The following is a 53,494-nucleotide window of genomic DNA, read 5'->3' as shown; positions in this document are numbered from 1 at the left end:
TAGGCCACGTCGAGGTCTTCCTCATGCAGGTTGGGTCAGAGCTTCCAGCATGAAGGAGACCTCGACCTCTACCCCCACACCGACGCGCCCACCCCGCGACCACCTACACCCTCATCTGCGAAGAGCCGCATAACTGGCCCGAGCCCCGCAAGCGCAGCCGCAGATCCCGCGCCCGCTACGTGGGGCCACAGGAGGACAACCGCTTCTGGCACGGGGCTCTCGCGCTCTCCCCCGACGGCTCGCTCTTGGCCGCCAACCAGGAGCGGGACCGCCAGCTGCTCGGGCTCTCGCCAACCTGGGGGACCGTCATCTGGGAGACCGCGACCAGGCGCATCCGCACCGTGATCGGCACGGGGGTGGATCGGGCACTGGCCTGGCACCCGTCCGGCGACATGCTCGCGTGCGGCAGCCGGATGGACATCGACCTGACCGCGCTGGACGGGACGCTGCTGTGGCGCCTGGAGGGACATGGCGACCACCGCAAGGGCCCGGCCACCGCTGTGCTCGACCTCGCCTTCAGTCCCTCTGGGGACCGGCTTGCGTCCGTGGGCACTGACGGCACCGTGCGGCTGTGGTCGGTGGGCGCCCAGTGCGCTCCCGGCACGGTGCTGGCACTGCAGAGTATGCGGCCTGCCTCCGTCTCCTTCTCCCCCGATGGTGCTGAGCTGGCCGTCTGCGGACCGCGTGCGGCACCGCGCATCTATGACGCTGCCAGTGGTGAGCTGCTGCGCACGCTCGACGATGCCGCCCCGCATTCGGCGGGACTCGCACACACCGCCGACGGGACCCTGCTGATCGGCACAGGGTCACGCATGAATCGTGACTACACCCTCGACCCGGTCGATGCGGTGCTGGAGGAGGTCCAGTCCGACGGATCGATGCTCGAACTGCCTGCCCCGCAGGAGGCAGATGCCGGGATGATCTCCCCAGCCGCCGATGGGCGCATCGCGGTCAGCCCCCGGTTCGGCCACCGGATGATGATCTGGGATCGCGTGAGCGAGGAACGGATCGACCTGCCACGCCCCCCCGCACGCGGTGGGAACCACCTGCTTCTCCCCCGACGGGGACGTGCTGTACGCGATCTCCCCGCAGTTCGGCCCCGTGTACACCTCCGCCCAGCCCGACGCCCCGTGGGAAGCTGGATTCGAGCTTCCCTGACCCGCCCCGAAGGAGACCTGTGATGTCGTTCGATCAGTCGATGGAGACCTACGCGCTGGATCCCACCCCGGAGCACCTGAAGGTGCTGCAGCGGGACATCATGGCGCTGCCCGACTACGACCCGCTGGTGCAGATCGCCGCGGTAACCACGCCGCTGCAGCAGGCGGGCGATCACCAGGGGGTCGTCGATGCGCTGACCTCGCGGATGCCGGGGCTGTTCCTGGCCCCCGGCGCGCATGCGCGTCTGTTCCGCGCCTACACGGAGCTGGGCGATCAGGCCGCCGCGGACCGGGAGCGGAAGTTCGCGCTGCTGTCCATGGACGCGATCCGCAACAGCGGCACCGGTGAGGAGGAGCATCCCTTCCGGGTGCTGCGGGTCGAGGACCAGTACGAGGTGCTCGCGGCCCTCGGCCAGCATCCGAGCTCCCAGCGCACCCTGTCCGATGAGCGTGGCGACTTCGATGTCCACACCGTCGGCGAGGACCGCGAGGTGTGGTTCGAGCTGCTGTGGCGCGAGCGGGACCGGGAGGACTGACCGTCAACCGCCTGCTTTCGCGCTAACCCGGTGCTTCTGAATCGCCATCTCGTAGTAGCGCAGCAGGTCATCGGAGGCATTCTCCCAGGAGAACTTCTCCGCCTCCGCCCGCGCGGCCGTGCGGATCTGCTCGCGCAGCCCCGGATCGCCCAGTCGGTTCAGCGCCGCATCCAGGCTTGCCTGATCCCCGGAGTCGTACAGCAGGCCGTTCTTCCCATCGGTCACCTGTTCCATGGTGGGGCCGGAGCGGGCGGCGACCACGGGCAGGCCGGAGGCCATGCCCTCGAGGATCACCAGGCCCAGCGTCTCGGTGACCGAGGGGAACACGAACGCGTCGGCGCTCGCGAAGGCGCTCGCCAGCTCCTGCCCCTCCATGAACCCGGGGAACAGCGTGTTCGTGCCGGCGAACAGCTCCTCGAGCTCACGCCGGTACGGCCCATCGCCCACGATCGCGAGCGCCACATCGTCCCGTCGGTCCAGCATGGGCCGCAGCGTGTGGATCTCCTTCTCCGCCGCCAGACGCCCCACGAACACCAGGAGCTTCTTGTCCGGATGCCCGCCGGTGAGCCGTTCACGCATCTCCGGCGAGGCGAAACGCGGATGGAACTGCTCGGTGTCCACGCCGCGGCGCACCACATGCAGGTCCTGGATCCCGTGCTGCTCCAGCTCGATCTTCATCGACTCGGAGGTCGCGAGGTTGATGTCCGCGAGCGCATGGTTACGTTTGATCTGCCACCACACCGCCGGCTTGCCCCAGGTCCACGCCTTGTACAGGTCCATATAGCGCGGCAGATGCGTGTGGTAGCTGGCCAGCAGCGGGATCCGCCGACGGCGGGCCGCGAACGCCCCGGAGGAGGCCAGCAGGATCGGCTGGGCGGCGTGGACGATATCGGGGTGGAAGCCCTGGATGATGCCATCCACGGTGGGGTTGGGCAGGGTGAAGCGCCGATGCTTGTAGAACGGCAGGGTCACCGGGCGGATGCCCACCACCCGGGCCCCGTGATGCTCGGTGACGCCCAGATCCGGGGCGATCACCATGACCTCGTGCCCCAGGTCGGTGAACCGTTCGACGGCGTGGCGCAGGCGGGTCACCACGCCGTCGACGGAGGGGACGAAGGTCTCGGTGACGATCGCTATTTTCACGAAGAAGCGATCACTTCCAGGTGACGGTGGGCATGACCAGCTCACGCTTGACCCGGTCGGTGTTGTTCATCGCGACCTTCAGCACCTCGGCCAGGTGCGCATCGTCCAGCAGGTGCGGCTGAAGACCCAGGTCCAGCAGGTTGGTGTTGACCGCGTTGTAGTAGTGGTCGTACTTCTCCACGCGCGGGTTCTCGGTGTTCTCGATCGTGACGTCGAGGCCGAGGTCATTGCCGACCTTCTGCACCTTCTCGGCGAGCTCCTTGACGGAGAACTGCTCGGTGAACTGGTTGTAGACGCGGAACTCGCCGCGGTCAGCGGGGTTCTCGCAGGCGATCTCGATGCAGCGCACGGTGTCCTGGATGTCCAGGTAGCCGCGGGTCTGGGAGCCGTTGCCGTACACCGTGAGGGGGTGGCCGATGGCGGCCTGGATGATGAAGCGGTTCAGGGCCGTGCCGAACACCGCGTCGTAGTCGAAGCGGTTGACCAGGCGCGGGTCCAGGCGGGTCTCGTCGGTCTCGAGGCCGTAGACCACGCCCTGGTTGAGGTCGGTGGCGCGCACGCCCCAGATGCGGCAGGCGAACATGATGTTGTCGCTGTCGTGCACCTTGGTGAGGTGGTAGAAGGAGCCGGGCTGCTTGGGGTAGGGCAGGCGGTCCTTGCGGCCCTTGTGCTCGATCTCGATCCAGCCCTCTTCGATGTCGATGTTGGGCTGGCCGTACTCGCCCATCGTGCCGAGCTTCACCAGGTGGCAGTCGGGGGCGTAGTCCTTGATCGCCCACAGCACGTTCAGGGTGCCGTTGACGTTGTTGCGGTGGTTCTCGATCGCGTGCTCGCGGTCGATCATCGAGTACGGCGCGGAGCGGTGCTCGGCGAAGTGCACGAAGGCCTCGGGCTGGATCTCCTGGAAGATGCGGGAGACGGCCTCGTAGTCGGTGAGGTCGGCGATCTCCAGGGCGATCTCCTTGCCGGAGACCTCCTTCCAGGCCGCCACACGCTCGGGCAGCGGCAGGATCGGGGTCATGGAGTTCGAGCCCAGCTCCTCGTCGATCTCGCGACGCACCAGGTTGTCCACGATCGTGACGTCGTGGCCCTTCTGCGAGAGGTACAGGGCAGTGGGCCAGCCGCAGAAGCCATCTCCGCCAGCGACGACGATCTTCATCAGTGAGTCCTCCATGGGTCAGGTGCCATTCCCGGGACCGTTCCCGGGAATGGATTGTGCAACATGCGATGCACTCCTAAGTTAGTACGGGTGCGGCCCGGCTCAAAGACGAGAGGCGGCGGCCTGAACAGCGAAGGAACGCATCATGAACAGCCTGGATGATGGTGGGCGCAACCCGCGGCCGCTGCCGGATCTCGCACGCCGAGTGCTCGTGATGGCGATCGTCAACCGCACCCGCGACTCTTTCTACGACCAGGGACGGACCTGGCAGCTGGACGATGCGGTGAACGCAGGCCTCGCTGCCGCAGCGGCGGGCGCGGACATCATCGACGTGGGCGGCGTGAAGTTCGCGCCGGGCCGCGCAGTGCCCGTCACCGAGGAGATCGACCGGGCGGTCCCCGTCATCGCGCAATTGCGCGCGCAGCTGCCCGCTGAGGTGCTGCTCAGCGTGGACACCTTCCATGCGGCGGTCGCGCAGGAGGCGATCACAGCGGGCGCGGACATCATCAACGACACCACGGGGCTGGCCGATGCGCAGATGGCCCCGGTCATCGCGGCAGCCGACGCGAGCGTGGTGATCACGCATTCGGTCGCCGAGCCCCGTCGGCCCGTGCCGTCCCCGCAGTACGGGGACGTGGTCGAGGAGGTGCGCGACTTCCTGGCCGCCCGGCTGGAGCGCGCCCTCGAGGCGGGGGTGGCGCGCGAACGGATCATCCTGGATCCCGGCCCGGACCTGAACAAATCCACGGTCCAGACCCTCGAGCTGCTGCGCGATTGGCGCGAATACCGCGCCCTGGGGCTGCCGCTGCTGGCGGCGGTCTCCCGCAAGGACGTGATCGGCGAGTCGCTCGGGCTGCCCAAGGAGGAACGCCTCGAGGGATCGCTCGCCGCGGCCGCCTGGTGCATGCGGCAGGGCGCGCGGATCCTGCGCGTTCACGATGTGGAGCCGACAGTCCGCCTGGTGCGGATGCTCGAGGTTCTCGCCGGCTGGCGCGAACCGGCCGGGCCGCTCGTCCACAACGTGTGAGCGACCCGGCCGGTTCAGCCGTCGCGATCAGCCCTTCCGCGACACCCGCAGGGTCTTGATCTCGAAGGGCCGGAAGGCGAGGCGCACCGTACCGTCCTCGCCGCGCTCGAGCGCGGAGCGGAAGGCCGGGGCGTCCTCGTTGAACGGCCGCTCCAGCAGGTCCACCGCGGTGACCTCACCGCCGAGCGACGGATCCACCGCAACCTTCGCGGTGGTGCGCACGCCCTGGGACTCGTACAGGCGCAGCACGAGGTCGCCGGAGCGGTCCTCGGCGAGCTTCACGGTCTCCACCAGCACGCTGCTGTCCGCGCCATCGACACCATTGACCGTGACCAGCGGGGCGGCCAGCGCCTCCGCCGCCGCGACGGTGCGCTCGGGCAGGTTGATGCGGTAGCCCTCCTCGATCGCGCCGTCGATGCCGGTGCCGGGGCGCACGGACACGCGCAGGCGGTACTGGCCGTGGTCGGCGCCCGGGTCCGGGTACTCGGGGGCGCGCACCAGGGTCAGACGGGTCGTCGTGGTGGTGCCGCCGTCATCCTCGCGGACCGAGCGCAGGACGTCGTGCCCGTAGCTGGAGTCGTTCGCGATCGCCACGCCGTACTCACCCTCGGCCACGTGCACGAAGCGGTGCGCGCAGGTCTCGAAGCGGGCGAAGTCCCAGCTGGTGTTGACCGGGATGGGCCGATCCACGTGGCCGAACTGGATCTGGCTGGACATGTGCGCAGCCCGCACATCGAGGCCGAAGCCCAGCTTGAGCGCCTTCTTCGTCTCCTGCCAGTCGATGTCGTGGACGATCTCCAGGGACTGATCGCCCGGGCGCAGCACGTAGGTCTTGATGATCTGCGAGCCAGCGCCGGTGACACCGGAGGTCTCCGCGCCAGCCTCCAGCGCGGTGGTGTAGGTGCAGGCCACGCGCACCTCATCGGCCTCTTCGGTGACCTCGATGGAGGTGGGGGCATCGAGGTCGCGCACCACGTGGCGGTAGAACTCGTCGATGTCCCAGGCGTCCCACTGGTTGGGGGTGTCGCGGTGCAGCTGCAGCAGCGCGCCCTTCGCCCCGGGGGCGATGGCCTCGCGGCCGCTCGCGGCATCGACCAGGGAGACGATGTCCCCGGCGCCATCGATCACCGCGGTCAGCGCGGCGTTCGCGAGCGTGATCCGATCTCCCTCGCGCGTGAGGGTCACCGGCTCCGGGTCATCCGCAGGAGCGGCGGCGCCGTAGGCGGCCACGCCCCGACGGGTCACCGGCGCGGTGTTGACCAGCAGCGCATCCTCACCCTCGGCGACCCCGGAGCCGAGCGCCTCCAGGGCGCTGGCGATGATCGCCTCGACGCGCTCGGCCAGCGCGGCATACTCGGTCTCGGCCTGGCGGTGCACCCAGGCGATCGAGGAGCCGGGCAGGATGTCGTGGAACTGGTTCAGCAGCGTGGTGTGCCACAGCTCCTCGAGCTCATCGTGCGGGTAGGCGAAGTCGCTGCGCAGCGCGGCGAGGGTGGCGAGGAACTCCGCCTCGTGCAGCAGGTGCTCGCTGCGGCGGTTGCCCTGCTTGGTGGCCAGCTGTGCGGAGTAGGTGCCGCGGTGCAGCTCGAGGTACAGCTCGCCGTTCCACACCGGGGCGTCGGGGTACTCCTCCTTCGCCCGGTCGAAGAACTCATCGGAGGTGCCGAACTCGACCTTCGGGGATCCTTCGAGGTCCTTCGCACGCCGACCCGCGGCCATCATCTCGCGGGTGGGTCCGCCACCGCCGTCGCCCCAGCCGAACAGGTCGATCCCGATGCTCGAGCGGCCCTTCTCCTTGAAGTTGCGCTCGAAGTAGGCCAGCTCCTTGCCGGAGAGCATGCCGTTGTAGGTGTCCGCGGGCGGGAAGTGGGTGAACACCTTCGTGCCGTCGATGCCCTCCCAGTGGAAGGTGTGGTGCGGGAAGGTGTTGATCTGGTTCCAGGACACCTTCTGGGTGAGGAAGTTCGACTGCCCGGCGAGCGCGGCGATCTGCGGCAGCGCGGCGGAGTAGCCGAAGGAGTCCGGCAGCCAGGTCTCGCGGGTCTCCACGTCGAAGTTCTCCAGGAAGAACCGCTTACCGGCGATGAACTGGCGGGCCATCGCCTCGGAGCCGGGCATGTTGGTGTCCGACTCCACCCACATGCCGCCGACGGGCACGAAGCGGCCCTCGGCCACCCGCTCGGTGATGCGGGCGAACAGCTCGGGGTAGCGCTCCTTGAGCCAGGCGTACTGCTGGGCGGAGGAGGCGGAGAAGACCATCTCGGGGTCGTTCTCGATGAGGGTGCAGGCGTTGGAGAAGGTGCGGGCCACCTTGCGGACCGTCTCGCGGACGGGCCACAGCCAGGCGGAGTCGATGTGGGCGTGTCCGGTGGCGAGCACCGTGAGCGCGGAGGAACCGGCCGGGCGGCCGAGCGCCGGGGCGAGCACCTCGCGGGCGGCGCGGGCGGTGCCGGGCATGTCATCGGGATCCGCGGCGTCGCAGGCGGCCTCGAGGGCCCGCAGGATCTCGTGGCGGCGCTGGCTGTGCTCGGGCAGCTCGAGCATCAGTCCGGCGAGGGCCCGGAAGTCCTCGGCGAGCTCCCAGATGTTCTTGTCGCGGCGGGCCAGGTGCAGCTCCTTGACGGAGTACAGGTCCTCCTCGGGGATGGTGGCGAGGTCACCCAGCGGCGTGGGCTTGAAGTCCCAGCTCCCGGCCACCAGCGGGTTGGCGGCGCATTCGAGGTAGAGGTCGATCTCCTCGCCGGGGGTGACGGGCACGTAGCGGTTGAAGGGGTTGATGGCCTTGACGGGCACACCATCGGGGGTGAACACGAGCGCCTCGGCCTGGAAGCCGGGCATGCCGGTGAAGGCGAGGTCCACGACGAGTTCGCAGCCGGAGTTCTCATCGTCGGCCCACTGTGCAGGGACGGTGCCGGTCACGTGCAGCCAGGTGGTGGACCAGGCGCGACCCAGCGGCGCGCCCACCTCGAGCGGCTCGTAGTCCAGGCCGATGGCCTCCTGCGCGGGGATCGGCTCGCCGGGCAGGCGGTGCGCCGTGATGGTCACCTCCGCCGTGTCCTGATAGATCTTCGCGGCCAGGTTGTCCTGGGCGAAACGGCGGATGCGAGCCTCGGTGAGCTCCCTGTCGTCGAACATGGTGCGACTCCTGTGCGCGTTCGCGGGCGGGGGTGTTTTCTGCGGTGGTGCCTGAGCGGCGCGGGCCATCAGCGGTCCCGGGGTGCACCGACTTTATCGGCTCACCAGGGCACTGGTCACACCATCGTCCCGCATGTCGGGAACGCTCTCGCTCAGCGGACGGCGAACTGCTCGAGCACCGCGTCGCCCAGGCGCGGCATGACCTCGCGGTGGGCGTCGCAGAAGTCATGGGAGGTGCCGATGACGAGCGCGAGATCCGCCTGCGGATCCACCCAGAAGGCGGTCCCGCGCATGCCGAAGTGGCCGATGGTGCGCGGGCTGTTGCGCGTGCCCGTCCAGTGCGGGCTCTTGGCGCCGCGGATCTCCAGGCCCAGGCCGAAGGGGTTCGGGTCCTGCTTGCCGAAGCCGGGCATGATCCCCACCAGCTCGGGGAACTGCGCCGTGGTGAGCTCCGCAGCCCAGGCGGGGTCGAGCAAGGTGGGGCGCAGCAGCTCAGCGGCCAGCAGCGCGAGGTCGATCAGCGGTCCGTGGGCGCCGACGGAGGGCGAGTCCTCCCAGGTGAGGTCCCGCATGCCCAGCGGGTCGGTCAGGCGTTCGCGCAGCCAGTCCTCGAAGTCGCGGCCCACGGCGCGCTCCACGTGGCGGGCGGCTTCGTCGATGCCGTAGTTGGAGTAGTGGCGGCGCAGTCCCGGAGCCTGGAGCGTGGAGTCGGATTCGTAGAAGTAGCCGGAGGCGTGGGAGAGCAGGTGGCGCAGGGTGGAGCCCTCCGGCCCGGCCGGGTCCTCGAGGTGGACCTTCCCCGCCTGGGCGGCGAGGACGCAGGCGGTGCCGGTGAGGGTCTTGGTGACCGAGCGCCAGGCGCGGATCCGGGTCACGTCCCCGCGGCGGGCCCGCTCCCCCTCGGGGCCCAGCACGATCGCGGCGGCCTCGAAGCCGAAGTCCTCCAGCAGGTCCAGGGCGTCCATCAGGCCGCCCCGGGGGCGCAGCGCTCCAGGATCGCGTCGGTCACGGCGGGCCAGGCGCGCGCGTGCTCCTCGCTGAACGGTCGCTCGCCGAGGAATGCGGCGGCGAGGCCGACCTCGGGGTCCACCCACAGGTAGGAGCCGGACTGGCCGAAGTGACCGAAGGTGCGCGGGGAGGATCCGGTGCCGGTCCAGTGCGGCTGTTTGGTGCCGCGGATCTCGAATCCCAGCCCCCAGTCGTTGGGGTCCTGCCGACCGTAGCCGGGCAGGATGCCCTTCAGTCCGGGGAACTGCACGCTGGTGGCCTCGCGCCAGAGCTCCTCGCCGATGAGGGTGGGCGCAAGCAGCTCCCGGCCGATGGCCAGCAGGTCGCGGATGCTGCCGCGGTATCCGGCGGCCGGGGAGCCGGTGAGCTCGAGGTCGGTGAGGTCCAGTCCCGCCACGACGGTCTGCTCGAGCCATTCGTCGATCGGATAGCCGGTAGCGTCCTCGAGGTGGGCGGCGAGGACCTCGAAGCCGGTGTTGGAGTAGATGCGGCGGGTGCCGGGGGCGGCCACGGTCTCCTCCCCCTCGAAGGGGAACCCGGCCGTGTGGGCGAGTAGATGGCGGACGGTTGCCCCGTAGGGGCCAGCGGGCTCGTCGAGGTCCAGCAGAGAGCGCTCGACGGCGATGAGCACGCCGAGGGCCGTGACCGGCTTGGAGACGCTCGCGAGGTCGCGCACGCGGCCTGGATCGCCCTGGAGGTGCACGGGGCCGTCGGCATCGGTGACGCCCAGCTCATGTGGGAAGTCCAGGTCGACGGGGATAGCGGGATCTCCGGGGTTCTCAGGGCTGTGCACGGTGTCCACGCCCGCCACTATTCCATGTCCCCGCTCGTCGCCCCTGTCGCCGCTTGTCGTCCATGCCACCGCCCTTCTCCCGGCCGCACCCAGCCCGCACCACCGTCCACCGCGGCCTTCACACCCCCTTCACATATCATCCACCACACGCTCCCCTTTACTTTATTTTTGCCACCCGTTGACTGTTGCAGGATGGAGCCGTCCCACACACCGCGGGACCCGATGCGGCGGAGCCTCATCGGCTCACGATCTGACGGGGGAACTGATCGCCATGACCATTCATCTGACCGACTCTGCGCACCTGACCGACTCCACGCCCACCCGCCGCACTCTCCTGCTGGGAACCGGCCTGCTCACCACTGCCCTTGCCACGGGCCTCGCCACCGCTCCCGCCCAGGCCGCGACGACGCTCAAGCGCGGCTCCCGCGGTAATGCCGTGCGCGCCCTGCAGAACGATCTGAACGACCTGAAGTACTGGTGCGGCACCCCCGACGGCACCTTCGGCGCTCTCACCGAGCAGGCCGTGTACGCGCTGTAGAAGGCCGCCGGCATCGGCCGTGACGGCACGGTGGGGCCGAAGACCCGCGAAGCGCTGCGCCGCGGCGTGCAGCCGCCGCAGAAGGTGACCCGCGGCCGCCTGTTCGAGGTGGACCTGAAGCGTCAGCTGCTGCTGTGCATCCACGAGGGCAAGATCCTGTACATCCTGAACACCTCCACCGGCAGCGGCGAGCGCTACTACTCCGGCGGCCGCTGGAAGACGGCGACCACGCCGAAGGGCGACTTCCGCATGTACTCCTCCCACAGCAGCGGCTGGCAGACCGGGCCGCTGGGTTCGATGTACCGCCCCGGCTATTACGACCGCGGCTGGGCGATCCACGGCTCGCGGTCGATCCCGCCCTACCCCGCCTCACACGGCTGCTCCCGCATCACCACGGCGGCCAGCGACATGCTGTGGTCGCGCAACTGGTTCCGCAAGGGGCGCCGCGTGCTCGTGCGCTGATCCGGGCGCGACACCGCATTCACACCACCTGCACCGAACCCCCGCCCGGCCCGCGCCGGGCGGGCACGGCTGGGGCGGATGCATCGCGATACGATCGGGGGCGAACCGTTCTGCGCTCACGCGGCAGACGGGATAGACCGATCGGCCGATGCGACCGTGCCGACGCAGCAGCACTGACAGTGAGGAGCGCCGTGGGGATCTTGGATCGGATCGAGCGCACCCTCGATCGGGGTGTGACGAGCGTGTTCTCGCCCGGCCGCGGGCAGCTCAAGCCGCTCGACCTCGCGCAGGGGCTCAAGCGCGAATGCGATGACCAGATCCAGGTTCTGGACCGCACCCGGACCCTCGCCCCGAACGTGTACAGCGTCTACCTGCACTCCCAGGACTTCGACCGCTTCGCCTCCTGGCAGGACACGCTGGTGGACGAGCTCGAGCGCGTGGTCATGGAGCATGCCGAGAAGCAGCGGTACATGTTCGTCGGCGGGGTGTCGGTGGCGCTCGAGCGCGATGACGAGGTGCGGGCCGGCCGCTTCGAGACCGAGTCGCGCACCGAGCGAGGCTCCGTCGCCCCCGCCACCGGCGCGGCGCAGGAGGAGCCCGGCGGCAGCCCGATCATCGAGATCGACGGCCAGCAGTACATGCTCACCGGAACCGTGACCGTGATCGGCCGTGGCGGCGACGCCGACATCATCCTCGAGGACACCGGGGTCTCCCGCCACCACCTGGAGCTGCGCAATGAGGGCGGGCAGCTGCTGGCCACGGACCTCGGCTCGACCAACGGCACCTTCGTGGACGGCGAGCGGATCCAGACTCCCGTCCCGCTGCAGGACCGCTCCCTGCTGAAGATCGGCCGCACCCGGCTGAGCGTGCTGCTGCCCGGTGGCGGTCCGGGCCTCGGGTGATGCATCGATGAGCGAGCTGACCCTGGTCGCACTGCGCCTGGGCTTCGTCCTGGGGCTGTGGATCTTCGTCATCGCCGTGGTGCTGGTGCTGCGCAATGACCTGTTCGGCACCACCGTCGTCACACGGTCCAGCCGGGATCCGCGCCGCGAGCAGCGCCCGGCCTCCGCACCGCCCGGCGCCTCCGGAGACCTCTCCACCGGTCGCACCGATCCGGAGGTCACCCAGACCACGCTCGTGGTCACGGCCGGACCGCTGCGCGGCACCTCGATCACCCTGGGCTCCACGCCGATCCTCATCGGCCGCGCCCCGGAGTGCACCCTGGTACTGGATGACGACTACGCGTCCAACCGGCACGCCCGCGTGTTCCGGCGGGAGGACGAATGGATGGTGGAGGATCTGGGCTCCACCAACGGCACCCTGGTGTCGGGGCGGCGCATCGAGGGGGCCGTCCCGTTCCGTCCCGGGGCGCAGGTGCGGATCGGCCGCACCGAGATTGAGCTGAGACGAGGACCCCGATGAGCATCACCCTGCGCTACGCCGCACGATCGGATGTCGGTCTGGTCCGCTCCAACAACCAGGACTCCGGCTACGCGGGATCCCACCTGCTGGTGGTGGCCGACGGGATGGGCGGTCACGCCGGCGGCGATGTCGCCAGCTCCGTGGCGATCGGACACCTGGCCCGCCTGGACTCCGAGACGCCCGCGCGCGACATCGTCGCCACGCTCGAGGAGAGCGTGCTGGAGGCCAATCAAGAGATCCTGCGCCGCGCCCGGGATGAGCCGCAGCTGCGAGGACTGGGCACGACGATCACCGCCCTGCTGCGGGCCGAGGGCAAGTTCGCTCTCGCGCATATCGGCGATTCGCGCGCCTACCTGCTGCGCGATGACGAAACCGTGCAGATCACCAAGGACCACACCTTCGTGCAGCGCCTCTTGGACGAGGGGCGACTGACCGAGGATGAGGCCGAACGTCACCCGCAGCGCTCGGTGCTGATGCGCGTGCTGGGCGATGTGGACGCCGATCCGGAGCTGGATCTCTCGCTGCGCACCGCACATCCCGGGGAGCGCTGGATGCTGTGCTCCGATGGGCTATCGGGCCTGGTGTCCCTGGACACGATCGATGCGACCCTGAAGAACTTCGAGGACCCCGGCGAATGCGCCGATGAGCTCGTGCAGCTGGCCCTCAAGGGCGGGGGGCCGGACAACATCACGTGCATCGTCGCCGATGTGGTGAACCTCGGGGATCTGCCGCGCGGCGAGGAGGCCCCCTCCACCACCCCCCAGATCGTCGGCTCCGCAGCGCGCAACCGCCACGCCCCCACCGCAGCCTCCGGGCCGGCGGCGAAGGCAGCGGCCCTCACCCGCGAAGAGTCCGAGGCGCCCTACGAGGATGAGGACTTCGCAGAGGAGGAGCCGCCACGGCGCAGCCCCTGGCCGGCGCTGGCGGCGCTCGTGCTGCTTGCGGCGGTGCTGGGCGGACTGCTGACGGCCGGGTACGCGTGGTCGCAGCGGCAGTTCTACGTCGGCACCGACGGCACCTCCGTGGTGCTCTACCAGGGCATCTCTCAGGACCTGGGGCCGATCTCACTGTCCCACCCGGTGCAGACCACCGACATCGCTCTCGCGGACCTCCCGCAGGTCACGCGGCAGCAGGTCGAAGGCACGATCACCGCGAAGGACCGCGAGAGCGCCGAGCAGATCATCGAGCGCTTGCGGCAGGTGGCGCTGACCAACCAGCCGCTGCAGCAGATCACGCCATCGGACGGCGGGGGCGAGTCCCCCTCCGACGGCGGAGGCGACGACGCCTCGGACGGCGGGGAGACGTAGTGGCGACGATCGTCTCCTACACCGCCAGGCCGCGGCGGACGCTCCAGGCCCTGCTGCTGGTGTTCGCGGCGGCGATCGGGGTGGGCGCCTACGCCCTGGTGCACCTGGGGCGGCATGACGCCGTGCCCGAGAACCTCATGACCTACGGCATCGCCACCGCCGTGTGCGTGCTGATCCTGCAGATCGCCGTGGTGTGGCGGGCGCCGTACGCGGATCCGGTGCTGCTGCCCACCGTGACGCTGCTGAACCTGCTGGGCATCGCGATGATCGAGACGGTGTACCAGGCCAATGCGATCTATGGGTCCCGCACCTCGGCCAGCGCCGACCGGCAGATGCTGTGGGCGGCGCTGGGGGTGCTGCTGTGCGCCGGGGTGATCCTGCTGCTGCGGGACCACCGGAATCTGCGCCGCTACACGTGGATCAGCGCGGTCACCGGCGCGGTCCTGCTGCTGCTGCCGCTCGCACCGGGCATCGGCTCGGCCCGCAACGGCTCGCGGATCTGGATCACGATCGCCGGCAACAGCTTCCAGCCCGCGGAGCTCGCGAAGATCGCCTTCGCGGTGTTCTTCGCCGGGTACCTGGTCTCCCGCCGCGACACCCTCGCGCTCGCGGGCCCGAAGGTGCTCGGCATCCACCTGCCGCGCTGGAGCGACTTCGGGCCGATCCTCGTGGCCTGGGGCCTGGCGATGGCGATCCTCGTCTTCCAGACGGACCTGGGGACCTCGCTGATGTTCTTCGGTCTGTTCGTGGTGATGCTGTACGTGGCCACGGACCGGCTGAGCTGGCTGATCATCGGCGCGGTGATGTTCCTTCCGCCCGCGGTGTTCGCCGCCACCCAGATGGGGCATGTGCGCCGCCGCCTGACCTGCTGGCTGGACCCGCTGTCGCGCGAGAACTTCTCTGCCTGCGAGCAGCTGAATCAGGGCCTGTTCGGCCTGGCCAACGGCGGGCTCACGGGCGCGGGCCTGGGCGAGGGGCGGCCGGATGTGGTGCCGCATGCGGAGAGCGACTTCATCTTCGCCACCTTCGCGGAGGAGCTGGGGATGGTGGGCGCCTTCGCACTGCTGCTGCTCTACCTCGTGCTGGTGCAGCGAGCGGTGCGGGCGGCAGTCGGCATCTCCGACGGCTTCGGGACGCTCCTGGCCGGAGGGCTCGGCTTCGTGATGGCGCTGCAGGTGTTCGTCGTCGTCGGCGGTGTCACCCGGGTGATCCCCCTGACCGGGCTGACCCTGCCGTTCCTCGCCGCTGGCGGTTCATCGCTGGTGTGCAACTGGATCATCGTGGGGCTGCTGGTACGACTGTCGGATGCCGCCCGGCGGCCCGCCGCCCGCCAGGTGCCCGGCACCACCACCCCGAACCGACGCGAGCAGGAGGTGACGGCATGAACAAGCCCCTGCGCCACGTGTGGCTGGTGATCGGCGTGCTGTTCGCGCTGCTGTTCACCTCCACCACGTACTTCCAGGTCATCGCCCAGGACCGGCTGAATGCGCACGCGAGCAACCGCCGCACGATCTACAACGAGTACGGCCGGCATCGCGGCCCCATCGTCGTGGACGGCACGGTGATCGCCTCCTCCCAGCAGTCCGGGGACACCTACGGCTACCTGCGCACCTACGATCCCGGGGCGATGTACGCCCCCATCACCGGGCACTACTCGGTGATCTACGGCTTCACCGGGATCGAGCGGTCGCTCAATGACACCCTCTCCGGGGAGGCCGATGCGCTGTTCTACCACCGCATCTCGGACATCCTCTCGGGCCGACAGGGTCGCGGCGCGACGGTCTCGCTGACAATCGACCCCCAGGCCCAGCAGGCCGCGTGGAATGCGCTGCAGGGCAAGCGCGGCGCCGTGGTGGCGCTGGATCCCACCGACGGGGCGATCCTCGCGCTCGCCTCCGCACCCAGCTACGACCCCAACCGTCTGGCCGCCCATGACACCGCGGCGGTGTCCCAGGCCTGGCAGGAGCTGAACGAGCATCCCGCCCGGCCCATGACGAACCGGGCGATCGGCGGGGACCTGTACCCGCCCGGATCGGTGTTCAAGCTGATCACGGCCGCAGCGGCGCTCGAGAGCGGCGACTACACCGCGGCCACGGAGATTCCCGGGCCGGGCACCTACACGCTGCCGGGCTCCTCCTCGGTGATGAACAACTTCGCGGCCGGACGGCAGGACCCGTGCGGGCCCGATGACCGCTCGAGCCTCGCCGATGCGCTGCGGCAGTCCTGCAACACGTCCTTCGCGATGCTCGGGGTGGAGCTCGGCGAGGAGCAGCTCACCAAGACCGCCGAGGAGTTCGGCTTCGGGCAGTCCCTGACCATCCCGATGGGGGTCACGCCCTCCCGGATCGGCGAGGACCTGGATGACGCGCAGCTGGCCACCACGGCGATCGGCCAGTTCGAGACGCGCGTGACGCCGCTGCAGATGGCGATGGTGGCGGGGGCGGTGGCGAACGACGGCGTGGTGATGCAGCCGCAGCTGGTGCGCAGCGTGCGCACCGCCGACCTGTCCACAGTTCAGGAGCTGCGCGCCCAGGAGCTCGGCCAGCCGCTCTCAGCCGCCAACGCCTCCCAGATGCGCCAGATGATGGTGAGCGCGGTCGAGGACGGGACCGGCGGTGCGGCGATGATCGACGGCGTCGAGGTGGGCGGCAAGACGGGCACCGCCCAGTGGGGGGAGGGCCGCAACCCGCATTCGTGGTTCGTCGGCTACGGACAGGTCGAGGGCCGACGGGTGGCCGTCGCAGTGCTGGTGGAGGAGGGCGGATACGGCTCGCGCACCGCGGCGCCGATCGCCCGTGACGTGATGGAGGCGGTGATCCGCGGATGAGGACGGAGAAAGGGCTCGTGCTCGAAGGGCGCTACGAGCTGACGTCGCTGATCGCCACGGGCGGCATGGGGCAGGTCTGGAAGGGCCGGGACCAGGAGCTGGACCGCGAGGTCGCGGTGAAGGTGCTGCGCGAGGAGTACGCGGGAGACGAGGGCTTCCTCAAGCGCTTCCGCGCCGAGGCGCGGCACACTGCGGCGCTGTCCCATGACGGGATCGCGGCGCTGTACGACTACGGCGAGCTGGACGGGCGCGCCTACATCGTGATGGAGCTGTGCCCCGGTCGGCCCCTGTCGGACCTGATCGAGGAGAACCCGGGCGGCCTGCCGGAGAAGCGCGTCATCTCCCTGCTGATCCAGCTGGCGCGCGCCCTGGATGCCGCGCATTCCAAGGGTGTGGTGCACCGCGATGTGAAGCCGGAGAACGTGCTGGTGGATGTCGAGGACGACTGGTCGATGAAGGTCACGGACTTCGGGATCGCGCGCAGCAAGGATCAGGCGCGGCTGACGAAGACGGGTCTCGTGATGGGCACCGCCCAGTACCTCTCCCCCGAGCAGGCGATGGGCAAGCAGGCCACGAGCCTGTCGGACATCTACGCGCTGGGGATCGTGGCCTACGAAATGCTCGTAGGCAAGCGGCCCTTCACCGGCTCGAGCCAGGTGGAGATCGCGATGGCGCAGGTCAAGCAGCAGCCGCCGGAGCTGCCCGAGGTGATCGAGCCCGATCTGCGGCATCTGGTGATGATGATGCTGGCCAAGGCGCCGGCGAACCGGCCGCGCTCCGCCTCGGCGGTGGCGCGGATCCTGGAGTCCATCCAGCGCGGGGTGGAGCCGCATTTCAGCACCGGTGCAATTCCGGTGACGCGTGTGGAGGACCACGACTGGACCGGCGAGCAGCCCACGCGGTCGTCCCGCCCGGGCGCCTCGCCGACGGGAACCCGCACCGCGGCGATGCCGCTGCCGCTGTCGGGCCGCGGCGGGATCCGCCATCGCTCGGCGACCTCGGGCCCCTCGGCGCTGTCCGCAGCCTCGGCCTCCTCGGCGCCCTCGACCCCGCGTCGCCGGGCCGGCTCCCGCTCGGGGCCCTCGGCGAGCTCCGGTCCGTCGGTCGCCTCGCCGCCCTCGGCATCATCCCCGGAGCGCGGCGCTTCGTCCCCGGTCTCTGGCACCGCGTCGCCCGGCCGCCGCGGCGAGGATCCGTTCTCGGGGGTGGACAGCCGCGCCTCGGAGCGCACGGTGCATGGCACGACAACGGGCCGCCGCGTGGGCGGGATGTCGGTGCCGGGGCTCGTGCTGCTGGTGATCGTGCTGGTCGCGATCATCGCTGCGGTGCTCGCGGCCACGGGCGTGCTGCCGCTGGGGGCGCTGGATGCGCTCGCCGAGCAGGATCCCGCTGAGCTGTGGACGGCACGTACCATGATCGGATCCGAAACGATCGGTCCCGGACCGAGGACAGGTGTGGAGTGAACGAGAACAGCGTGCTCCTGGGCGGCAGGTACCGCCTGGGCGAGGTGCTCGGCAGCGGCGGCATGGCGGAGGTGTTCCTCGCCGAGGACACCCGCCTGCATCGGACCGTGGCCGTGAAGGTGCTGCGCTCTGACCTGGCCCAGGATGCGAACTTCCAGGAGCGCTTCCGCCGGGAGGCGCACAGCGCCGCGTCGCTGAACCACCCCGCGATCGTGGCCGTGTATGACACCGGTGAGGAGCAGCAGCGCACCGTCACCGGCTCCGAGCTGACGATCCCGTTCATCGTCATGGAGTACGTGCAGGGCCACACGCTGCGCGAGCTCATCGACCCCGAGCAGCCGATGGATGCGCGGCGGGCCGGGGAGATCATGGGGCCGCTGCTGAGCGCGCTCGAGTACTCGCATCGGGCGGGGATCGTGCACCGGGACATCAAGCCCGGCAACATCATGATCAACCAGGCCGGGGCCGTGAAGGTGATGGACTTCGGGATCGCCCGCGCGATCGCGGATGCCACCAGCGCGATGACCGCCACGCAGGCGGTGATGGGCACCGCCCAGTACCTCTCCCCCGAGCAGGCCCGCGGGCAGCTGGTGGATGCGCGCTCGGATATCTACTCCGCCGCCTGTGTGATGTACGAAATGCTCACCGGGCGCCCGCCCTTCACCGGGGACACCCCGGTCTCGATCGCGTACCAGCATGTGCGCGAGGAGCCGCAGGCTCCCTCGATGTTCAACCCCGCGATCACGCCGGAGATAGATGCCGTGATCCTCACGGGCCTAGCGAAGGACCGGGAGGCGCGCTACCCCTCGGCGGAGGCGTTCGGCGCGGACATCCGCACGGTGCTGGCCGGTGGAACGCCGGAACTGACGGCGGCTGCGGCCGCGGCCGGGGAGGATCCGGAGGCCACGACGGTGCTGTCCACCGTGGACGATGCCACCGAGGCGCTGCCGATGGTCGCCGCCGGGGTCGGTGCCGCGGGCACTGGGGCTGCCGGGGCGGACTCTGCCTCGTCCCCGAGCCCCGCGACGGGCCCGCTGGCGCTGCGCTCCGAGGAGGAGCTCGAGCCAGAGAAGAAGCCCTGGTGGCTGTTCGTCCTGATCGTTCTCGCGGTGCTGGGTCTCATCGCGGCCGCCCTGGCTGTCCTGCAGCCGTGGAAGCCGGATGGCCCCCAGATGGTGACGGTCCCGGACGTGGTGGGGCTCAGCGAGGAGGAGGCAGGCACGGCGCTCACCGAACAGGGCCTTGAGCCGAGCTTCGAGCAGGTGGCCTCCACAGAGGTGGAGACCGGGCAGGTGATCAGCACCGATCCCCCCGCCGGTGAAGAGGTCGAATCCGGTTCCGCGGTCGCCGTGACGGTCTCCGCCGGACCCGATGCGGTGACCGTGCCGGAGGACCTGGAGGGCAAGACCCGCGAGGAGGCCCGCAAAGCTCTGGAGAAGGTCGGCCTGGTGATGGTCGAAGGGGAGACAGAGGATGTCCCGCAGGAGCAGGGCACGGTGGCCAGCACGAACCCGCAGGGCGGGGCGTCGGTGGACCAGGGCTCCGAGGTGACGGTGCGTTTCGCCTCCGGTGATGTGCAGGTGCCCGATGTGGTGGGCATCCCCTTCGAGCAGGCCAAGGAGCAGCTGGAGGCCCGCGGCTTCCAGGTCCCCGATCCCTCCGCCCGGGAGTCCGAGGATGCGGATCCGAACACGGTGCTGAGCCAGACGCCGGGGGCCGATGCCGGCACCGCCCGCTTCGGCTCGCGCGTGGACCTCGTGGTCGCGGCGGAGCCCGGCCCGGTCGCGGTTCCCAATGTCACCGGGCAGAGCCTTGAGGATGCGCGACAAGCGCTGCGCGATGCCGGCTTCACCGGCTCCGAGGTGGTCCAGGAGCATTCCGACTCCGTCCCCGAGGGGCACGTGATCCGCACCGATCCCCCGGCGAACGAGGAGACCGACCGCGGCACCACGATCACGATCGTGGTCTCCTCCGGCCCGGAGCCCACGCCGGAACCGACGGAGGATCCGACCGAAGAGCCGGATCCGGAGGACCCGACGGATGAGCCCACGGAGGAGGATCCCTCGGGCGGGAACGGCAACAACGCGGGCGGCAATGCGCCCGGGGAGAACAACGGGCGCGGGAACCGCGGCAACGGCGGCAATGGCTGAGCACGGACCGGGCGGCGCCCGGATCCTGGTGGTCGACAACTACGACAGCTTCGTGTGGACGATCGTCGGCTACCTGCAGCAGATGGGTGCCGACACCCACGTGGTGCGCAATGACGAGGTGCCGCGGCGGGACGGCACGGTGGATCTGACCGGGTACGACGGGGTGCTGATCTCCCCAGGCCCCGGCACGCCCTCGACCGCCGGCCAGAGCCTGGCGGTGATCGCACGCTGCGCGGAGCTCGCGGTGCCGATGCTCGGGGTCTGCCTGGGCCACCAGGCGCTGGGGCAGGCCTTCGGGGCGACGGTGACGCACGCCCCGCAGCTCATGCACGGACGCACGAGCTCGCTCACGCATGAGGGCCGCAGCGTGTTCGCCCACGCCCCCTCGCCGATGACGGCCACCCGCTACCACTCGCTCGCCGTGGTGCCGAAGACGGTCCCGGAGGAGCTCGAGGTGACGGCCCGCACCGCGGACGGCATGGTGATGGGGCTCGCGCATCGGACGCTGCCGCTGCATGGGGTGCAGTTCCATCCGGAGTCGGTGCTCACCGAGAACGGGCACCTGATGCTGGCGAACTTCCTGGAGCTGTGCGACGGCGTCGATGCCCAGGCCCGGGCGGAAGGTCTGCGGCCGCTGATGACAGCCGGCTGAGGCTCAGCTGTCCAGCGGCGCTCAGCTGTCCAGCGGCGCTCAGCTGTCCGGCGGTGCCGTGGATCCCACGAGCCCGTCGTTGAACGGCATGTACGGGGCGATCGCCGGGAACACCCAGCCGAACAGCAGCACGATCACTCCGGCCAGCAGCAGCAGAATCAGCAGGATCCGGACCCACAGCGGACCGGGCAGATGGCGGAACAGCCAGCCGTACATCAGGCACCCTCCTCCTCGGCGAGGGCCGGAGGAATGCCATCCTCCCGCGCCGTCCAGTACGCAAAGCGGGCATGGACGATGTAGCGCTCTCGCGCGGAGTACATCGGGTGGCAGGCGGTCATGGTGAGCATCCGCTCGGTGGGCTCGGCCTGAAAATCACCGGGGACCGGGGCGATCACGTCGACGTCACCGGGCATGACCACCTCCCAGGAGGTGACTTCGTAGACCAGGAACGCATCGGCCGTCTCCACCACGATCGGATCGCCCTCCTGCAGACGGGCGATGTCCTCGAAGACGCGGCCGTAGGTGTTGCGGTGCCCGGCCACGGAGAAATTCCCCACCTCGCCGGGCAGGGCGGTCTCCGGGTAGTGACCGGCCCCCTTGACATTGAGGACCTCCTCGAGGCTCACGCCCTCGGCCAGGGGGAACGTCTCGCGGTCGAAGTCGGGCACGTGCATGGCCCCGAACACCATGGTGTCGGCGGGGGTGTCCAGGGCAGGCGGCGGGCCCTCGCGCGGGGTGGCGATCTTCTGGGAGTCCACCTCACCCCACTGATCGCTGATCGTGTCGATGATCCTGGCCTGCTCGCGATCGGCGATCACGTCGGTCCACCACAGCTGCCACACGAGGAACAGCAGCAGCAGGGCGCCGAGGGTCAGCAGCAGCTCTCCGATGATGCCGATGACCGCGACGCCGCGGCTGGGCTGGGCGCCACGGCGACGGTCGCTCATCCGGCCACCGCCGCGGTGAGAGTGAGGGAGCCGGAGTAGGCCGGCAAAGTCGTCTCGGGGAGGATCTCGATCTGCTCCCCCAGGCTCACGTGTTCCACCCATTCACGGTACACCGCGACCCCGGGAGCAACCTCCAAGGCCTGGAGCATCTGCTCGGTCGGTCCGATCACGGTGATCGTGAACGGCGGGGAGTAGACCCTGCCCTCGAGCAGCAGGGTGTTGCCGGCGCAGCGGAAGGCGCTGCCGGCGATCACCCGCTGGTCCTGCAGCATCATCGCCTCGGCACCACCGGCCCACAGCGCGTTGATGTAGGCCTCGAGGTCCTGCTGGTGCACCACGAGGTCATCGGGCCGTGCCCCGGGGATCGTGCCGAGGGAGCCGCTAGGCGCATCGGTCAGGGTGATCTGCAGGCCGGGTCCGGTCACCTCGGAGAGCCCGACGGTGCGCGCCACCTCCTCGGTGCGGGAGGCGAGGGACTGGCCGGCGGCCTGCCCGGTGAGCTCCTCGATCTGCTCGCGTTTGGCGGCGTTGTCCGCCGAGAGCCGCTCGATGGTCTGGGTGCGTTCACGCAGCACACTGCTCACGTCGGCGCTCTCATCGCGGATGGAGCCACCGTCTCCCAGGCGGGCCGTGGTGGCGAACAGCACGCCTGCCAGGAGCATCACGGCGACCACACCCGTGCGCGAACGCAGGCTGCGCGGCGACGTCTGCGGGCCGGTGCGGCGGTCCATGGCGGCTCCTCGCCTCGCACGGTGGAGGGGACGCCCATTACCCTAGGCCACGGCCCGTGTCCGCGGGCCCGCGCGGCGATGCCCGTGCGTCACATCGTCGAAGCCCTGAAGGAGCACCGGGAGATGGCCAAGAGCAGGAAGAAGAAGGGCGCCAAGACCCCGGTGAAGAGCACGCGGAACCCGAAGAGCCCCGCCGGGGGCGCGAAGGACCCGGTCACGAAGGCGAAAGATCCCGTCAAGGGCGCGAAGAAGCCCGCCGGCGGCGAGGTCCCCGAGAAGGCGAAGGACTCCACCCGCTCCACCTCGGTGCGCACGGCCGCGGCAGAAGAATCGCGCCGCACCCGGGGCCGACGGGTGGCCGCGGCGACGCAGAATCCGCAGTGGCTCGCTCCCACCGCCGTCGTGTTCCTCATCCTGGGGCTTGTGTACCTGGTGACCTACTACATTTCGTCGGGCACCCTGCCGCTGCCGATCGGGGATTGGAACCTCGCCGCGGGATTCGGGCTCCTGCTGGTGGGCGGCGGCATGCTCATGTTCTGGAAGTAGTGATCTGAACGCACCGTCACATTCCCGTGACGACTCCCCCGTCGCTCGGCGGAACGCCCCGCGGCCCGAGTAGGCTCAGCAACACGCGCACCCGCCAGGCGTCCAATGCCGATCCCGGCGGTGCGCGCACTACGCACCGACCATCTGGGGGATCGATGACCACCACTTCTTCTGTGCGGCGCCGGATTGCCGCCCTTCTGCTGCTGCCGTTCCTTCTGGTGATGGCGGGATGCGGCAAGTTCCACGCGGACTTCGAGATCAAGGACGCGGAGACTATCGAGTTCGCCCTCGACGTCGCCGTGGACGAGGAGATGCTCGCCGGCCTCTACTCCAGTGCCGAGGACTTCTGCCGCGACATCGAGAAGGAGATCGACTTCGCGAACGAGAACGCGCCCAAGGTCGCTCCCTATGAAGAGGACGGTCGGCTCGGGTGCACCGTCAACGGGGTGATGGTCGACGGGAAGTTCGGTGACGGCCTCTCGCTCGTCGAGGAGGACGGCCAGCTCATCCTCACCCTCGATCTCGGCGCGGAGACTGCGGAAGCCGACGTCACCGATCCCTCTATGCAGGGCCTGGATTACCGTATGAGCTTCTCCTTCCCGGGCAAGGTGGAGTCGACCACCGCGGGTGAGATCGACGGCAACACGGTGACCATCACCGGTCTGAGCGAGCTCGACACGGACACTCTCGAGATCCGCGCCGACGCCGGCGGCTTCCCCTGGCTGATCGTCATCCTCGTCGTCCTCTTCCTGGGCTTCCTGCTGCTGCTGGCGCTCGCGGCGGTCGCGTTCTTCGTGCTGCGCAGCCGCAAGGGCAAGAACAGCGGCGGTGGCGGCGCACAGCCCCCGTACGCCTCCGCTCCCTCGCCCGCCCCGCAGGGTGGCGCGCAGGGCATGCCCGGTCAGCCCTCCCCGCAGCCTCAGTCCTCTCCGCAGCCGTGGGGTCAGCCGTCGCCGCCCCCTGCCCCGCCGCAGGCCCCGCAGCAGGGCGGTCAGCAGCCGCGGTCACAGCCTCCGCAGCAGGGTGGCCAGCAGCCGTGGTCGCAGCCTCCGAACCAGGGCGGTCAGCAGCCCCCGCAGCCTCCGCAGCAGGGCTGGTGAGAACGGGTCGGCCAAGCCCCAGCGCACCTCATCTACCGGCTGTGAGCAGGCTCATGGCGCCAGGATTGGCGCCGGGAGGAGCCCGCCAGTAGTATCGGTGAGGTCGGTTTGGCCGACGGGCGCCCGTAGCTTAACGGATAGAGCATCTGACTACGGATCAGAAGGTTGGGGGTTCGAATCCCTCCGGGCGCGCCACACGAAATGCCCCTCATCTGCACAGTACGCGCAGATGAGGGGCGTTTCGCATGTCCGGGCACACGCCCGGCACACCCCGCTCAGTGTGGGGCCACGAGCGCTTCGCGCACGGTGGGCCAGGACTGCAGGATCTCCCGTGCCGCCGGGTCGGCCTCGGCGGTGATCGCATCCTGCCGGGCCTCCTCGAGCAGATCATCGATCAGCACGCGCTCTCCTCGCTCCACGGCGGCGACGGCCGCTTCGACCATCGCGAAGCTCAGCAGGTTCTCGTGGACCTCGCACAGGGGTGTGCGGCCCTCCCGCAGGGCGGAGACGAACTCCACGAGCGAGGCGGCGATCTGATCCGGCTCCGGCGCGTCCTCGGCGGCGATCGCCGCCCGCAGCCGCTCGGTCTCCTGCTCATCCTCGGTGCCGAGCACCGGAGCGCCAATGCCGTCCCAGGTGGCGCTGCCGCGCTGCGCCCCGATCCGCCACTCGCTGTTCCACCAGGTCGGCAGCCCGCGGGCGTTCCACGTGCCGTGGTAGGCGAACAGGGAGCCGTCGGACATCTCGAAGGTCGCCGAGACCGTCGCATCGTGCCGGTACACGCTCCATTCGGGCCGCGCTCCGACGGCGGTGACCGCCACCGGGTCTGCGTCCAGGATGTAGCGGGCGGCATCGAAGGCGTGGATGCCCATATCGCGCAGCAGTGGGTGGTCCTGCTCGCGGCGGTACCCGTCGTGCTCGGTGAACAGCGAGAAGAATGCGCTGGTCATGACCGTCGGCCCATGGGACGCGACGAAGGAGCGCAGCTGGCGCACCTGCCGGAAGAACCGCCGCGACTGGGAGACCATGAACGGCACCCCGGTCAGCTCCGCATGCGCCACGAGGCTCAGCGCCTCCGGCAGCGTCTCGGTGACCGGCTTCTCCCCCAGCACCGGGATTCCGGCGTGCAGGGCAGCGACGGTGACCGGATGATGAGCCAGCGGCACTGTCGGGTTGATCAGGAGGTCCGCGTCCAGGTCGAGGGCGAGCGCCACCCCGTCGGTCCCCGTCGCGATGGCCGACGGGTCCGCGGCCCCGGACTGGTCGATAACCCGCTGCGGCGCGCCCTCGGCCAGGTCGGCGACCCCGACCAGCTCGGCGACATCGCTCGCGACGACCTCGCGCGCCCACCAGGCCCCCATGGAGCCGGCGCCGACGATGACCACCCGTGCTCTGCGGTCAGCGGGGATTCGAACCTCAGATGACACGCTCGGCCTCCTCTCCGCGGAACCAGTCACGCTGCGCATTGTCAATCTTCACCGGCACGGCGGGGCGCTCCTCAGGGCGCGCCCACACCACGGCGTTGGCGAGCACACGGCGGATCTCCGCCTGCCGGTACACGGGGTACTCCTGGTCCCCGGGGCTGAAGTAGAAGATCTTGCCCTTGCCGCGGCGGAACACGCAGCCGGAGCGGAATACCTCGCCCCCGGCGAAGGAGGAGATGAACACGAGCTCATCGGGGGCGGGGATGTCGAACATCTCCCCGTACATCTCCTGGGCGGGGATGACGATGGGGTGGGGCACGCCCCGCGCGATGGGGTGGGAGGCATTCACGGTCCACACCCGCTCCTCCTCACCCTCATTGCGCCACAGCAGGTTGCAGGTGGTGCCCATGAGGGCGATGAAGGGCTTGGAGTAGTGGGCCGAATGCAGCGGGATGAAGCCCATGCCGGCATGGACGCGGCGGACCACGCGCTGGACCACCTCATCGGGCACATCCTGGTGGGCCATGTGCCCCCACCAGGTGAGCACGTCGGTCTCGGCGAGCGCCTCCTCGGAGAGGCTCTCGTGGATGTCATCGAGCAGGGCGATCCGCACCTCAGCGTCGACCCCATCCGCGGCGAGGGTCTCACGCAGCCCGTCGGCGATAACCGTATGCATGCCCTCGGGGTAGATCTTCTGGACCGTCGGGTCCACCTTCTCGTGCCGGTTCTCGCCGAACACGGCGATGCGCAGTGTCATGTCCATCCTTCGCGGTGGGGCGGTCGCCGACGCGCACGCGCGGCGCTGGGGAGCTCCCATCGTAGGGTCGCTCCCCGGCGCTGAGAAGGACCGCGGTCACCGCTCCTCCACCCCTGAGAAAGCCCCCACCCCCGAAGACAGGTGCTCACAATATCGTGACCTCGGCGTGACCTGCGCCGCACGCCACCCCGTTAGCCTGCAGCGAAGGGCTCCTTCAACGGCGAGGGAGCCCGCACCCTGCACGGGCCCTTTCGGCCATCGATCGAAAGTGCCGACGCCGCCCCGGCCCAGCACCTAAGTGCTAGCCCACCTTCTCCACCAAAACGCGCTGTGACCTGCGCTGCTTGCGATGCACGCCCCGCTCCTCACACGGTGGCGCTGCGCACATCTGTTACCTGTGCCGCTCGCACCCACGTCGCGTCTTGGAGGAGAGCACGCATGAGCCCGACCACCCCGCTGACCACCACCCGCCGCCGACTGCTTATGGGGGCCGCGGCCCTCGCCCCTCTCGTCGCCGTGGGCGGCACCGCCGCGAACGCCGCACAGCTGGGCGACTTCCACAACGCCGCCGGGCTCAGGATGATCGACGGCAGCCCGTGGATCCATCACGACATCCGCTCGGTGGACTTCCGGGTGGACACCGGCGGCATGGTCAAGACCTTCCCGCCGTCCTTCCGCGTCACCGTCCCGCCCAGCTACACCGAAAACTCCGACCGCCGCTACCCCGTGCTGCTGCTCCTGCATGGCCGCGGCGGCCTCTTCCTGGACTGGACGAAAGCCGGCGGCGTCCTCGAGCAGACCGAGAAGCATGAGGTCATCGTCGTGATGCCCGATGGCGGCGCGGGCTCCTTCTACTCCAACGCGAACTTCCCCCTGCCGGGACGCGAGGCCGCCTGGGAATCGTTCATCATGACCCAGGTGCTGCCGTTCGTGCACGAGAACTTCCGCACCCGTCCGGACTCCATGGCGATCGGCGGACTGTCGATGGGCGGCTGGGGCGCCCTCGCGCTCGGCCAGCGGTACTGGGGCCACTTCCGGTCCGTGAGCTCCTACTCCGGTCCTGCTGACTGCTCGGACCGTCACCCCGATTCGACCTTGGTGGGCGGGGCGATCTGGATCTGCCCTGCCTTTGACGCGGAGAAGTACTTCGGCACCTCGAACCTGCCCGGCGCCACCTGGGGCCACGACTGGTACCCGCAGATCGCTCGCGGCTACAACCCGATCGACAACATCGACAAGTACAAGGGCAAGCGCGTGTTCCTGCGCACCGGGGACGGCCCCTGGGGAGACTTCTTCGACGGTCTGTTCGACAACCCGGATCTGCTGGCCACCTTCGAGGAGAAGCTTGGGGAGGTGGGCGCCGATTTCATCGAGAACATCGTCCATCCCAATCAGGAGCGTTTCGCGGGAGAGCTCGCCGCCGCCGGCATCGACCACGACTTCCAGGTGGTGCGGGGAGCCACCCACGAGTGGGGGCTGTGGCGGGACAACCTCGCTGAGGACCTCCCGGGCATGATGAAGGTCCTGAACGCCTGACCCTCGCGCCAACTTCTCAGCGTCGGCGACCGCCGCTCTCAGCTTCGACTCGAGAGCGGCGGTCTCGCATTCCCCACTGCGCGCAGCTCTGCATTGCCAAGCGGAGGCTGCTTTCGATGGTCATGCGGGTCCATGCCCGCGGCGAGCGCCAGCAGGATCTGCAGCACATCTCCGTGGGCCACGAGCACCACGGGAGCACAGCGGGCGGCGGCATCGGCCCGCTCCAGCACGGCGAGGGTCCGGTCGGCCACGTGCTGAACGCTCTCCACCTCGTCCGTGTGTTCGCCGCGCGCGAGGTCCACCGCCCAGATCCCGTCGTAGGCCGTGTGCGGGCCGCCGTCGTGGATCCCGAAGTCACGCTCACGCAGACGCTGATCTAGCAACGGCGCGCCCGCTCCCAGCCCCGTGGCGAACAGCTCCGCGGTCTGGCGGGCGCGCGCGAAGTCGCTGGTGATGATCACGGTGTCCGTTCCGAGCCCGGCTCGACGCGCCACGGCGCTGGCCGCTCGCGCCTGTTCGCGTCCGCGCTCGGTCAGCCCCACCTCCACCAGGGTGCGCGGGCCGGGGGCGGAGGCGATCAGCCCCTCGACGTTCGCGGTGGATTCGCCGTGGCGCAGCACGAGCACCGGATGGGGTGCGGTCGGCATCGTGGTCCTAGCCCGCGTCAGCTCAGGGGGTGGCGACCTTGCCGGGGTTGAGGTTCCGGCCCGGGTCGGTCATCTCGAACAGGCCCTCGATCAGGCACATTCCCACCTCGCCCTGGTCCTGCCGCATCCACGGTAGATGCTCGGTGCCCACGCCGTGATGGTGGGACACCCCGGAGTCGAGGTCCACGAAGGTCTGCTGGACGGCGCGCTTGGCGGTGTAGTACTGCTCGAGCGCCTGCTCCGGTGAGGAGAAGGGGAAGGCGAAGGTGAAGTACAGGCAGGCCCCGCCGTGGTAGCTGTGCGACATGTGGCAGAACATGAAGCCGGGCAGACCCTGCTGCGCCTGCGCCGCATAGAACGCGTCGTACACCCGCGAGTGGACCTCGTTCAGCCGTGACCAGGTGGCGCCGGTCTCGCAGACATCGCCGAAGACCTGGTAGTCCATGAGGAAGTCCCGCAGGTAGGGGGTGTCGAACTTCTTCTGGTCGTAGATCGCGCCGGGCCCGGCACCGAGGGTGATGCCGCCGTTGTTCTTCACGATCTTCTTCACGATCGCCTTCTGGGCGTCCACGGACTGCTTCGAGCCTTCGAAGCACACGTAGGAGATGCACATCTCCTCGCTCGTGTCCCAGCCCTGAGAGCGCAGATAGGCGAACAGCCCCTCCTGCACCTTCGCGGCGACCTTGGACTTCGCCGACGTCGGCTCCTTGACCATGGACAGGGAGAACTCGGTCTCCGGCCCGTCGGACAGCCGCGCGAAGGTGGGCGCCACATCGGTGTTGCGAGCGATCGCGTGCATCCCGCGGATGCCATGCTCCCAGTCGGGGAACATGTAGGCGATGACCTGGCGGACCGGGGCGATGCGGTGCACCTGCACGGTCGCCTCGGTGATGATGCCGAGCCGCCCCTCGCTGCCCAGGATCATTTCGTGGACGCTCGGGCCGGCATCGCGGCCGGGGATGGGCTTGGTGACCACGGTGCCTTCGGGGTGGACCACCCGCATGCCGCGCACGATGTCCTCGATATCCCCGTACTTGTCGGACTGCATCCCGGTGGAGCGGGTGGCCGCCCAGCCACCGACGGTCGAGTACGTGAAGGAGTCGGGGAAGTGGCCCATGGTCCAGCCGCGGGCGTTCAGCTGCTCCTCGAGGTCGGGGCCGTACACGCCGGCCTCCACACGGGCCAGACCCGCGGTCTCGTCGATCTCGAGGACATCCCGCATCCGGCCCAGGTTCATGGTGATCACCGGGCGCTCCTCGGCCGGGTCCGGGGTGACCGAGCCGGAGATGCACGACCCGCCGCCGTAGGGGATAAGCACGAGGTCCTGCTCGAGGACGACGCGCAGCACCGCGGCGACCTCCTCCTCACTCGCGGGGTAGACAATCGCATCCACCAGCCGGGCGAAGTCGCCGGTGCGCACGCGGAACAGGTCCGGCAGGGAACGGCCGAAGGAGTGGACCACGCGGTACTCGTCGTCATCCAGCACGTTCTCGGGGCCGACGGCGCCCGCCAGCAGCTCACGCACCGCTCCCGGCAGGCGCGTCGGCGGCACCTCGTGGTCGCTCAGCTGCGGCTCGCTCGGGGTGAGGGAGGCGAGGTCCACGCCGATCTTCCGCTTCGCCAGCGGCGCGAAGGCGGGCTTGTTGTCCCAACGGAAGGTGACGTCATCCAGGCCCCAGCCCCACCACTTGTGCCGCTTGACCTCGCGGGCGCTCAGCCTCTGGTTCATGCGGACTCCTTCTCTCCCGACCCGCCCGGGCCGAGGATCTCGTCGTGATACTCGTCGTACAGCTCTTTGACGCGCTGCTGGATGCGGGCGCTGTAGTCCACGGCGGACTCCCCTTCGTAGGAGATCATCGGCTCGCCGAAGACCACGCCGACGGGGGGCCGGCCGGGTTTGGGCCAGGAGCGCCCCTTGGGCATCGCCTCGTGGCCGCCGATGATCGCCGCCGGCACCACGGGCACGCCCACGCCGATCGCGAGGGCCGCCGCACCGGGCTTGAACTCGGCCATGACGCCGGTCTTCTGCCGCCCACCCTCGGGGAACACCAGGATCGGCACACCCGAGCGCAGCAGACGGCGAGAGGTCCCGGAGTGCTTGCGGGAGCCGCCGCGGTCGATCGGAAAGGCGTTCATCATCCCGCGCACGAACACGCGGCGCGGCCAATGATCGAACCAGTAGTCGGCCGCCACCCCGGTGGAGAGGTAGCGCGCCTGCGTCCACGGCATGCTCATCGCCAGCAGCGGCCCATCGACGTGGCTGGTGTGGTTGGCGACCAGCACAAAGGGACCGCGCACGGAGCGCACCCGACGGGGCACGGTCGCACTCGGGGTCACCGCGGAGTTGACCACCGCGCGGAAGATCACGCGCTGCAGCACGAAGCGGACGTTCGCCCGCCAGCGGGAGCGGAACTTCGCCAGCTCCGGCGGCGGCTTCTCCCAGCCCTGGCCGCGGCTGCGAGCGGACAGCGAGATCATCGGCTCACCTCTCCCGGCTGCGGCGGTGGCTGAGCAGAGCGCTGAGACGGGCGATGAGGCCGCGCGGGGTGGTGCGCAGCACCGCGGCGATGAGCTTCCAGCGCGTCGAGGGGATCGAGACCGGCTTGCCGCGGGCAACATCGCGCAGGCAGTCCTCCACCAGGCGGTCGGCGTCCAGCCACAGCACCCCGGGGATGGAAGAGCCCTTGATGCCGGCGCGGGAATGGAACTCGGTGCGCACCCAGCCGGGCATCAGCGCGGTGACCTGCACGCCGGTGCCGGCCAGCTGCACGCCCAGGGATTCGGAGTAGTTGCCCACCCAGGCCTTGATGGCGGAGTAGTTGTTCTGGGTGACCAGGGCGGAGACGGAGCCGATGTTGATGATCCAGCCGTGCCCGCGCTCGCGCATGGCCCGTCCGGCGGCGCCGCCGAGCTTGAGGACCGCGCGGATCATCACCTCGAAGCCGAGGTCGTGCGGGGAGATGTCCTCATCGAGCAGGCCCGCGCGCACGGAGAAACCGGCGTTGTTGACGAACACGTCGACGGGGTCGGTGGGGGCTTCGAGCCGGTCGGCCACGCGCTGCTGAGCCTCGCGGTCGGCGAGATCGGCGACGAGGGTCTCCACCTCGATGCCGTGGTCGGCGCGCAGCTGTGCGGCGGTCTCATCCAGGCGCGCGGCGTTGCGTGCGACGAGCACGAGAGACACGCCACGCGTGGCGAACGCTCTGGCGAACGCGGCCCCGATGCCTGAGGTGCCGCCGGTGATCAGGGCCCTGTGCATGGCCGCTACGATACATCCCATGCCCCACACCACTGACCGCTCTGCCGCAGCCGTGCCCGGCGGCCGCCGGATCCTGCTCACCGGTGTCACCGGCTTTCTGGGACAGGCCGTGCTGCGCTCCCTGCTGGAGACCACCGAGGACGTCCATGTCACCGCCCTGGTGCGTCCCAAGGGCTCCGTCTCCGGGAACCGGCGGCTCGAGCAGCTGCTGAAGAAGCCAGTGTTCGCCTCGTGGGCGGACGAGCTGGGCGAGGGCGGCACCGAGCGCGTCGCGCAGATCTTCGCTGAGCGCGTGAGCGCCCTCGAGGGTGACCTCACGGACATGCCGGAGATCACCGAACCGGTCGATGTGGTGATCCACTCGGCGTCCTCGGTGTCCTTCGACCCGCCGATCGATGAGGCGTTCCGCACCAATGTGGGCGGGGCCAAGAACCTGTACGAGGCCCTGTTGGCCTCCGGGCAGGACCCGCATGTGATCCATGTGTCCACCGCCTATGTGGGCGGCATCTCCAAGGGTCTGCGCCGGGAGGGTCGCCTGCCAGCCACCGTGAACTGGCGCGATGAGTACGAGGCGGCGCTGGCCGCGCGTACCCGCGTGGAGGCGGAGTCCCGTCGGCCCGAGACCCTGCGATCGCAGATCCGCAGCGCGAAGCACGCCGTGGGCCGCATGGGCCCCAAGGCCGTGGCCGCCTCCTCGGAGGAGGCGCGCAAGGCGTGGGTCGATGAGCGCTTGGTGGACTTCGGCCGCACCCGCGCCCAGTCCGTCGGCTGGACCGATATCTACACCTTCACCAAGGCGATGGCCGAGCAGGTGGCTGAGGAGATGTGGGCCGATGCCGGGCACCGCGTGTCCTTCGTGCGCCCGTCGATCATCGAGTCCGCGGTGCGCCGCCCCTACCCCGGCTGGATCGACGGCTACAAGGTTGCCGACCCGCTGATCATGGCCTACGGCAAGGGTCTGCTGCCGGAGTTTCCGGGCGTCGCGGACACGATCCTGGACGTCATCCCGGTGGACTTCGTGGTCAATGTGATCGTGGCGCTGGCCACCCAGGACACCGAGCGGCGCGGCGATGAGGCGTACTTCCAGGTGGTCTCCGGCAACACCAATCCGCTGCCGTTCCACGACATGGTCTCCGCGGTGCGCGAGTACTTCCTGGAGCATCCGCTGGAGGATGACAGGGGCCGCCCGATCGTGGTGCCCGAGTGGTCCTTCCCCGCGGTGGAGATGGTGGAGCAGCGGTTCCGGGCCAAGGAGCTCGGTGCCCGGCTCGGCTCGCAGGTGGTGGCGCATCTGCCGGCCACGCGCCGCACCCGCGAATGGACCAGCTCCCTGCACAAGGCGACCTCGGGCCTGTCCACTCTGCGCAAGTACATCGAGCTGTACCGCCACTACACGAAGACCGAGATGGTCTTCGACGATGCGAACACCCGGGCGCTGCGCGAGGAGCTACCCGCGCAGTTTTTGACCACGCATGACTTCGATGTCACCGAGATCTCCTGGCGCGAGTACTTCCAGCAGCAGCATCTGCCGGCCGTGACCGAGCTGACCAAGGCGTACTCGCGGGCGAAGGCCGCCTCGCGGCGCCGCGCGAACCGCCCGCCGGAGGATCTGAAGCCCGGCACGGGCACGCTGGCGGTCTTCGACCTGGACGGCACGGTGCTGGCCACGAACATCGTGCAGCAGTACTTCGCGGTGGTGCGGGCCACGCGGCCTCGCCGCACCTGGCCCGGAGAGGTCTCCGCCCTGCTGACCTCCGTGCCCGGTTACCTGCGGGCGGAGAAGCGCGACCGCTCCGAGCTGATCCGCCTGGTCAACCGCCGCTATGCGGGGCATCGCAGCGAGGACCTGCGCCGCATCATGGCCGGGGAGGCGGGGCGGCGGATCCGCGCCTCGATCCGCCCGGAGGCATTGCAGACCATCGAGCGCCACCGCGCCGCAGGGCATCGCACGGTGCTGGTCACCGGGGCGCTGGATGTGCTCGTGGCGCCGATCGCGGACCTGTTCGACGACGTCATCGCCACGCATATGGATGAGGACGCGGACGGCGTGATGACCGGGTTCCTGGCCACCCCGCCGCTGGTGGACGAGGCGCGCGCGAACTGGCTGCGCAAGTACGCGGACCAGCACGGCGCGGACCTCGCCGCCTCCTACGGTTACGGCGACTCGCACGCCGATGCCGCCTGGCTGGAGCTCGTCGGCCACCCCGCCGCAATCGCCCCGGACCTGGGGCTGTACGCCGCGGCGAAGAAGAAGCGTTGGCAGATCCTGGAGTGGTGAGCCACGGCAGGCGGGCGCGTCGCGCGGACGATGCGCCCGCCCCCGCGCACACCCACTCGCACTCCCACGGCGACGGCTCCCCCGCGCCCGTCGGCCGCCGTCCGCGGAGGGTGCTCACCGCGCTGGTCCTCGCGCTGCTCGCCGCGACCGTCGCGGGTCTGATCATCCTGTGGCCCGGCGCGTCCGCCCCCGCCGCCGAGTCCGAGTTCCTCGCCCCGGGCGTCGAGATCGTCCCGGTCACCGTCACCGAGGTGCCGGAGGTCGGGGACACCGAGGAGAGCGTCCTCGTCGAGGCGGTCGGCCGTGCGGACCCGCTGGACGGGCAGAGCGTCCAGGTGGAGGTGCCGCCCCAGATCGCGGCCGACGGCATCCGCACGGGTGACCGGCTGCGGGTGCTCGACCTCGGCGATCAGGACGCTGGAGGCGTCGAGGAGGCGTCGGCCCCGGTCCTGTTCTACTTCGACCACGAGCGGGCGCTGCCGCTCGGCCTGCTGCTGCTGGCCTACCTGCTGCTGGTGGCGCTCGTCGCCCGCGGCAGCGGCCTGCGGGCGATGGTGGGCCTCGCCGCGGGGGTCGCGATCGTGCTGTGGTTCATGCTCCCGGCGATCTTCGCCGGTCAGGACCCGGTGCTGGTCGCGCTGGTCGCCGCGTCGGCGATGATCTTCCCCTGCGTCTACTTCGCGCACGGGATCTCGGTGCGCACCACCACCGCGGTGCTGGGCACCTTCGGCGGCATCGCGGTGACGGTGCTGATCGCCCTGCTCGCCGGGCGCGCCACCGGGATGACCGGGGCCGACGGGGACGCCGCCCAGATCCTCTTCTCCAGCTACCCGCAGCTGTCGCTGTCGGCCGTGTTCCTGGCCGGCGTGATCATCTCCGGGCTCGGCGCCCTCAACGACGTCACCATCACCCAGGCCTCCTCCGCCTGGGAGCTGCGGGCCGCCATGCCCTCGGCCTCGAGGCTCGCGGTGTTCAGCGCGACCATGCGGATCGGTCGCGATCACATCGCCTCGACCGTCTACACGCTGGCCTACGCCTACATCGGCTCCGCGCTGCCGCTGCTGATGTACGCCAGCACCATCAACCGCTCCCTGCTGGACACCCTGACCTCCGGTGAGATCGCCGCGGAGATCTTCCGGACCCTGGTCGCCTCGATCGGCCTCGTGCTCGCGATCCCGCTGACCACGGCGATCGCCGCCGCCCTCGCGGCGCCCCCGGCGGGTGGGGCGGGCCGCTCTCGCCGCCGGCAGCTCGAGGAGCGTCCGGCCCGGTCCTGAAGCCGCGGAGGGGCGCCTCTGCGTAGCGCTCTCGCCGGCCTGGCCGCCGTCACCGTGCTCGCCCTGACCGCCTGCGGCGGCGCCGACGAGGCCCCGGCCGAGCCGGACCCGGCAGCCGGCGTCGCCGAGGAGGAGGCCGAGCCGGCCGACGAGAGGACGGTCGTGGAGATCGGCACCGAGCTCGTCGACGAGGAGACCGGCGACGTGGTCACCATCGTCTCGGCCGTGGGGAACAACCCCACCGAGTACTACGCGGCCTCCGACAACCCCGACGGCGAGATGGTCTACCTCGAGGTGAAGGTGGTGCCGGGCGAGCAGTTCGGCGGCGTCGTCAGCCAGCGGGACTTCCTGCTGGACGACGGCGGCGAGGAGGTCAACTACGCCTCGACCGCGGACGAGGAGCTCACCGCCGCCGGCTTCACCTATTTCGAGGGCGCCCCGCGCCGCGACGGCGAGGCCACCGGGTACATCCCGATCTACGTCGAGCAGACCGGCGACGCGCTCAAGGGCGCCTACGTGCGGCCCGAGGTGAAGGTCCTCGGCGAGGACGAGACCATCCCGGAGTTCCGCGGAGAGTTCGAGATCCCCGCGGCCTGAGCCGCTTCCGGCACGGCCGACGGGTCACAGCACCGAGGCGAGGAACTCCTGCAGGCGCTCGGAGCGCGGGTGGTCGATGACCTGCGCGGGGCTGCCGCGTTCGATGATGCGGCCCTCGTCCATGAACACCACCTGATCGGCGACCTCGCGGGCGAAGCCGATCTCGTGGGTGACCACCACCATCGTCATGCCCTCGCGCGCGAGGTCCCGCAGCACGGTGAGGACCTCGGTGACCAGCTCGGGGTCCAGGGCGCTGGTGGGCTCATCGAACAGCATCAGCTCGGGGTCCATGGCCAGCGCGCGGGCGATCGCCACGCGCTGCTGCTGCCCGCCGGAGAGCTCGGAGGGGTAGTGGTCGGCCCGATCCGCGAGGCCCACCCGCGCGAGCAGCTCCCGGGCCTGTGCCTGCGCCGCTGCTTTCGAGACCCCGCGCACCTGCACGGGGGCCTCCATCACGTTGCCGAGCGCCGTGAGGTGCGGGAACAGGTGGAAGCGCTGGAACACCATGCCGATCCGGGAGCGCTGCGCGGCGATCTGCGCCGCGGAGAGTTTCTGCCAGCGCCCATCGGGCAACGGCTCAGGCGCGTACCCCTGCAGCACGCCGTCGATCAGCACCTTCCCGGCGGTGGGTTCCTCGAGCTGGTTGATGCAGCGCAGCAGCGTGGATTTCCCGGAGCCGGAAGGGCCCAGCAGCACCGCCACCTCGCCACGCTGGACCGCGAGGTCGCAGCCCCGCAGCACGTGCACATCGCCGAAGGACTTGTGGACGCTCTCCAGGCGGACCAGGGGTTCAGTACTCATCTCAGCGCTCATCACAGCTCCACCTCCGGGAGCGGGTCGTTCGGGGTGGTGCCGGCGCGGTTCACGGCGGCCTGGCGGGAGCGGCGGCCGACGGGGGCGGTGTCGATGCCGCGCCCGAAGTGCCGCTCGAGGTAGTGCTGGCCGACCATGAGCACGCTTGTGATCGCGAGGTACCACAGGGCGGCGACGATCAGCAGCGGGATGGGGGTGAACAGCTTGTTGGCGATGCCGTTGGTGGCGAAGGTGAGATCCAGAGTGAAGGGCACGGCGAGCACGAGCGAGGTGGTCTTCAGCATGCCGATGGTCTCGTTGCCCAGCGGCGGCACGATCACCCGCATGGCCTGCGGCACGATGATGCGTCGCAGGATGGTGCTCTCCTTCATGCCGAGCGCCCGCGAGGCCTCAGTCTGCCCCTTGTCCACGGAGTTCAGGCCGGAGCGGATGATCTCCGCGAGGTAGGCGCCCTCGTTCAGGCCCAGGCCGATCACGGCGGCCCAGAAGGCGGTGAGCAGGTCGCGGGTGGATAGGCCCATGATGCTCGGGACGATCACGGTGAATAGGCCCCAGAACACGAGCTGCGTGTACACCGGCACACCGCGGAAGACGAAGATGTAAACCCAGCTCACGCCGCGCAGCACGGGGTTGTCGCTGCGGCGCATGATCGCGGCGGTGAGCGCGACGGCGGTGCCGAGCACCATCGACAGCAGCGTCAGCAGCAGTGTCCAGCCCACCCCCTGGATCACCTTGATATCCAGGATGTAGGTGGCGACGGTTCCCCAGGCGAGCACCGGGTTCGTCACGAGGAACACGATGAGGCCGATGGCGAGCAGCCCAACGATGATGGCGGAGATCCAGGTGCCGGGACGCGGGGCGGCTTTGGCGCGAATGGGCGCAGGCGCGGGAGAGGGTGCGGTCAGGCTGCTCACGGTTCGGGGTTCACTTCCGCGGTCGGGATCATGGCATCGGCGTTGCCCCAGGCGGCGAGGATCCGCTCCATGAGGCCGGTGTCGATGAGGTGCTGCACGGCGGCGCGGATCGCGTCGGCGAGCTCGGGCTGGTCGGGAGCGACGACGATGCCGTTGAGGGCGGATTCCTCGATCTCGCCGATGGCCTCGAGGGTGCCGCGGGAGCGGGCGATCGCGTAGGCGGTGACCGGGGAGTCCGCCATGAGGATGTCGCCCTTGCCGCCGGCGACGTTGGTGGCGGCGTCGGCGTTGGAGGTGTAGGTCAGCAGGTCGTAGCCGCCCTGGCCATCGGCGCGGCATTGGGCGGAGCGCTTTTCGGCGAGCTCCTCCTGGTAGGTGCCCACCTGCAGGCACACGCGCTGACCGCACAGGTGGGCGGGGTCGATGCCGTAGGGGTTGCCGGTCTTCACGGCGTAGGAGATGCCTGCGCGCAGGTAGGACACCATGGTCACGGAGGCGAGCCGTTCGGCGTTGATGGTGAAGCTGGAGATGCCGACGTCGTACGTGGTGCCGACGGCGGGGATGATCTGCGCGAACACGGCGGCTTCGGTGCGGGTGGCGAGCCCCAGCACTTTTCCGATGGCGCTCAGCAGGTCGATGTCAAAGCCCACCGCCTCCCCGTTAGAGCCGACGAACTCAGCGGGCGCGTAGCTGAGCTCGGCGCCGTTGACGAGCTCTCCGCGCTCACGGATCGCCGTCGGCACGAGGTCGGCGATCTCGGGGACTTCGGTGACGTCGGAGAGATCGACGACGGGCACGGCGGCGGCTTCGGCATCGAGACGTTCGGAGGCGCGGGTGCAGGCGCTGAGCCCGGATCCGGCAAGGACCAGGGGGATGGCGCCCAGCAGAACGCGCCGACGGGGATGACTGACCAACACCCCTCAAGAGTATGCAGCCCCATGCATGTCTACAAATTGATGTTCCCCAGCTCTCACAGTGCGCGCCCGGGGCCCCTCGCGCGAACACACATAGCTTCATGTGCATATTGCAATCTTCTTATATGTGTGATGTGATGGCTCCATGACCACGGATCGCGGCACCCAGCTCGCGGCCCTGCTGTTCAAGCAGCTGGGCCATGAGTCGCGGCTGCAGATCGTGCGGCTGCTGGCGGAGCACCCGCGCTCCGTCGGCGCCCTCACCGAGGCCACCGGACTGTCCCAGCCCCTGGTCTCCCAGCATCTGCGCACTCTGCGACAGACGCATCTGGTCACCGTGGAACGGATCGGCCGGGAAGCCGTGTACTCCCTGGCCGATGCGCATGTGGCGCACGTCGTCGAGGACGCCGTGGCCCATGTCCTGCATCACCAGCACAACCCTGAGGAGACATCATGAGCACCGATTGCGAGAAGAAGATCGCCGAGCACACCGTCGCCGAGCACAAGCATGGCGAGGACTGCGGCCACGAGGCCGTGAAGCACGAGGATCACGTGGACTACCTGCATGACGGCCACAAGCACGCCGTGCATGAGGATCACTACGACGAGCACTGAGCGAAGTGATCTACCGTTGGCCGGGTGAACAAGCCCGGCCAACGCCTTGTCGTCATCGTGCTCGCCCTGCTCCTCGCGCTCCCGCTCGGGATTGCGGGGATCGGGGCGTTGCGCGGTGGCGATTCGTCGTCTCAGGACACACCGGTGCCCGAGGGGCGTCGGGCGATGGATCCTGCCGACCAGCCGCCCCGCCCCGAGCTGCCGCGTCCGGAGGATCCCCCGGAGCTGACGGAGCAGAGCGCCGCGGGAGCGGAGGCGACTCTCACGCATCTGCTGCTGAGCTATGACTACATGATGAGCAGTGGCGACACCGAGGTGTGGCGCCAGAGCGTGGACCCGAACTGCCAGGTGTGCCTGAGCTTCCTGGACAATGCCGAGGTGCTGAAGGACCAGGGCGGCTATCTCGCGGGCGGTGCCTTCGAGGTGCACGATGCGAGCTTCGAGGGCACCGGGGAGCCGCCCGCGACCGGCACGGTCACCGCTGACTTCACGCAGGCCGAAAGCACCCTGGTGGATGACCCGAACCTCGAGCCGCTGCCGCTCGAATCGGTCTCCGGGCAGATCATCGCGACGGTCGCCTGGGATGGTGAGCGCTGGCGCGTGACCGATATGGCGATCGCCCCGCCCGGCGGGCCCTCCGATGCCGGCGGCGCTTCCGATAGCTGAGCTTCAGCCCGCCCGGTACAGGAACAGCTCGGTGCGGTACGGGATGCCGACGGTCGCGCCGCGAGCGTGTCCGAGGTGCTCGTGGAGGTACCAGTCGAGGTTCGCCAGCACCTTCGCGCGGCGATCCTCGGAGGCGGTGATCACGTAGCTGCGGGTGCGGGCGAGGTCGATGACGTCGCCGGTGGACATCGGGTCCTCCCACTGGTGCACGCTGCGCGCGGCGAGCTCGAGCCCGGGGCCGACCGTGGGCAGGAAGTCCTCGCGGTGGATGTCACCGGCGTGCATGATCCGAGAGAGCCGGTGCACCCACGGGATGGTCACGTCGAGCACGTTCCACACCAGGGCGAGCACCCCGTCGGGGGCGAGCAGCCGCACCGCCTCGGCCGATGCCGCTTCGGCGTCGAACCAGTGCCAGGCCTGCGCGACCGTGATCAGCTCGGCCGCGCCGGTCTCGAGCCCGGTGGCCTCGGCCGGTGCGAGGCAGGTGGTGAGCTGCGTGCCCGCCGGCCCGCTTCGCCGTGCGGTCTCGAGCATCGCGCCGCTGGTGTCCACGGCGGTGACGTCGAGGCCCCTGCCCGCGAGCGCCCAGGAGAGCTTGCCGGTCCCGGCGCCCAGGTCGATCGCCCGCGCAGCAGCACCGGGCGGTCGGTGCGACACCTGGGCGAGGATCCCCTCGAGGACGGCGTCCGGGTATCCGGGGCGCAGGCGGTCGTAGTCCTCACCCTGCTCCTGGAAGGCGGCGGCGAGCGCATTCTTCCTCTCGGCGCTGCGGAAGCGGGGGGCGTCGCGCGCGGAGATCGGAGGGATCGGCGGGTTCAGCGGATCGGAGGGGTTCTGCGCATCGGACACGACCGAATCCTAGGGCCCCGACGCTGGTCCCACGATGAGGCCCACGGGGAGGCCCACGGTGTCTGCGGCGCCGTGCCTTCCGGTCCGCGCCCTGTTCAGTACGTCGCCGTGCTCTGGGGGATCGCGGCGGTGATGGTCAACGCGGCGGTGGCGAGCAGGAGCGCGACGCACGGCAGCACGAGCACCCAGCCCCGCACACCGCGTCGGCGCACGAGCCCCCACCCGCCGAGCGCGATGCCGGTGGCGGCGAGGAGGAGGGCGAGGGCACCCAGAGGCGTCGGCAGCAGGGCCGGCAGGTGCCAGTCATGATGCTCGGTGGCCCCCGCCTGATCCGGCGTCGGCAGGTAGTAGGTGATGCGGGCGATGTCGATCATCAGCGCCGTGGCCACCGCCGACCACACGGCGCCGAGCACCCCGAGCACGACCGACAGTGCGGCGAGGACGATGCGGCGCCGCGGGTCCGCCTCCGGCGTAGGGGTGCTCTCGAGATGCTCCGCGCTCACGGCTCTGTCCCCCGGGTCGATGCTGGCTGCTGCTGAATGGTGAGCCGCGCTGCGCCGGACGCCCACGTCTCCGGCACTGCCATGGGGAGTTCTCCCCCTGGTTGCGGCGCTCTCCCCGCCACACTCTAGCGACCAGAAGAGGGGGACAATGATGAATGCATTCTTCGGGGCGCGCACAGAGCAGCTCCGTGAGGGCGGAGGGGACCATCGAGAAGGGTTCCGCGCACCTGGACCGGATCATCGAAAGACTCCGCACCTCGATCGACGGAGTCACCTGGGCCGGCGAGGACGCTGAAACGTTCCGTCATACATGGCACGCCCAGGTCGGACCGGCCTTCACGACCTGCGCCGACCATCTCCGGCGCCGGGCCAACGAGCTCGTGAGCCACGCCGACGAACAGGATGCCGCCTCCGACGCAGACTCGACACCAGGTCCAGGAGGCGACGGAGCGGGGTGGTCCCGGGGCGGGAACGGCACCTCTTCAGGGTATCGGGGCGACTCCAGCAATGAGGATGGGAGCCGGACGGAGCTGCATCCCGAAGACCGGGAGGGGGACCCGGAGATTCCCCCGGGCATTGAGGACTGGGACAAGGGCGATCCCACCGCAAAAGATGGGCATCAGGCTCCGGACGGGGAGATCGATCTCGACGAGAAACCTTTCGACGCAACGGACAGCAACCAACGGGGCATCGGGGACTGCTGGTTCCTCGCCTCGCTCGGTGCCACAGCCAACACGGACCCCGCATGGCTCAGGGAGCAGATCTCCGACAATGGCGATGGGACCTACACGGTGACCATGTACCACGAGGGGGAACCTGTGGAGATCACAGTCGAGGGCACGTTCAGCAACGCCGCGGTCAAGGGCGGGGACGGCGAACCCAATTGGGCCTCGATCTACGAGAAAGCCGCTGCGGAGTACATGGGGGGTCGTACGAGGACATCACTGCGGACCAGCCCGAGCTCGCTCTTGAAATGATCACCGGCAAGGACGCGCACTATGACGACGGTGCCACTCTCGAGGACATCGAGAGGTATCTGGCGGATGGTCCAGTCGTTGTCGACACGAAGACCGAGGAGAACGGATGGTGGATCTTCGAGACGCCTCACGTCGAGGCTGACAACATCGTGCCGGACCACTCATATGTTGTCGCTGCGGTCGAGATGCGAGAGAACCCACCCGGTTCCGGCAGTATGGAGAAGATGATGCAGGTGCAGAACCCGTGGGGCCCGAATGCTCAGGTGAACGGAAATTCCGGGGGAAGCCTCTGGCTGACGGAGGACGAATTCCAGGAGAACTTCCGTCGCACCAATTATGTCGACGCACCTACCACCGGAGAGTGAGGAGCTGATGATGCAGTTCATCGATCACGCACAGGGCTCATCGATCACGCACAGGGCACTCAGGCCATGCTCGGCAGCACACTTGTGGGGATCATGCGCGTTGGGCATACCGGGGAGGTGTCCGTCGTCCGATTGATGATCCGGAGCCGCGATGGTGACCTCGTCGTCACAGGATTCGAAGGCGACGAGATCGCCATACCGGGCGATGGCTCCGCTCTCGTCGGCGCCGCCACCGCGCCCGACGAGATCAGTCCGCGATGGCGGATCGCACTGGCCCATCGTCCGTCTCAGACGCCCTGACCTGAGATAGCAGGGAATCACGCGCCGCGGCGGGCGCCGCTCACCGCTCGCTGCGGTGCGCCACCCACGAGCGGTGCAGCCCCGCGTAGATCCCGTCGTCGAGCTGCACGAGCTCGGCATGGGTGCCATGCTCGACGAGGTGTCCGTGGTCGAGCACGAGTATCTGGTCGGCCCGCTCAGCGGTCGAGAGCCGGTGCGCAATCGTGATGGTGGTGCGGCCGCGCGCGAGCCCGTCGATCGCCTGCTGGAGACGGACATCCGCGGCGGGGTCCACGGCGCTGGTCGCCTCATCGAGGACGATCACATCGGGGTCGGCGAGGTAGGCACGGGCAAGGGCCACGAGCTGCCGCTCCCCCGCGCTGAGGGACTCTCCACGCTGGCCGACGGGGGTGTCGAGACCTTCGGGAAGCTCCTCCGCCCAGGTGGCGAGGCCCAGTTCGGCGAGCGCCTGGCGCATCTGCTCCTCGGTCGCATCGGGTCTGCCGTAGCGGAGATTCCCGGCGACGGTGGTGTCGAACAGGAAGCCCTCCTGCGGCACCATGATCACGCGCGAGCGCAAAGAGGCATAGGGCACGCGGTCCAGCGGCACACCGCCGATCTCGATGCTGCCCGAGGCGGGGTCCATCATGCGGGTGAGGAGCTTCGCGAACGTCGTCTTGCCCGAGCCGGTCTCCCCCACGATCGCGACAGTGGAACGAGCCGGAATGGTGACAGAGATGCCGTGCAGCACCTCGGGGCCGGTCGGGTAGCGGTAGCGCAGCTCGCGCACCGCAATGTCCAGCAGCCCCTCCGGCAGCGCGGTCGCCTCCGGATGCGGGGCGGTGCGCCGCCCGGTCAGGGGGTCCATCGCCCCGCCGGGATCTGCCACATCGGCCGGGGTGTCCAGGACGCCGAGCACGCGCCGCCATCCGGCCACAGCGTTCTGCGCCTCCGAGAGCATCTCGATGCCCATGCGGACCGGCTGGCTGAACAGGCTGACCAGGAACACGAAGGCGATAACACCCCCGGCGGTGAGGTCGGCGCCGGGCAGGTCGATGCCGAGCGCCCCGGTGCCGAGCAGCACCCCGACCACGACGACCACGGCGGTCGCGAGGCCATCGGCCGTCTCGGAGAGGAAGAAGGAGGCGGACTGGGGTCTGAGCACCGCGAACTGGGCGTTACGGACATCGCGGATGCGCTGGACCTGCTGGCGTCGGGTGCGTTCCTCGGTGCCGTAGGCGCGGACGGTCGCGGAGCCGACGAGGGATTCGGAGACGGTGCCGAGCATGGTGCCCACGCGGATGCGGACCTGCTGGTAGCGGGCGCGGATGCGTTTCTGCAGGGCGCCCATGAGGGCGAGGACCGGCAGGTAGCACAGCCACACCACGAGGGCGAGCGGCCAGGAGTACAGGGCCATCACGACGGTGGCCAGCAGCAGCTGGAAGCTCATCACCACGAGCATGATGCCGCCGAAGCTCATGAACTGGCTGACGGTGTCGACGTCGCTGGTGACGCGGGAGACGAGGGCGCCACGCTGCTCGGTGCCCTGGGTGAGCAGGGACAGGTCGTGAATGTGGCGGAAGGCGCGGGTGCGCAGGGTGGCGAGCGCCGTCTCGGCGAGGCGGAACAGGCGGCGGTTCATAAGCACGTTGCAGCTCGCGGTGGCGAGCAGCACGAGGGCGGCGAGCCCAGCGGCGCTTGCGACGAATCCGATGTCCGGGGTGTCGGGGGCGATGATGCCGCGGTCCAGGATGGTCTGCACGGCGATTGGCACGACGACCTTGCCGGCGGTCGCGATGACGGCGAGCAGCAGGGTGAACCACAGGCCCTGCAGCAGTTCGGGGGTGAGGGCGAGGCCGCGACGGATGGTGCGGATCGCACCCTCATCGGCGGTGGTCTCGCCGCCCAGGCGGGAGGAGGTCGGGGCGCTCATCGGTCACCTCCCGACTGGTCGCTCGCGCCATGGCTTTCGAGCAGCTCGTGGGAGATGGCCGCTTCGTCGTAGGCGTCCACGAGGGCGCGGTAGTCACCGCTGGTGGCGCGCAGCTGCTCGTGGGTGCCGCGGGCGGTGACGCGGCCGTGGTCCAGCAGCACCACCTGATCGGCGAGGGAGATCGTGGATTTGCGGTAGGCGATCAGCAGCAGGGTGGAGTCGGTCATCTCGGTGCGGATGCCCTCGAGGATCGCGAGCTCCACACTGGGGTCGCAGGCGCTCGTGGCGTCATCGAGGATCAGCAGGCGGGGCTTGCGGGCCAGCGCGCGGGCGAGGGCGATGCGCTGACGCTGCCCACCGGAGAGGGAACCGCCGCGTTCCCCGAGCACGGTGTCGATCCCTTCGGGCAGGGCGTCGACGAACTGCTCGGCCTGGGCGACGCGCAGGGCCCAGCGGATCGTCTCCTCATCGATGTCGGTGCCCAGCGTGATGTTCTCCCGCACCGAGGCGTCGATGACGAAGGCCTGCTGCAGCACGAGGGCGACATCCGCGGTGAGCGCCTCGGCGGTGAGGTCCGCGAGGTCCACGCCGTCCAGGGTGATGCGCCCGCTGGTGGGTGGGACGAGGCCCGCGGCGAGCAGGGCGAGGGAGGACTTGCCGGATCCCGTCGGCCCCACCACGGCGAGCACCCGGGTGCCGGCGGTCGGGTCCGCGCTCAGGGTCACGTCGTGCAGGGCGGAGCTGATGCGCAGATGCTCGGAGGGGCGGCCGCCGCGGCCGAGGATGATCTGCGCGGGGTCATCGCGGTATTCGAAGCTCACGTCCTGAAGGCGCAGCGCCCCGGGTCCGGGCGGCAGGGACTGGTCGCCGTAGGTGCGGCGGTCGGTAACATCCAGGATCTGCTGGACGCGCCCACCGCCGACGACGGTGCGGGAGAGGTCCCCGAGCACCCAGCCGAAGGAGCGGATGGGCAGGGACATGAGAGTGAACAGGTAGGCGACCTCCACCAGCTGCCCGGTGCTGAGGTGCCCTTCGGAGATCCGCCACGCGCCGAGCACGGCGACGGCGAGGATCCCGAGGTTCGGCAGGGCGTCGATCGCAGGGTCGAACCAGCCGCGCACGTAGCCGAAGCGGATGCCGGTGGTGCGCAGCTCTTCGGCGGTGCGGGTGAAGCGCTGCTCTTCGACGTCCTCGCGGCCCAGGGACTTCACGACATGCGCGCCGTCGAAGGACTCATGGGCGATCTCGGCGACTTCGGCGCGCAGCTGCTGGGAGCGCATCGCGATCGGGGTGGCCATGCGCTGCAGCAGGATGTTCAGCACGATGAGGATCCCGATCAGCGCGATCATGATCAGCAGGATCACCGGGTCGATGCGGAACACGACGATCGTGGCGTAGATCAGCATCGCGATGGTCGCAATCGCGAAGGGGAATGGCGCCATCGCGAAGAATGTCGCCTCGACATCGGAGTACACGGAGCTCAGCAGGGTGCCGGTGGCCTGGCGGCGGTGCCACAGCAGCGGCACGCGCGAATAGACCGCGACCAGCCGTTCGCGGTACAGGCGGAACAGGTCGAACTGGGCGGCGGCTGCGAAGACGCGGCGTGCCATGACGGAGACGGCGCGGGCCACCGCGATGCCGAGGATCGCCAGTCCCCCACCGGCCAGCAGAGCCGGGCGGGCCTCCCCGGCGGCGAAGGACGGCACGATGACGTCCTCGGTGACGCGGCCGATGATCGAGGAGGTCGCGATCTGCAGCAGCGCGAAGGCGATCGCCCCGATGACGGCGAGGACGAACCAGGTGCGCTGCTCCCAGGAGCCGGTGAGGAGCCGTTTCAGACCGGGCCAGAGGACGGCGGGATGCTGGCGCATCACAGGACGAAGTGCGCGGTGACGGCGATGGCGAACACGATGGTGGAGCACATTGCGAGGCTGAACTCGATGAGGATCCCCACCCCCAGGGCTTTCAGCGCGATCCACATGGTCGTCAGCCCCTTGCGCCAGTCCTTCTGGCGGATCGCCTCGCTGATGTACAGGCCGATCAGGAAGCCGATGGGCAGCCCCAGGAAGGGGATCACGAAGATGCCGACGATGCCGGAGACGATGCCGACGTAGATCGGCCACATCGGCACCTCAGCGCGGTGCAGACGCCGCCCGGTGAGGACGTAGCTGGTGGTCATACCGGCCGCGCCGAGCAGCAGGACGATGCCGAAGGCGATCCAGGCCGGCCAGCCGCCCACGATGATCGCCCAGATCAGGGTGGCGATCACGATCGTGATGGTGCCCGGCAGGACGGGCACGATGATTCCAGCGAGCCCCACGATGTAGGCCAGACCCGCGAGGATCGTCACGACGATCTGGACGGTGAGGGAGTCCACCATTCTCGTCCTCCTGGGGAGCGTTCACGGGCCAGGGAACATCGTATCGGGACGCCCCGGTCTGGGTGGTGCGCTGGCCTGGGGCGGTGCGCCGCGCTCAGGCGGTGATGGTCACGGTGGAGCGGTCGTCCTCTCCGCGGCGCACGTGGATCTGTTCGGCGATCTGAGATTTCATGTCGCCGACGTGGCTGACCACGCCGATGGTGCGGCCGCTCTGGGCGAGCCGCCCGATCTCGCGGACCACGGTCTCGAGGGTCTCGGGGTCCAGGGAGCCGAAGCCCTCGTCGATGAACAGCGTCTCCATCTGCACGCCGCCGGCCTCCCCCATGACGATGTCGGCGAGCCCCAGCGCGAGGGCGAGGGAGACGAAGAACGTCTCGCCGCCGGAGAGGGTCTCGGGGACGCGGGTGCAGTCGGTGCGGCGGTCCAGGATCAGCAGGTCCAGTCCGGTCCGACGGGCGCCGCGGGCGCCGGTGTCCCGCATCAGCTCGAGCTCGGAGCCGGAGAAGAGCGCCAAGCGCTCATTGGCGGCGTCGATCACCGCGTCCAGGCGCCACATGAGCACGTAGGTGGACAGCTGCACGCGGTCCCCGTCGGCGCTGCGGCCGGTCGCGAGGTCCGCCACCCGCACGATCACCCCGGCCTCCTCGCTGACGCGGCGCACCTGCGCGGTGGCCTCCGTCAGCAGCGTGCGGGCGGCGCGGGTGCGCTCCGCGCGGGCGGTGCGGCGCGCGGAGACAGCACCGGCCTCGCGGGCGCGCGCTGACGCCTGCTCGAGGGCCGCGGCGGCAGCGTGCACCGCGTGCTCGGCCTGTTCGGCGGCGGTGTCGCTCGCGTCGGTGTCGGCGATGCCGTCCTCGGCGAGCCCGTCGGCCAGGCGCTGTTCGTCGACCGCACGGGCCTGGGTCTGCTGCCGCAGGCGCGTGCGTTCGGTGTCGGCGAGCGCGGCGGCGCGGGCGGCTTCGGCGGTGACCAGGCCGCTCGTGGCGAGCGCCGCGGCGGTCTCCTGCTCGAGCTCGGCAGCGCGCTCCATGGCGTCCTCGCGCTCGCGCAGGGCCTCACGCAGGACGGTCGCGGTGCGCGCGGTCGCGGTGTGCGCGGTGCGGCGGGCGGTGATCGTGGCGTCCTCGCCGCGGGCCTCCGTGATCCGGGCGCGATCCGCCGTGAGTGCGTCCTGCGTGGCGGTGATCGCGGTGTCCTCGCGCTCCACGGCGAGGGCGTCGCGCTCCCGGGTGGCGCTCAGGCGGGCGGTCTCCTCGTCGTGGGCGGTGAGCTGCTGCTCGAGCTCGGCGGTGCGCTGCCGGGCGGTGGTCGCGGCGGTGACTTGCTGCTGGGCTGCGGTGACAGCTGCGGCGGCATCCTCGGCGGTGATGCTGGCGGTCCGCTCCCGCAGGTCAGCCGTCTTCTGCTCGGCCAGGGCGAGGTCCTGCTGCGCGGCGGCCTGAGCGGTCTCGGCACGGCGGCGCTGCTGTTCCGCAGCCTCGACCTGCTCAGGGGAGACGGCATCGGGGCCGGGCTCGGCGGGGCTCGGGTGCTCGGTGCCGCCGCAGACCGGGCAGGGCTGCTGGGGTTCGAGCCCCCCGGCGAGCTCCGCGGCGATTCCGGCGAAGCGTCGGCGGCGCAGATCCGCTTCGGTCTCGGCGAGTTCGCGGGCCGTCTCGAGTGTGGCGGCGGCCGTGTCGCGGGCGGTGGCGGTGGCGGTCTCCTGCGCGGCGAGGGCGGAGAGGTTCTGCTGGGTCTGCTGCGCTTCCTGGAGGGCGTGCTGCGCGGAGGGCAGCTGTCCGGCCTGCTCGCGGGCCTGCTCCTGCTGGGCGAGGAGGTCGGTGCGCTGCGCCGGGCGGGCCGCGAGCTGGTCCGTGAGGTCGGCAAGGGCCTGCTGCGCGGTGGCGAGCGCTTCCCGCCGCGCGGTGAGCTTCTGCTCCCGAGCAGGCAGCGCCGTTTCGAGCTCAGCGAGCTCGGCGAGGGCACCGGCCGCGGCGGTCGCCTCCTCGGCAGCGGTGGCGAGCTGGGCGGCGGCCTCGGGCTGCTCGAGCAGGCCCACGAGGTGCGGGTGCGCGGCGCGCGCCGCTGTCATCGCGTCGGTCAGCGCTTCGGCGGCCCGGGTGGCCTGGGTGGCGGCGCGGTCGCGGCGGCGCAGCAGATCCACGACGGGCCGGGCGGTCTCATCGGCCTGCAGCGCTGCCGTCGCGGCAACCGCGGCGGGGGCCTCGCGTTCGAGCCGTGCGGCGAGCTCGTCGAGGTCACGTCGGCGCTGGATCCGGGTGCGAGCGGCGCGCGCGGCATCGGCTGCCTCGCGGGCGGTCTTCTCGGCGGCGCGGGCGGTCTGGGCGGCGGTCACGGCCTCGGCCTCCTGCGCGGTCGCGGCGGTGAGGATCCCGTCGGCCCCTTCCGCGAGCGTATCGAGCCGCAGCGCATCCGCGTGGTCGGCGAGCTGGGCGGCCGGTTCGTCCTCGACCGCGGCAGCCTCGGTGAAGCGGGCGAGGGCGGTGGCGAGGGTCTGTCGGGCGGCATCGACATCGCGTTTGGCCTGCCGACGCTGCTCCTCAAGCTCCTTCTCGACCGCCGCGTAGATCTCGGTGCCGAACAAGCGCTGCAGCACCTGCTGACGATCCTTCGTGTCAGCGCGCAGGAAGCGGGCGAACTCGTTCTGGGGCAGCAGGACGGTCTGCGTGAACTGCTCGCGGGTCAGTCCGATGGCGCGCTCGATCTCGCGGGCCACCTCATCGATGCGCGTGGCGACCACGTCCACTCCCCCACCGCCGCCGGCGACATCGGCGATCACCTCCGGCAGTGCCTGCGGGGAGCTGATGCGCCACAGCACCGCTTTGGCCTGCTCCTTGGTGGTGCCGCTGCCGCGCAGCTTGGGCCGCTGATACTCGGGGCTGCGGCGCACCCGGTAGATCCCGCTGCCGGTCTCGAAGACGAGATCGACGACGCTGGCCTGCTGCGGCGGGGCGAAGTGAGAGCGGATGCGGGCGGGGCTGGTGTCCCCGGCGACCTGCCCGTACAGGGCGTACACGATGGCATCGAGGATTGTGGATTTTCCGGAGCCGGTGGGGCCTTCGAGGAGGAACATGCCGCTCGCGCCAAGGGCGGCGAGGTCGATCTCGACGGTGCCCGCGAAGGGGCCGATGCCGATCAGTCGCAGGTGGTGGAGCTTCATGAGGCCTCCCGTCGGCCGCGCACCGCGGCGTAGGCACGGTCCATGACGTCGTGCTCCGCGGGGGTGGGCGGCGCCCCGGTGACGTGGGCGAGGAACTCGTCCATGACCTCGAGGGGGTTCTGTTCGCGGCGGACGACGGGGGTGGCGGTGCGGGCCTCGCGCCCCTCGGGGGCGTACTCGGTCAGCAGCAGATGCGGATAGGCCTCGCGCAGGCGCTCCTGCAGGTGGGCGGGCCGGGCGGGGTCGGTGACGACGGCTTTGAGCCAGTCACCGGCGTGTTCGTCCTGCTGAGCGAGGATCTGCTCGAGGGTGCCGCGCAGTTCGGTGAGGGGGCGCGGCACAGGCGTGGGGATGGGGGTGACCTGCGCGGGGATGCCGGGGGTGCCGAGTTCGACGAGGAGCACGGCTTTGCGGTGGTGGCGTTCGGAGAAGGAGAAGGCCAGTGGGGAGCCGGAGTACCAGGCGGGGGCGCCGACGAGGGTGCTGAGATCCTGACAGCCGTGCAGGTGGCCGAGGGCGAGGTAGTCGATGCCACCGAGGATCCCGGCGGGCACGGAGTCCACGCCGCCGACGGTGAGGTCGCGTTCGGAATCGGAGCCTTCGCCGCCGGTGACGAAGGTGTGGGCGAGCACGACGGTGCGGGGAGCTTGGCCGACGCTGTCCGCATGGGCGGCGGCACGCTCCCGCACCCGCTCGAGGGCAGCGCGGGTGACGGCTTCGTGGCTGCGTGCCAGGGGCGGTTCCTCGTCGCCAACCAGGTCGATGCGGGCACGGTCGGGGTCGAGGTAGGGCAGGCCGAAGAACAGCACCTCGCCGTGCTCATCCTGCACGCTGACGGGGTGGTCGATGCCGGGGATGTCGGTGAGCAGGTGGATCCCGGCGCGCATGAGGCTGCGACCGAACCCCAAGCGCTCGGCGGAGTCATGGTTCCCGGAGGTCAGGACCACGGTCGCGCCCGTCGCGGCCAGGCGGGCCAGGGCGTCATCCAGCAGCGTCACGCTGGTGACGGCGGGGACGGCACGGTCGTATACATCTCCGGGGATGACGACGACGTCGACGGACTCGCGCACGACGAGGTCCACCAGCCAGTCCAGGAACGCAGCCTGATACGGGTGGAGGTCCACCTTGTGCAGGGTGCGCCCCAGATGCCAGTCCGAGGTGTGCAGGATCTTCATGGCCTCGACTCTACGAAGGGGGTATGACACAGCGACGTGGGTAGGGCACGGGGGCATGTGCCCCGATCAGAACGGCGGCGGCCCGACGTCACCCCAGCCGCCGGGCGGTGGGGCTGGTGGAGCCGGGGGTGGTGTGGATCGCGGCTGGCGGGATGCAGTGGACCGAGGCTGCCGGGGCGCTGGCGACCGGGGCTGCCGAGGCGGTGGGATCGCCGCGCGGGCCTCCGAGCGCGCTAGCGGTGTGGCCGAGGGCGGAGGGGCCGTTCCCGGAGGCTCCTGCACCACCTCGGCGGCGTGCTTGCCGCGCAGGTGCTCTGCCCAGGCGGCTTCGAGGGTCTCGACCATCCGCAGGCTGGCTGTATCGAGATCGTCGATCACGGTGATCGCATCCCCGTCGGCCCCGATCGACCAATGGGTGCAGCCGGGGGCGCGGCGTGAGCGCGTGGGGAGCCGCACCGGGTCCAGCAGTCCGTTCGTCTTGTCGAGGTGGTGCTGCCAGCACAGCAGGTGCAGGTTCTCGACCTCGGTGAGCCCGCCGTAGCCCGGGGTGCCGCGGTGGCATTCCTCGATGTGGTCGCATTCGGAGGCCCACGAGGTGGGGCGGGTGCAGCCGGGGGCGGCGCACAGGCTGTTGCGCAGCCGGAGGTGCTCGAGCATCGCGGTGGTGGGGCGGTAGCGGTCGGCGGGCAGCGGGAGGAAGGCTCCGCTGCTGGGGTCCGTGAGGACGCGGTACCAGGTGTCCTGTCCACCGGCGAGGGTGCGGGCCAGGGTGGGCGGCAGCGGTGCCTGTCCATCGATGCTGCCGGGCTCATCGCTGCCGCCCAGCAGGGTCAGCATCGGCACCGTGATGTTGAGTCGGAACCGTTCGGTGGGCACCGGGATGCCTTCGGTGCGCAGGTCCGCGCCGGTCAGCAGCAGGAACCGCAGGACGGGCAGAGAAAGGGCACGACGCTCCTCCTCGACCGTGCGGTCGGGGTCCAGGGGGATCTCGGTGCCGTCGCGCAGGGCGGCGCGCTGCGCGGCCTGGACGGCTCGCGCGGACTCATCGAGCTCCTTCCACGCCCCGAGAACCTCATGGATGGGCCCCTCGACCTGGAGCATTGCCGTCCCGGGCCGCTCGCAGGGCAGAAGCGTCACCGAACGCTCTGGGGGCGCCGCAGGTTCCGTCTGCGCCTCCCGATGCTCGAGGTGGGCGATGAGGCCCTTGAGGAGCTGGAAGAACCGTTCGGCGCTGATATGCATCGACCACGTGGAGATAGCGATATCGAGCTCCCGACGCGACGCGTCACTCAGCTTGCGCGAGGTCACGAGCATTTTCTGGAACCACGCGGCCGGCATTCTGCCGTTCTCCAGGAGGGCGAGCGTGCGCGAGAACAGATGCACGGCCTGATAGCCGTCCCGCAGCTGCCACTCCGCCGCGCCATGCGTCACGCGCAGAGCAAGGGCGGCGCGCAGGGTGTCCACTTCCGCGACCTCGGTGAGCTCCTCGTACTCACCCTCCATCGCATGAAGCGCGGCCAGCGCCCGGAGCTTGGCGGCGAGCGAGCGCCCGTGGGCGCGCTCTGCATCCCACAGCGCCTGCGCTGCTGCGCTGAGCTGTGGATCATCACCTCTGCTGCCGCGCTGAACAAGGGAGTCACGGGTGATTTCCTGACGGGCGAGCACTCGTCGGTAGCGGTCCGGAAGGGAGGAGAGCACGGCGTGCTCGCGGGCCGTGTCGGGGGTGCGCCCGTTGCTACGGACGCCGTCATCGGGGGTTCCACCACCTTGGAGGCTGCCACCGTGGACGCCGCCGCCGTGGGCGCCATCGCTGTGGGCGCCATCGCCGTCGAACGGGCTGGGGGCCATCGCGGGAGCGCTCATCGCACACCTCCTCTCCGCTGCGCTGCGGGCGCCCCGGCGGGGGCCGGGAGAGGAGCGTCCGCGCTGCAACACCTCGACGGTAACCTCGAGATTTCATCGAGGTGTGGTTTCGACTGGTGGACGACATAGAGAAAGATGCTCCTGACCTGGGATGATACGGGTTGTTCAGACTCGTAGCCATCCACTGGAAGGAGCACCTTTCAGGTGTCC

General features: G+C 70.0%; 50 protein-coding genes and 1 tRNA gene. 26 read left to right on the top strand and 25 right to left on the bottom strand.

Going from position 1 to position 53,494, the window contains the following annotated elements; translation table 11 throughout:
- The first annotated feature begins 179 nt into the window (after nt 1–179).
- Nucleotides 180–1,181 carry a hypothetical protein gene (locus tag MU407_RS06025; protein WP_246956142.1) on the top strand — a complete coding sequence of 334 codons (1,002 nt, stop codon included), beginning with the start codon at nt 180–182 and terminating at the stop codon, nt 1,179–1,181.
- Nucleotides 1,181–1,693: a hypothetical protein gene (locus MU407_RS06020; protein ID WP_246956140.1), complete on the top strand. Its 513-nt coding sequence runs from the start codon at nt 1,181–1,183 to the stop codon at nt 1,691–1,693. Before MU407_RS06025 ends, MU407_RS06020 begins: the two co-directional genes overlap by 1 nt.
- Nucleotides 1,694–1,696: 3 nt before the next feature.
- Here MU407_RS06020 and MU407_RS14450 read toward each other — a convergent pair whose 3' ends face one another.
- Nucleotides 1,697–2,836 (bottom strand): glycosyltransferase, encoded by a 1,140-nt coding sequence (locus tag MU407_RS14450; protein WP_246956138.1) that lies wholly within the window; start codon nt 2,834–2,836, stop codon nt 1,697–1,699.
- A 10-nt stretch (nt 2,837–2,846) separates the two neighbouring features.
- A complete protein-coding gene (locus MU407_RS06010; RefSeq protein ID WP_102234889.1) occupies nt 2,847–3,995 on the bottom strand; it encodes an NAD-dependent epimerase/dehydratase family protein in 1,149 nt (382 codons plus the stop codon).
- A gap of 145 nt (nt 3,996–4,140) precedes the next feature.
- On the opposite strand from MU407_RS06010, the gene folP reads away from it, so the two are divergent.
- Complete coding sequence (gene folP / locus MU407_RS06005) at nt 4,141–5,022, top strand: dihydropteroate synthase (protein ID WP_102234890.1); 882 nt, start codon at nt 4,141–4,143, stop codon at nt 5,020–5,022.
- A 27-nt stretch (nt 5,023–5,049) separates the two neighbouring features.
- Here folP and MU407_RS06000 read toward each other — a convergent pair whose 3' ends face one another.
- The 3 genes from MU407_RS06000 to MU407_RS05990 all read right to left on the bottom strand — a co-directional run bounded on the left by MU407_RS06000 (nt 5,050) and on the right by MU407_RS05990 (nt 9,967).
- A complete protein-coding gene (locus MU407_RS06000; protein WP_246956136.1) occupies nt 5,050–8,157 on the bottom strand; it encodes a glycoside hydrolase family 38 C-terminal domain-containing protein in 3,108 nt (1,035 codons plus the stop codon).
- Nucleotides 8,158–8,309: 152 nt separating this feature from the next.
- The gene (locus tag MU407_RS05995) at nt 8,310–9,122 is read right to left on the bottom strand and encodes a serine hydrolase domain-containing protein (RefSeq protein WP_246956134.1); all 813 of its coding nucleotides are present in this window, start codon (nt 9,120–9,122) and stop codon (nt 8,310–8,312) included.
- Entirely contained in the window at nt 9,122–9,967 is an 846-nt protein-coding gene (locus tag MU407_RS05990) for a serine hydrolase domain-containing protein (RefSeq protein ID WP_246956132.1), read from the bottom strand. Before MU407_RS05990 ends, MU407_RS05995 begins: the two co-directional genes overlap by 1 nt.
- A 262-nt stretch (nt 9,968–10,229) precedes the next feature.
- Here MU407_RS05990 and MU407_RS05985 point away from each other — a divergent pair, with 262 nt between their 5' ends.
- From MU407_RS05985 to MU407_RS05940, 10 genes are all read left to right on the top strand, one after another.
- Nucleotides 10,230–10,496, top strand: a complete 267-nt coding sequence (locus MU407_RS05985) for a peptidoglycan-binding domain-containing protein (protein ID WP_246956130.1) — start codon at nt 10,230–10,232, stop codon at nt 10,494–10,496.
- Between the two features lie 30 nt (nt 10,497–10,526).
- Complete coding sequence (locus MU407_RS05980) at nt 10,527–10,958, top strand: L,D-transpeptidase (protein ID WP_246956128.1); 432 nt, start codon at nt 10,527–10,529, stop codon at nt 10,956–10,958.
- 191 nt (nt 10,959–11,149) lie between these two features.
- Nucleotides 11,150–11,860 carry a DUF3662 and FHA domain-containing protein gene (locus MU407_RS05975; protein ID WP_246956126.1) on the top strand — a complete coding sequence of 237 codons (711 nt, stop codon included), beginning with the start codon at nt 11,150–11,152 and terminating at the stop codon, nt 11,858–11,860.
- Between the two features lie 7 nt (nt 11,861–11,867).
- Nucleotides 11,868–12,380 (top strand): FHA domain-containing protein, encoded by a 513-nt coding sequence (locus MU407_RS05970; RefSeq protein ID WP_246956124.1) that lies wholly within the window; start codon nt 11,868–11,870, stop codon nt 12,378–12,380.
- Nucleotides 12,377–13,687, top strand: coding sequence for a PP2C family serine/threonine-protein phosphatase (locus tag MU407_RS05965; RefSeq protein ID WP_246956122.1), 1,311 nt, complete (start codon nt 12,377–12,379; stop codon nt 13,685–13,687). Before MU407_RS05970 ends, MU407_RS05965 begins: the two co-directional genes overlap by 4 nt.
- The gene (locus MU407_RS05960) at nt 13,687–15,072 is read left to right on the top strand and encodes an FtsW/RodA/SpoVE family cell cycle protein (RefSeq protein ID WP_102234897.1); all 1,386 of its coding nucleotides are present in this window, start codon (nt 13,687–13,689) and stop codon (nt 15,070–15,072) included. The genes MU407_RS05965 and MU407_RS05960 overlap by 1 nt, the downstream gene beginning before the upstream one ends.
- Entirely contained in the window at nt 15,069–16,514 is a 1,446-nt protein-coding gene (locus MU407_RS05955) for a penicillin-binding transpeptidase domain-containing protein (protein ID WP_102234898.1), read from the top strand. Before MU407_RS05960 ends, MU407_RS05955 begins: the two co-directional genes overlap by 4 nt.
- Entirely contained in the window at nt 16,511–17,977 is a 1,467-nt protein-coding gene (locus tag MU407_RS05950) for a serine/threonine-protein kinase (protein ID WP_246956121.1), read from the top strand. Before MU407_RS05955 ends, MU407_RS05950 begins: the two co-directional genes overlap by 4 nt.
- Nucleotides 17,974–20,127, top strand: coding sequence for a Stk1 family PASTA domain-containing Ser/Thr kinase (gene pknB / locus MU407_RS05945; protein ID WP_246956120.1), 2,154 nt, complete (start codon nt 17,974–17,976; stop codon nt 20,125–20,127). The genes MU407_RS05950 and pknB overlap by 4 nt, the downstream gene beginning before the upstream one ends.
- Nucleotides 20,120–20,779 carry a gamma-glutamyl-gamma-aminobutyrate hydrolase family protein gene (locus MU407_RS05940; RefSeq protein ID WP_102234901.1) on the top strand — a complete coding sequence of 220 codons (660 nt, stop codon included), beginning with the start codon at nt 20,120–20,122 and terminating at the stop codon, nt 20,777–20,779. Before pknB ends, MU407_RS05940 begins: the two co-directional genes overlap by 8 nt.
- A gap of 39 nt (nt 20,780–20,818) precedes the next feature.
- On the opposite strand, the gene MU407_RS05935 is transcribed toward MU407_RS05940, so the two are convergent.
- The 3 genes from MU407_RS05935 to MU407_RS05925 are packed head-to-tail and all read right to left on the bottom strand — an operon-like array spanning nt 20,819 to nt 22,457.
- A complete protein-coding gene (locus MU407_RS05935; RefSeq protein ID WP_246956118.1) occupies nt 20,819–20,995 on the bottom strand; it encodes a hypothetical protein in 177 nt (58 codons plus the stop codon).
- Complete coding sequence (locus tag MU407_RS05930; protein WP_102234902.1) at nt 20,995–21,726, bottom strand: class E sortase; 732 nt, start codon at nt 21,724–21,726, stop codon at nt 20,995–20,997. Before MU407_RS05930 ends, MU407_RS05935 begins: the two co-directional genes overlap by 1 nt.
- Complete coding sequence (locus MU407_RS05925; protein ID WP_102234903.1) at nt 21,723–22,457, bottom strand: DUF881 domain-containing protein; 735 nt, start codon at nt 22,455–22,457, stop codon at nt 21,723–21,725. Before MU407_RS05925 ends, MU407_RS05930 begins: the two co-directional genes overlap by 4 nt.
- A gap of 123 nt (nt 22,458–22,580) precedes the next feature.
- Between MU407_RS05925 and MU407_RS05920 the strand changes: the two genes are divergently transcribed.
- The 3 genes from MU407_RS05920 (at nt 22,581) to MU407_RS05910 (ending at nt 24,298) form a co-directional block, all read left to right on the top strand.
- Complete coding sequence (locus MU407_RS05920) at nt 22,581–23,003, top strand: cell division protein CrgA (protein ID WP_246956116.1); 423 nt, start codon at nt 22,581–22,583, stop codon at nt 23,001–23,003.
- 155 nt (nt 23,004–23,158) lie between these two features.
- Nucleotides 23,159–24,103 carry a hypothetical protein gene (locus MU407_RS05915; protein WP_246956114.1) on the top strand — a complete coding sequence of 315 codons (945 nt, stop codon included), beginning with the start codon at nt 23,159–23,161 and terminating at the stop codon, nt 24,101–24,103.
- A gap of 119 nt (nt 24,104–24,222) precedes the next feature.
- A tRNA-Arg gene (locus MU407_RS05910) sits at nt 24,223–24,298 on the top strand.
- A gap of 80 nt (nt 24,299–24,378) precedes the next feature.
- On the opposite strand, the gene MU407_RS05905 is transcribed toward MU407_RS05910, so the two are convergent.
- Both MU407_RS05905 and MU407_RS05900 read right to left on the bottom strand, forming a co-directional pair.
- Nucleotides 24,379–25,530, bottom strand: coding sequence for a Gfo/Idh/MocA family oxidoreductase (locus tag MU407_RS05905; protein WP_246956112.1), 1,152 nt, complete (start codon nt 25,528–25,530; stop codon nt 24,379–24,381).
- Entirely contained in the window at nt 25,520–26,284 is a 765-nt protein-coding gene (locus MU407_RS05900) for a ThuA domain-containing protein (protein WP_246956110.1), read from the bottom strand. Before MU407_RS05900 ends, MU407_RS05905 begins: the two co-directional genes overlap by 11 nt.
- 438 nt (nt 26,285–26,722) lie before the next feature.
- Here MU407_RS05900 and MU407_RS05895 point away from each other — a divergent pair, with 438 nt between their 5' ends.
- Nucleotides 26,723–27,820, top strand: coding sequence for an alpha/beta hydrolase-fold protein (locus MU407_RS05895; RefSeq protein WP_246956108.1), 1,098 nt, complete (start codon nt 26,723–26,725; stop codon nt 27,818–27,820).
- A gap of 38 nt (nt 27,821–27,858) precedes the next feature.
- On the opposite strand, the gene MU407_RS05890 is transcribed toward MU407_RS05895, so the two are convergent.
- The 4 genes from MU407_RS05890 to MU407_RS05875 are packed head-to-tail and all read right to left on the bottom strand — an operon-like array spanning nt 27,859 to nt 31,726.
- A complete protein-coding gene (locus tag MU407_RS05890; protein ID WP_246956106.1) occupies nt 27,859–28,467 on the bottom strand; it encodes a histidine phosphatase family protein in 609 nt (202 codons plus the stop codon).
- A gap of 22 nt (nt 28,468–28,489) precedes the next feature.
- Nucleotides 28,490–30,196, bottom strand: coding sequence for an FAD-binding oxidoreductase (locus MU407_RS05885; RefSeq protein WP_246956104.1), 1,707 nt, complete (start codon nt 30,194–30,196; stop codon nt 28,490–28,492).
- Nucleotides 30,193–30,945: a lysophospholipid acyltransferase family protein gene (locus MU407_RS05880; protein ID WP_246956102.1), complete on the bottom strand. Its 753-nt coding sequence runs from the start codon at nt 30,943–30,945 to the stop codon at nt 30,193–30,195. The genes MU407_RS05885 and MU407_RS05880 overlap by 4 nt, the downstream gene beginning before the upstream one ends.
- A gap of 4 nt (nt 30,946–30,949) precedes the next feature.
- Entirely contained in the window at nt 30,950–31,726 is a 777-nt protein-coding gene (locus MU407_RS05875) for an SDR family NAD(P)-dependent oxidoreductase (RefSeq protein ID WP_102234912.1), read from the bottom strand.
- A gap of 19 nt (nt 31,727–31,745) precedes the next feature.
- Here MU407_RS05875 and MU407_RS05870 point away from each other — a divergent pair, with 19 nt between their 5' ends.
- The 3 genes from MU407_RS05870 to MU407_RS05860 are packed head-to-tail and all read left to right on the top strand — an operon-like array spanning nt 31,746 to nt 35,878.
- On the top strand, nt 31,746–34,004 hold the full coding sequence (locus tag MU407_RS05870) for an HAD-IB family hydrolase (protein WP_246956100.1): 2,259 nt from the start codon (nt 31,746–31,748) through the stop codon (nt 34,002–34,004).
- Entirely contained in the window at nt 34,001–35,281 is a 1,281-nt protein-coding gene (locus tag MU407_RS05865) for a YibE/F family protein (protein WP_102234914.1), read from the top strand. Before MU407_RS05870 ends, MU407_RS05865 begins: the two co-directional genes overlap by 4 nt.
- A 54-nt stretch (nt 35,282–35,335) precedes the next feature.
- Complete coding sequence (locus tag MU407_RS05860) at nt 35,336–35,878, top strand: hypothetical protein (RefSeq protein ID WP_246956098.1); 543 nt, start codon at nt 35,336–35,338, stop codon at nt 35,876–35,878.
- A 24-nt stretch (nt 35,879–35,902) separates the two neighbouring features.
- Here the strand turns inward: MU407_RS05860 and MU407_RS05855 are convergent, their stop codons facing one another.
- From MU407_RS05855 to MU407_RS05845, 3 genes are read right to left on the bottom strand one after another with little or no spacing between them, the layout of a single operon-like run.
- Nucleotides 35,903–36,679, bottom strand: coding sequence for an amino acid ABC transporter ATP-binding protein (locus tag MU407_RS05855; protein WP_281507689.1), 777 nt, complete (start codon nt 36,677–36,679; stop codon nt 35,903–35,905).
- A gap of 11 nt (nt 36,680–36,690) precedes the next feature.
- Complete coding sequence (locus MU407_RS05850; RefSeq protein WP_246956096.1) at nt 36,691–37,605, bottom strand: amino acid ABC transporter permease; 915 nt, start codon at nt 37,603–37,605, stop codon at nt 36,691–36,693.
- The gene (locus tag MU407_RS05845; protein ID WP_246956094.1) at nt 37,602–38,522 is read right to left on the bottom strand and encodes an ABC transporter substrate-binding protein; all 921 of its coding nucleotides are present in this window, start codon (nt 38,520–38,522) and stop codon (nt 37,602–37,604) included. Before MU407_RS05845 ends, MU407_RS05850 begins: the two co-directional genes overlap by 4 nt.
- 142 nt (nt 38,523–38,664) lie before the next feature.
- Between MU407_RS05845 and MU407_RS05840 the strand changes: the two genes are divergently transcribed.
- The 3 genes from MU407_RS05840 to MU407_RS05830 are packed head-to-tail and all read left to right on the top strand — an operon-like array spanning nt 38,665 to nt 39,800.
- Nucleotides 38,665–38,976 (top strand): metalloregulator ArsR/SmtB family transcription factor, encoded by a 312-nt coding sequence (locus tag MU407_RS05840; protein WP_246956092.1) that lies wholly within the window; start codon nt 38,665–38,667, stop codon nt 38,974–38,976.
- Complete coding sequence (locus tag MU407_RS05835) at nt 38,973–39,134, top strand: zinc transporter permease (protein WP_246956090.1); 162 nt, start codon at nt 38,973–38,975, stop codon at nt 39,132–39,134. Before MU407_RS05840 ends, MU407_RS05835 begins: the two co-directional genes overlap by 4 nt.
- A 24-nt stretch (nt 39,135–39,158) precedes the next feature.
- Nucleotides 39,159–39,800 (top strand): DUF6318 family protein, encoded by a 642-nt coding sequence (locus MU407_RS05830; protein WP_246956088.1) that lies wholly within the window; start codon nt 39,159–39,161, stop codon nt 39,798–39,800.
- Between the two features lie 3 nt (nt 39,801–39,803).
- Here the strand turns inward: MU407_RS05830 and MU407_RS05825 are convergent, their stop codons facing one another.
- Complete coding sequence (locus tag MU407_RS05825; protein WP_246956086.1) at nt 39,804–40,649, bottom strand: class I SAM-dependent methyltransferase; 846 nt, start codon at nt 40,647–40,649, stop codon at nt 39,804–39,806.
- A gap of 95 nt (nt 40,650–40,744) precedes the next feature.
- Complete coding sequence (locus MU407_RS05820) at nt 40,745–41,152, bottom strand: hypothetical protein (RefSeq protein WP_246956084.1); 408 nt, start codon at nt 41,150–41,152, stop codon at nt 40,745–40,747.
- 155 nt (nt 41,153–41,307) lie between these two features.
- On the opposite strand from MU407_RS05820, the gene MU407_RS05815 reads away from it, so the two are divergent.
- The 3 genes from MU407_RS05815 (at nt 41,308) to MU407_RS05805 (ending at nt 42,794) form a co-directional block, all read left to right on the top strand.
- A complete protein-coding gene (locus MU407_RS05815; protein ID WP_246956082.1) occupies nt 41,308–42,129 on the top strand; it encodes a C2 family cysteine protease in 822 nt (273 codons plus the stop codon).
- The gene (locus MU407_RS05810; RefSeq protein WP_246956080.1) at nt 42,126–42,494 is read left to right on the top strand and encodes a hypothetical protein; all 369 of its coding nucleotides are present in this window, start codon (nt 42,126–42,128) and stop codon (nt 42,492–42,494) included. Before MU407_RS05815 ends, MU407_RS05810 begins: the two co-directional genes overlap by 4 nt.
- Before the next feature lie 66 nt (nt 42,495–42,560).
- Nucleotides 42,561–42,794 carry a hypothetical protein gene (locus tag MU407_RS05805; protein WP_246956078.1) on the top strand — a complete coding sequence of 78 codons (234 nt, stop codon included), beginning with the start codon at nt 42,561–42,563 and terminating at the stop codon, nt 42,792–42,794.
- Nucleotides 42,795–42,834: 40 nt separating this feature from the next.
- Here the strand turns inward: MU407_RS05805 and MU407_RS05800 are convergent, their stop codons facing one another.
- The 6 genes from MU407_RS05800 to MU407_RS05775 form a co-directional block, all read right to left on the bottom strand.
- Nucleotides 42,835–44,706: an ABC transporter ATP-binding protein gene (locus MU407_RS05800; RefSeq protein ID WP_246956076.1), complete on the bottom strand. Its 1,872-nt coding sequence runs from the start codon at nt 44,704–44,706 to the stop codon at nt 42,835–42,837.
- Nucleotides 44,703–46,577, bottom strand: a complete 1,875-nt coding sequence (locus tag MU407_RS05795; RefSeq protein ID WP_246956073.1) for an ABC transporter ATP-binding protein — start codon at nt 46,575–46,577, stop codon at nt 44,703–44,705. The genes MU407_RS05800 and MU407_RS05795 overlap by 4 nt, the downstream gene beginning before the upstream one ends.
- The gene (locus MU407_RS05790; protein ID WP_246956072.1) at nt 46,577–47,086 is read right to left on the bottom strand and encodes a DUF456 domain-containing protein; all 510 of its coding nucleotides are present in this window, start codon (nt 47,084–47,086) and stop codon (nt 46,577–46,579) included. Before MU407_RS05790 ends, MU407_RS05795 begins: the two co-directional genes overlap by 1 nt.
- A 94-nt stretch (nt 47,087–47,180) precedes the next feature.
- Complete coding sequence (locus MU407_RS05785) at nt 47,181–50,246, bottom strand: SMC family ATPase (RefSeq protein WP_246956070.1); 3,066 nt, start codon at nt 50,244–50,246, stop codon at nt 47,181–47,183.
- Nucleotides 50,243–51,421, bottom strand: coding sequence for an exonuclease SbcCD subunit D (locus tag MU407_RS05780; RefSeq protein WP_246956068.1), 1,179 nt, complete (start codon nt 51,419–51,421; stop codon nt 50,243–50,245). The genes MU407_RS05785 and MU407_RS05780 overlap by 4 nt, the downstream gene beginning before the upstream one ends.
- Before the next feature lie 66 nt (nt 51,422–51,487).
- The gene (locus MU407_RS05775; RefSeq protein WP_246956066.1) at nt 51,488–53,284 is read right to left on the bottom strand and encodes an HNH endonuclease signature motif containing protein; all 1,797 of its coding nucleotides are present in this window, start codon (nt 53,282–53,284) and stop codon (nt 51,488–51,490) included.
- Nucleotides 53,285–53,494: the final 210 nt, after the last annotated feature.

This window comes from Brachybacterium sp. Marseille-Q7125 (assembly GCF_023062615.1).
Taxonomy (GTDB): Bacteria; Actinomycetota; Actinomycetes; order Actinomycetales; family Dermabacteraceae; genus Brachybacterium.
The sequence above is the reverse complement of the archived record's forward strand: the minus strand, read 5'-3'. Positions and strand labels throughout refer to the sequence as shown.

What these genes read in the sequence shown, in the direction of transcription:
- MU407_RS06020 (WP_246956140.1), top strand. Translation starts at nt 1,181, where the DNA reads ATGTCGTTCGATCAGTCGATGGAGACCTACGCGCTGGATCCCACCCCG.
- MU407_RS06010 (WP_102234889.1), bottom strand. Translation starts at nt 3,995, where the DNA reads ATGAAGATCGTCGTCGCTGGCGGAGATGGCTTCTGCGGCTGGCCCACT.
- folP (WP_102234890.1), top strand. Translation starts at nt 4,141, where the DNA reads ATGAACAGCCTGGATGATGGTGGGCGCAACCCGCGGCCGCTGCCGGAT.
- MU407_RS06000 (WP_246956136.1), bottom strand. Translation starts at nt 8,157, where the DNA reads ATGTTCGACGACAGGGAGCTCACCGAGGCTCGCATCCGCCGTTTCGCC.
- MU407_RS05995 (WP_246956134.1), bottom strand. Translation starts at nt 9,122, where the DNA reads ATGGACGCCCTGGACCTGCTGGAGGACTTCGGCTTCGAGGCCGCCGCG.
- MU407_RS05985 (WP_246956130.1), top strand. Translation starts at nt 10,230, where the DNA reads ATGACCATTCATCTGACCGACTCTGCGCACCTGACCGACTCCACGCCC.
- MU407_RS05970 (WP_246956124.1), top strand. Translation starts at nt 11,868, where the DNA reads ATGAGCGAGCTGACCCTGGTCGCACTGCGCCTGGGCTTCGTCCTGGGG.
- MU407_RS05965 (WP_246956122.1), top strand. Translation starts at nt 12,377, where the DNA reads ATGAGCATCACCCTGCGCTACGCCGCACGATCGGATGTCGGTCTGGTC.
- MU407_RS05955 (WP_102234898.1), top strand. Translation starts at nt 15,069, where the DNA reads ATGAACAAGCCCCTGCGCCACGTGTGGCTGGTGATCGGCGTGCTGTTC.
- MU407_RS05950 (WP_246956121.1), top strand. Translation starts at nt 16,511, where the DNA reads ATGAGGACGGAGAAAGGGCTCGTGCTCGAAGGGCGCTACGAGCTGACG.
- MU407_RS05940 (WP_102234901.1), top strand. Translation starts at nt 20,120, where the DNA reads ATGGCTGAGCACGGACCGGGCGGCGCCCGGATCCTGGTGGTCGACAAC.
- MU407_RS05935 (WP_246956118.1), bottom strand. Translation starts at nt 20,995, where the DNA reads ATGTACGGCTGGCTGTTCCGCCATCTGCCCGGTCCGCTGTGGGTCCGG.
- MU407_RS05930 (WP_102234902.1), bottom strand. Translation starts at nt 21,726, where the DNA reads ATGAGCGACCGTCGCCGTGGCGCCCAGCCCAGCCGCGGCGTCGCGGTC.
- MU407_RS05925 (WP_102234903.1), bottom strand. Translation starts at nt 22,457, where the DNA reads ATGGACCGCCGCACCGGCCCGCAGACGTCGCCGCGCAGCCTGCGTTCG.
- MU407_RS05920 (WP_246956116.1), top strand. Translation starts at nt 22,581, where the DNA reads ATGGCCAAGAGCAGGAAGAAGAAGGGCGCCAAGACCCCGGTGAAGAGC.
- MU407_RS05915 (WP_246956114.1), top strand. Translation starts at nt 23,159, where the DNA reads ATGACCACCACTTCTTCTGTGCGGCGCCGGATTGCCGCCCTTCTGCTG.
- MU407_RS05900 (WP_246956110.1), bottom strand. Translation starts at nt 26,284, where the DNA reads ATGACACTGCGCATCGCCGTGTTCGGCGAGAACCGGCACGAGAAGGTG.
- MU407_RS05895 (WP_246956108.1), top strand. Translation starts at nt 26,723, where the DNA reads ATGAGCCCGACCACCCCGCTGACCACCACCCGCCGCCGACTGCTTATG.
- MU407_RS05890 (WP_246956106.1), bottom strand. Translation starts at nt 28,467, where the DNA reads ATGCCGACCGCACCCCATCCGGTGCTCGTGCTGCGCCACGGCGAATCC.
- MU407_RS05885 (WP_246956104.1), bottom strand. Translation starts at nt 30,196, where the DNA reads ATGAACCAGAGGCTGAGCGCCCGCGAGGTCAAGCGGCACAAGTGGTGG.
- MU407_RS05880 (WP_246956102.1), bottom strand. Translation starts at nt 30,945, where the DNA reads ATGATCTCGCTGTCCGCTCGCAGCCGCGGCCAGGGCTGGGAGAAGCCG.
- MU407_RS05875 (WP_102234912.1), bottom strand. Translation starts at nt 31,726, where the DNA reads ATGCACAGGGCCCTGATCACCGGCGGCACCTCAGGCATCGGGGCCGCG.
- MU407_RS05870 (WP_246956100.1), top strand. Translation starts at nt 31,746, where the DNA reads ATGCCCCACACCACTGACCGCTCTGCCGCAGCCGTGCCCGGCGGCCGC.
- MU407_RS05855 (WP_281507689.1), bottom strand. Translation starts at nt 36,679, where the DNA reads ATGAGTACTGAACCCCTGGTCCGCCTGGAGAGCGTCCACAAGTCCTTC.
- MU407_RS05840 (WP_246956092.1), top strand. Translation starts at nt 38,665, where the DNA reads ATGACCACGGATCGCGGCACCCAGCTCGCGGCCCTGCTGTTCAAGCAG.
- MU407_RS05835 (WP_246956090.1), top strand. Translation starts at nt 38,973, where the DNA reads ATGAGCACCGATTGCGAGAAGAAGATCGCCGAGCACACCGTCGCCGAG.
- MU407_RS05815 (WP_246956082.1), top strand. Translation starts at nt 41,308, where the DNA reads ATGCATTCTTCGGGGCGCGCACAGAGCAGCTCCGTGAGGGCGGAGGGG.
- MU407_RS05810 (WP_246956080.1), top strand. Translation starts at nt 42,126, where the DNA reads ATGATCACCGGCAAGGACGCGCACTATGACGACGGTGCCACTCTCGAG.
- MU407_RS05805 (WP_246956078.1), top strand. Translation starts at nt 42,561, where the DNA reads ATGCTCGGCAGCACACTTGTGGGGATCATGCGCGTTGGGCATACCGGG.
- MU407_RS05800 (WP_246956076.1), bottom strand. Translation starts at nt 44,706, where the DNA reads ATGAGCGCCCCGACCTCCTCCCGCCTGGGCGGCGAGACCACCGCCGAT.
- MU407_RS05795 (WP_246956073.1), bottom strand. Translation starts at nt 46,577, where the DNA reads ATGCGCCAGCATCCCGCCGTCCTCTGGCCCGGTCTGAAACGGCTCCTC.
- MU407_RS05790 (WP_246956072.1), bottom strand. Translation starts at nt 47,086, where the DNA reads ATGGTGGACTCCCTCACCGTCCAGATCGTCGTGACGATCCTCGCGGGT.
- MU407_RS05785 (WP_246956070.1), bottom strand. Translation starts at nt 50,246, where the DNA reads ATGAAGCTCCACCACCTGCGACTGATCGGCATCGGCCCCTTCGCGGGC.
- MU407_RS05780 (WP_246956068.1), bottom strand. Translation starts at nt 51,421, where the DNA reads ATGAAGATCCTGCACACCTCGGACTGGCATCTGGGGCGCACCCTGCAC.
- MU407_RS05775 (WP_246956066.1), bottom strand. Translation starts at nt 53,284, where the DNA reads ATGAGCGCTCCCGCGATGGCCCCCAGCCCGTTCGACGGCGATGGCGCC.